Here is a 56,073-nt window from a genome sequence, read left to right as displayed (position 1 = left end):
AGCGATCGAAAGAGTCCGGGAAGGCGACCCTCCCCTGGCCTCACCCTACCGCTTTCGAAAGAGTGTCCAGGGCGAATGCGGGGGCTGGGTGCGGGCAGAAAAGCACCCAAAACCTGATTTTTGGGTGCTTTTCTGCCCGCACGAACTGATCAGGTCGGCGTCAGGCCGTTTCGACGACGCGCTTCAGCGAGGCGAGGCCCTTGTCGAGGTCTGTGCCGATTGCCTTGTCCATGTTCATGACCAGGCCGACGATGCGAGACATGGCGGTCTTCGGGCTCTTCAGGGTCCAGACCACATTCGTCGACGCGCCCGCGGGTTCGAGGGCGAAGTGCACGAGGCTCTGTGACTTGAATGGCCGCGTGAAGGCGAGCGCCACGTCGAACGAATCGGGGGCGATGGATGTTGCGGTCATCGTTCCCGCGCCGGCTTTACGATTGCCGTCCCACTCGTACGAGGCGCCCACGGTACCGTCGGTTCCGGCGTACGTTCGCTTCAGCTCCGCATCGGTGCCTTCCCACGGCGACCACGACACCCAGCGGTGGAAGTCGGTGAGGTGCGGCAGGATCCGGTCAGCGGGAGCGTCGATCACGATAGATCGCTCGACTATGCCGTATTCAGTCATGCCGAGGATTATTGCAGGTGGCCGCCAGAACAATCGAGACCCATGAGTGCGGCCGAACGTCCCCAAGATCCCGATTTTCGGGCCGTTTGGCCGCACCCACGAGCGCAAAGTGGGGCAACCGACGAGAAGCACCGCCATACTGTCTTATAGGGTGCGTTTTTCTCCTTGTTTCGGTCGAATTGCTACGGAAAGAGTTGTCATGGAGTCGCTGGAGCGAGATGTCGTCGTCATCGGAGCGGGAGCGACGGGGCTGACGGCGGCGGTGCACCTGCAGCGCGCAGGCCTCTCTGTCATAGTGCTCGAGGCGCGCGACCGCGTCGGTGGGCGGCTCCGCACAGACCACATCGAGGGCCAGCTCTACGAGATCGGCGGCCAATGGGTCTCGCCCGACCAAACTGTGCTGCTCGAGACGCTCGATGAACTCGGGCTCGAGACGTACCCACGGTACCGCGAGGGCGAGAGCGTCTACATCGGCGCAGACGGCGTGGCCAAGCGCTTCACGGGCGACATCTTTCCGGCGAGTGCGTACACCCAAGCCGAAATGACACGGATGGTCGGGGTGCTCGATGAACTCGTGGCAGAGACCGACCCCGCGGCTCCGTGGGCGCACCCCCGGGCATCCGAATTCGACCAGATCTCGTTTGCGGCGTGGCTCATCCAGCAGAGCGACGACGCCGAGGCGCGCGAGAACATCTCCCTCTTCATCGCCGACGCCATGCTCACGAAGCCCGCGCACACGTTCTCGCTGCTGCAGGCGCTGCTGATGGCGGCCAGCGCAGGGAGCTTCAGCCACCTGGTCGACGCCGACTTCATTCTCGACCGACGCGTGGTCGGGGGGCTTCAGCAGGTTCCGCTGAAGCTGGCGGAACAGCTCGATGCGAACGATGTGCGGCTCGGGCATCCGGTGCGCCGAATTCAGTGGTCGTCGGCGGCGCTCGAGGGCGACGCAGTGCCGGGCGAGCCGGTCGAGGTGACCACCGATGAGCTGACCGTCACGGCGCGCCGCGTGATCGTGGCGGTGCCGCCGAACCTCTACAACCGCATCGAGTATGCGCCGAACCTGCCGCGCCTGCGCCAGCAGATGCAGCAACACCAGTCGCTCGGCCTCGTGATCAAGGTGCACGCCACCTACGAGACCCCATTCTGGCGCGAAGACGGGCTCTCGGCGACGGCCTTCAGCCCGTACCAGGTGGTGCACGAGGCGTACGACAACACCAACCACGGCGAGACGCGGGGCACGCTCGTGGGGTTCGTCTCCGATGAGAAGGCCGATTCGGTGTTCTCGCTGTCTGCTGCAGAGCGCAAGAAGCGCATCCTTCAGTCGCTCGCTGCGTACTACGGCCCGAAGGCGCTCGAACCGGTGGTCTACTTCGAGAGCGACTGGGCGGCAGAAGAGTGGACGCAGGGTGCGTATGCGGCGAGCTTCGACCTCGGCGGGCTCACGCGCTACGGCGCCCTGCAGCTCGAGCCCGTCGGGCCGCTGCGGTTCGGCTCGAGCGACCTCGCCGCGGAGGGGTATCAGCACGTCGACGGCGCGATTCGCGTCGGGCGACGCCTGGCTGCCGAGACCGCCTCGAGCCTGGTGGCCGACGAGCCCGACGCCTCTGAAAGCCGTGTCGGATGACCGGCACTGACTTCGGCGCCCGGTTCGGCCTCGCGCACGCGGCTGTAGAGCGGATGCTCGTGTCGCACCTCTCCGCGCCGCGAACCTGCGTGCCGCAGATGCCGGTGACGCAGACGCCGGTGACGCAGACGCCGGTGACGCAGTGACCCCGCCGAAGGCGCACGACACCGTCTTCGAACGGCAACGCCCGAGCGATCTCGTCATCGAGCATGCGCTGGCCGGCGCCCGCCGCAGCGCCTTCTGGCTCGATGACATCGCCGCATCGCGCGCCCGGTACGAGACTCTCAGTGGCACGATCGAAGCCGACCTGGTGATCGTCGGCGGCGGCTATACCGGCCTGTGGTCGGCGCTGCGCGCGCTCGAGAGAGATCCGGATGCCCGGGTCGTCGTGCTCGAAGCGGGCCGTGTGGCGTGGGCGGCCTCCGGCCGCAACGGCGGGTTCTGCGAAGCCAGCATCACGCACGGCGACGAGAACGGCGAGAACCGCTGGCCCGAAGAGATGGATGCCCTGCGGCGCATCGGCGAAGAGAACCTCGACGACATCGAGCGCACGGTCGAGCGGTACGGCATGCAGTGCGACTTCGAACGCACGGGCACGCTGACCGTCGCGGTCGAGCCGCACCAGGTGCAGTGGATTCGTGACATCGCCCCGGGCGACGGGTTTCTCGACTCCGCTGCGGTGCAGGCCCAGGTCGCTTCGCCGACGTACCTCGCAGGGGCGTGGGACAAGCGGTCGACAGCTCTGGTTCACCCGGCCAAGCTCGCCGCAGAACTCGCTCGTGTTGTCACCGAACTCGGCGGCCAGATCTTCGAGAACTCGAGGGTCACCGGCCTCGAGAACGACGGGAGTGGGGTACTTCTGCGCACGGTAGCCGGCGGAGTGGTGCGGGCCGACCGCGCGATTCTGGCGACGAACGTCTTCCCGTCGCTGCTGAAGCGCAATCGCGGCATGACTGTTCCGGTCTACGACTACGTGCTGATGACCGAACCCCTGAGCGACGCGCAACTCGCAGCGCTCGGCTGGTCGAACCGGCAGGGCATCGCTGACCTGGCCAACCAGTTCCACTACTACCGACTGAGCCGCGACAACCGCATCCTGTTCGGCGGGTACGACGCGGTCTACTACGGTGGCGGCAAGGTCAGGCCCTCATACGAAGAGCGCCCGGCGAGCTTCTCGACGCTTGCGAGCCACGTGTTGACGACGTTTCCACAGCTGACAGGCATCCGGTTCACCAACGCCTGGGCGGGCCCGATCGACACCTCGACCCGTTTCTGCGCCTTCTTCGGTAAGGCCCGCGCGGGCCGCGTCGCCTACGCCTCTGGGTTCACCGGGCTCGGCGTCGGCGCCAGCCGATTCGCGGCAGACATGATGCTCGACCTGCTGTCTGGGCAACAGACCGAGCGCACCGAACTGCGGATGGTGCGGGAGCGCCCGCTGCCCTTCCCGCCGGAGCCGGCCGCTTCGATCGGCATCAACCTCACGCGCTGGTCGCTCGACCGTGCCGATCATCGCGCGGGCCGTCGCAACCTGTTGCTGCGTTCACTCGATGCCCTCGGGCTGGGATTCGACTCATGACCCCAATGAACGAAGAGTTCGACCGCGTGCGCGACACGAATACCGCGGATGCCCCCTGGGAACCGATCGACGAAGTTGACGTGGTCGGCGGCCATCCCTCGACGCGCACCCTGCTGCTCTTCGAGTCTGCCGGCCCGGTCGAGGCTGGAATCTGGGAGATGAGCGAAGGCGCCGCACGCGACGTGGAAGTCGACGAGGTGTGCCTCATTCTCGCCGGGCGTGCGAGCCTCGCTATCAACGATCATCCACCTGTCGAGATCGCTGCGGGCTCGTTTGTGACCTTGCGTGCAGGCGACCGCACGGTCTGGACTGTGCATCAGTCGCTCCGCAAGCTCTACATCGTGACAACGCTCTGACCGCTGGTCGCGGTGCGGCCAAACGTCCCCACCGTGACGAGTTTCGGGCCGTTTGCCCGCACCCGAGCGCGCGCAGCTAGAGCCCGAGCAGCCCCAGCAGCTCGCGATGGTCGTGGATCGTGTGGTCGGGCACGCAGTGGCGGTAGCTCTTCGTGCCCTGGTCTGAGGCGAACATCACCGTCTTCATGCCGAGCTGCTGCGCCCCGTAGACGTCTCGGTGCATGTCGTTGCCCACATACAAGGTGTGCTCGGCCGCCACGCCCATGCCGCTGAGGGCCAGCTGGAACAGCCGCGGGTCTGGCTTGCGGTACCCATGGTCGCCCGACACCACGATCGGCCCGAAATAACCAGCGATGCCGACCTTGTGCAGCTCGCCTCGCGCGTAACTCGACTGCCCGTCGGTGACGATCGCCATCGGCAGGCCGCCATGGATGCCCTGCAGCACCGTGCGCACGTGCGGGTACAGCTTGAGCCTCCGCCGGGTCGCGCCCCGGTACGTCTCCGCCAGAAGCCCGGGCAACTGTGCCAGCTTCTCTGGAGGGAGGGCCCGGGTGTAGTCGGTTGCCGTCTCCTCCACGAGCGTGCGCCACACGCCGACGGAGTCGAATTCGGGATACTTCTCGGCGCTGCCGCGCTGCTGGCGTTTCAGGATCGCGAAGTAGAGGTCGCGGACTTCATGCCGCCGCAGGTCGATTCCCTGGTAGGTGAGCAGGTGACCGATGGTGCGGAACGCTTCGTCGAGGTGCTCGTCGGTACGAATGTTCACCAGCGTTCCGTTGACGTCGAACGCAATGGCCCTGATGTCCACGACTCTCCCGTACTCCTTCTGCTGCCCGTCTCTGCTGCCGGTGTGTCGACCCCAATCTAGTGCCCGGCTGCCTGGCTAACTCGCGCGCAGCAATCGTTTCGCCTGGCGCACCAACCGCTGCCGGTAATCGCAGCCCACGTAGTCGTTTCGGGCGATGCGGAGCAGGTTCATCCCCATGTAGAAGGGGGCCCGGGACGTGATCGACGCGAATGCGTCGCCGCGGTCGGGAAAGTGGCTGGAGTACTCCCAGAGGAAGTGCCCGATGAAGGGCTCGGCTCGCCGGGCATCCCCTGTCGCCGACAGGAAGGCGTGCTGCAGCTCGCCCGCGACGCGGCCGACGTCGAACATGCGGTCACCGCGCCCCATGCGCTCGAGATCGATCGCCGCAACGTCCAGGCCGTTACCGAAGAGAAAGTTCGCGGGCGTGGCGTCGCCGTGCAGCCACACCTGCTGGTCCTGCCACATGCGCGGGCGCTCAGCCCACAGGTCGCGCAGCCAGAGCAGCTCGTCGGCATCCCACTGCCCGATCTTGTTGCGTTTCTGAAGTCGCCCGACGAGCGTGTCGAGGTACCTGCTGTCGGTGTCGAAATCGACAGCCTGGCCGTTCGCCGTCTTGTTGTGCTGCGTTGCCAGAAAGAACGCCAACGCCTTCAGTCGCCAGTAGAGGTGTGCGTCTTCGCCGCGTTCGGTGCAGCGGCGGATTGCCGTGCTGAACTGCTCGCCCTCGTAGTACTCGACCGCCAGCACTCCGTTCGTGTCAGGGTCGACGCCGAGTGGTCGGATCACATGGTGCGGCGACCCGACCAGGTCGTAGCCCCGCAGCCGGTGCAGGCTTTCGAACTCGTCGCTCGCTGTACGGGCCGCCCGGTCTCTGTCCCACCCGTACTTGGGCCCGTAGAACTTGCAGATGACGCGCGCACGGCTCGACTTCTCTTCGTAGCCGTAGACCTCGTTGCTGCCGTTGAGCCTGAATGCTCGAAAGGCCGGCCGTGGCTCCCTCATTCCGAGCTGGTCGTGGATGATCGCACTCAGAAACCCGTGCAGCCGGTCGTCGCCGCTGACGTACCCCACGTAGGTTCCGATCATCCGGTTTCGCTCCCGCCGCTGTGCCCCCACACCTCCATCACGAATGCCGCCTGTACGAGGGCTGGCGGCCCCGAAGCGAAGTGTTCCACTGGAGTTCACATGCTAGTCACCGCGCATTTCCGCCATATTAAGTAGCGCCGAGATTCGACTGAGCGGGGGATGATCGGCGCGTTCTGCTCGGGCGGACCCTGTACGGCGTTTCTGTGAGGATTCGAAGAATATTCGGTTCCCGAAAGGGGACCTTGTACCCTAGGTGTCCCCCACGGGGGGGTCATCGTTGAGGCATCGGGGCACCGTGTCCCGAGAAGGCAGGACAGCCATGCTCAGCACGTTCTTCGCCGCACTGACCGACATCAGCGCGGGCACCTACTACGGCTTCGGTAACTTCCTCATCCAGTCGGGCAACCTCGTCGTCATCATCGTGATGCTGGTGCTCTTCGTTCTGGCCCTCGTACTCCCGTTCCCCGGAACGCGGCGATCGAAATGACACTCCACATCGATGACGCACCGCTCGGAGGAGCCGCTGCGGAGTCCCCGCAACCCGGGGGGCCCGTCACAAGCGCTGAGCCCGTGGCGCCTGGTGAACCCGAAGAAGACCTGCACACCTGGACCGGCAAGACCAGGCGTTGGATGCTCAAACGGCTCCCACCAGACAAGCTCCTGCCAGAGGGTCAGCCGAGTTATGTCGCATCGTGGATCTATGTCTTCGGCATGGGCGCGATCGCCTCACTGCTCTTCATCATCGTCTCGGGCGTGGTGCTGAGCCTGAATGGCCCGAGCTGGTACCACGTGTCGTCGTTCGGGCACTTCGTGAACAGCGCGCACCTCTGGAGCGTCGAACTCTTCTTCATCTTCATGGTCGTGCACCTCTGGGGAAAGTACTGGATGGCATCGTGGCGCGGAGGGCGTGTACTGACGTGGATCACAGGCGTCGTGTCGTTCGCTGTCTCGATCGTCGCGGCCTTCACGGGCTACCTCCTGCAGACCAACTTCGATTCGCAGTGGATCGCCTTCGAGGCGAAGGACGCGCTCAACGCCGTCGGCATCGGAGCCTGGTTCAACGTCGCGAACCTGGGTCAGATCTTCATGTGGCACATCGTGCTGTTGCCACTGGCAGTCGGGGTGATCGTCGCCCTGCATGTGCTGCTGGTTCGGGCGCATGGCGTCGTGCCGCCGCTCGAGGCGGCCGAGACGGATGCCCAGCTGAGCGGTGCCGAAGTGCCTGTTTCAACCGCTGCCCCGGCTCCGGCCACCCCTGAACCGGTCGCTGCGAGCAACGTGCCGGTGGCTCCGACCGAGACGCAGGGAGGTGTGCGATGACGAAGACACGAGCATCCATGTCGTGGCGTAAGAAGGACGACATCGCCAGTCGGCCGTGGACGGGTGCCAAACGCGAGTACGACCTCTTCAAAGAACTCACTGTGGGTGTCATTGTGGTGGGCGTTCTGGTGGTCGGCCTCTCTGCCATCTTCAGTTCCCCAGACGAGCCGACCGTGACACTGCAGAGTTGGGCGACGAACGCGCCGGCCGACTTCGTGGCGACCGCGACGGCTGAGCTCGGCGGAACCAGTGACACCGCCGGCTATGGGCCGCCGTACAACAGCACTCCAGACGCGACCCAGACGGTGGGTGCAATCGACCTGCAGAGCCTCTCGGGCGTGAAGATCCCGATCGACACCGCGAAGGACTTCGTCACGGGTCCGCTCGCACTGCAGTCGAATCCTCCGAGCGCGCTCAGTGAATGGTCGAGTGCCACACCAGACCAGCAGGCGGCCTGGACCTCGGCGTATTCCGATGCGCTCGCGGCAGCGCCCGACGGCGACCCGACCCAGGTGGTGGCGGGCGATTTCGGCCCGGTGCCTGACCTGACGAACGCGCTGCTGGTCATGGCGCAGCAGGGTGCGCTCGATGGGGCGATCCAGAACGAGGGTGGCTTCTTCAACCTCGACTACACCCGCAGCATCCTGTTCCTCGGTGACGGCACCTACTTCGTAGGTCTCGCCGACGCCGCACACCTCACGGGTGACCAGTGGGGCATGATGAACGAGACCGGCAACTACCCCGGCCAATCATGGCTCTGGCTGTTCTCGTTCTGGTACCAGGTGCCGGCCATCGGCGAAGCGGCGAACGCCGACATCCTCGTCGTCGGGATCATGTTGCTGTTGACGCTGCTGCTCGGTCTTGTGCCCTTCATCCCCGGCCTTCGCACGCTGCCGCGCTGGATTCCGCTGCAGCGGCTGGTCTGGAAGGACTACTACCGCCGCCGCTGAGCACTGTCTCGGGTGCGGAACGCGCGTGGTGACCGGCTGGCCGGTCACCACGCCACTATCTTTCAGATCATGGATGATCGTTTCAACACCGCCGAACTCATGCGTGACTCGGTGTTCTTCGACGGCCCGCACGCGAGTCGCAGGTACTCGAGGTTCTGGCTGCTGCTGATCCTGGCGTCGGTGATCGCCTCGGCGGGTGTGGTCGCCGACTCGACCGCGACCGTCATCGGGGCCATGATCGTGGCGCCCCTGATGACGCCGATCATGGGCACGATGCTCGCGACTGTTCTCGGCGACCGGGCCAACCTCATCCGGTCGCTGTTGCTCGTTGTGGGCGGGGCTGCCACGGCGGTGGCGATCGGTTACCTCGTCGGGGTGCTCGTGGTGCCCGACGTGCTCGCTGACACGAACCCGCAGGTGGCGGGGCGCGTCACGCCGGGCCTCATCGATCTGCTGGCCGCACTCGGTACCGGTGTTGTCGGGTCTGTGGCGCTGGTGCGCCGAGACATCTCTGACACGCTGCCCGGCGTCGCGATCGCGATCTCACTCGTGCCGCCACTCACGGTTGCCGGCTTGACGCTCGAATCGGGTTCTGTCTCGCAGTTTCTCGGAGCTCTGCTGCTCTTCACGACGAACGTGGTCGCCATCATCGGAACGGGCATCGTGGTGATGTCGTTCTACGGGGTGAACCGGCTCACGCAGTTCGACAAGACCGCAGAGAAGCGCAAGCTCGGGCGCCCGATCGCGCTCCTCCTGGTGATGCTGCTGATCATCGGGGCGCCGCTCTCATTGACGAGCGCCTCCGTGGCTGCCCGCGCCGTGGTTGAGGGAGCCGTGCACTCCGTCGCCGACGAATGGTCGCGTTCGGTGGGCTGGCGCATCACCGATGTGAGTTCACAGGGGAGCGAGATCATCGTGCGTGCCGAAGGCCCTCTGCCGGTGCCCGGAACCGATGAGCTGAAGACGCTCCTGATCGCAAAGGGCATCTCCCCAGACCTGATCACAGTGAACCTCATCCCGATCTACACCGTCGAGCTCGACAAGTGACTTCGGACTGATGCGAGCTGTGCGGCTGAGTGGCGGCGCTTCAGGAATTCACATTCTCGTCTAAGAAAACTGGAAGAATCCGGGCGCACACTGGGGTCTAGCGATCAACGAGGAAGAGAGTGGGCTGTCGACGATGAGTACGCGATCCACCGGAAAGAGAAGGGCAGTCGGCGTCACCGTCGCGGTCAGCGCAGCGAGCCTCGCAGTGGCCGGAATCGGCTCCGGCGTGCTGTGGAACTCCACCGCCCAGGCCGCAGCCGCGCGAACGTCGGGTTCGACCCAGCAGTCGCAGCAGTCCACCTCGGGGGGCCAGTCGCAGCAGGGTGGCATCCAGATTCTGCCCGGCAGGCGTTCGACCCAACACTCGACGTCGTCCGGTTCCTGAGCTCCCGACCGGTTCATCGAAATTGACCGATTCAGCGCCCGCCCCGATCAGAGGTCAGTCGCGACCCTGTTCAGCAAGTCGAGCAGTGTCTGCCGTTCGGGCTCGATGAGTGCGCCGAACGAGGAGGCGAGCACCTCCGCGGTGAGGGGGTGGCCGGCCTCGAGCATCCGTTCGCCTTCTGCAGTGAGGTGGTGCTCGATCGCCCGCCCGCGACCGGCCCGGCTCACAGTGCTCGAGAACGCCGGTCATCTCCCTCACCTCGAGCAGCCGGAGGCGACGTTCGCCGTGATCGACGAGTTTCTCGCTGCGCTGCCGACGCGGTCGTCGTAGCCCCACGGCTCGGGTGCGGCCAAACGTCCCGAAACCGCCCGTCTTCGGGGCGTTTGCGCGCACCCGCCGTCGGGGTTGGCTGAGCCTGGCTTGGTGAGTGCGGCCAAACGTCCCCATAGAACCCATTCTTGGGACGTTTGCCCGCACCCGAGAGAGCGACCGCGGGGTCTGAGTCACGCAGCGATGATGCCGAAGCTCTTCAACTTGCGGTAGAGCGACGATCGGGCAATGCCCAGTGCTGCAGCGGCCTGAAGGCGATTGCCGTCGGCTTCGTGCAACGCGTGCACAATGAGATCTCGCTCCGACGCTTCGATGGCGGTGAGTTGACGCATCGACTCGCTGTGGCAGTAACCCGGCAGGTCCTCTGCCTGTATCTCCCCGACCGGGCGTCTCACGAGAGCGAATTCAAGCGCCTCTTCGAGCTGCGGGATGTTGCGTGGCCAGGAGAATCGGCGAATGAGACGCATCGCCGCGGGGCTCACTGCTGCGTACCGGCGGCCCGTCATGCTGGCAAGCAGGCTCGTGACAAGGGGAGGGATGTCATCGACCCGGTGCCTGAGGGGTGCGACAGTGACAGAGTCGTCGAACCAGGCCATCAATTCGGTGAAGGCCGGGGTCGCAGGGAGCTGGGTGACCGGCACCGTCGCAACGATCGTCAGGCCGGGTGCCCGGTTGTTGGTGCCGAGGAAGGCACAGACAGTGTGCATTCCTTCTTCATCGAGCCTGTCGAGATGAGTGAGAACCACGAGCGCCCTTCGATCTCCGCGAACGCGCTCGAACCGGCCGAGCTCGGCGAGGGATTCTCGGTCGGGCGTGACCATGTGTACCGTTGCATCGCCCAGGGTGCGCCGGTGGATGTCGAGAATCAGTGCGGTCTTGCCACACCCGTCTTCACCGCGGACCAGCAGCACGCGAGAACGGGCCAACGCGCTCGTGATGTCCGATGACGCGCGATTCCAGAGGACTGACCCGGTTCCTGCTGCAGGAATCGATGGCTCTTCGCTATCGGGCGTCGCCTCCGGCGGCGCGGCGAAGGGCGAAAGTACATCAACTGAGAGGTCGACCTGCAGAGTCGAACGCGCGGGCATGGTCGATTCGGCGACGATCTCCACAGCGACGACGATTCCGGCGATGTCGTTGCCGACGGTGATGCGGGTACCCCGAATCTGCACGGTCTTCCCGCCCGGCAGTTCGACACGATCTACCGGATCTCCAGGAGAGAGCATCAGGTAGCGTGCGTGTTCGTGAATCAGCCACTGTTCGGCCGGATCGAATCGGTTCTGGGCGATTGCATTGCCCATCACGACAGATCCACCGATGGCCATGACCGCCCCCCTGCTGCGAGCATCGAGTTTGACGAACGTCTCGAAGAGGGCCTGCTGGCACTGGCTCCGGTCGACAAGCAGATTGTGCTCGATTTCGTGCGCGGCCGACCGCACCAGGGACTGCATGAGCGGGCTGGAGTCTTCACTGAGACAGGTGATGTCGAGCACCCCCTCGACTCGCCCGGTCAGCGGATCGCGAATGGGGCTGCCTGCGCAGGCGAACGGCTGGAGCTGTTCGTGGAAGTGCTCAGGCCCGACGATATAGAGGGGCTGGCCCGATTCGAAGACTGTTCCGATTCCATTGGTGCCCACAGACGCTTCGGCATAGTTGAAACCCGGTGCCAAAGACACCTTGTCCAAAAGTGCTCCGATCGTGTGGTCGGTTTCGGAACGGCTGAGGACACGCGCCCGGTGATCGGTCAGCACGATGCTCAAAGGCATCTGGGTCACTTCGTCGCCGAGTCGTGCGATCACGGGATCGGAGCAGCGAACGAGGCGCCCTGACACGTCGAGGTCATCGTGAAAGCGGGCCTGCGACGACGATGCGTCGACCCCTGCAGAGAACGATCGCTGCCACGATGCCGCCACAACGTCGGGAACAGATTCGGTTGCAGCACTGCCGAATCGAAGGAATTCGGAGCGCGCAGAAGCGATTCTCGCCCGTCTTGCAGCGACAGTGGGCATATCGACTCCTTCGTTGACCTTGCAAGCATGCTCCTGATGACGACCGAAGAACAGGTGGGTCGGTGTCCGAATGTGGGACACGCCGCGTGACTCGGCTGGGGTGACGCTTGGAACCGGGTCGCTTCACGTCGGCCCACGATCATTCATCACCTACGCAAAGGAGCGCTCATGGACCGATTGATCAACATCGACAATGGCGGAACACTGACGGACATCGTTGTGGGAAGTGGTTCGGACTTCACGTTCACCAAGACCCTCACGACACCGGTCGACCTCTCGCAGTGCCTGTTCGATGCAATGACGAAGGCGTCGGTGCAGCTGTACGGGCACGAAGACCTGCCGAGCCTGCTTCACAGCACCCGGCACATCAGATACTCCTCGACGCAGGGCACAAACGCCCTCGTCGAACGGAAGGGGCCACTCATAGGCTTGATCACCGACGACCCCGGACTCGCGGGGGCCCTCCGGGCTTCTGGGGAATCGGCATCGTTGTTCGATGACCTCGTCGGCGGCCGGGTCGCTGTCGTCTCACCGGCTGGATCAGAGGACGAGCTCGCCCGCGATCTCGTCGCCGAGATCAACCGCCTCACCACGGCCGGCGCTGAGCGCCTGGTTGTGGCAGCAAGCAGCCTCGAGCGCGAGCACCTCTATAAGCGGGCCATGCTGAAGAACTTCCCCCGCCACCTGCTCGGTTCTGTTCCCATTCTCTTCTCCCGGGAGTTCGCGATCGACACCTCGCGAACGCGCCAGATCTGGTCGGGCATCCTGAATTCCTTCCTCCACCCGACGGTGGAGCGCTTTCTCTACAGTGCAGAGCACCGGCTGCGGGCGCACAAGGTCAAGAATCCGCTTCTGATCTACCGCAATGACGGAGCCTCCTCACGAGTAGCGAAGTCGGTCGCGCTGAAGACCTACTCCTCTGGCCCGCGTGGAGGGCTCGAAGGCACCAGGGCGCTCGCCGAAGCGTATGGGCTGGCAACAGTGCTGATGATCGACGTCGGAGGAACCACAACCGACGTCGGAGTCGTTCGCGACTCGACCATCGACGTGGATCGGCGGGGCACCATCAAGGGCGTCGACATCTCGTACGAGATGAGCAACGTGCATTCGACCGGCGTCGGGGGCAGCTCGATCATCGCTGTTCACGATGGCGTGATCACTGTCGGGCCAGAGAGCGTCGGCGCGGCACCCGGACCGGCTTGTTTCGGCTTCGGGGGCACCCGTGCCACCATCACCGACGTGAACCTGCTTCTCGGCGTTCTCGACCCGGCAACGTATCTCAACGGCGAACTCGCGCTTGATGCCGAGCGTTCCCGCGCCGTCATCACCGCGACGGTCGCTGAGCCCCTGGGCATCAGTCTCGATGAAGCGCTCATCCGCATGGAGGAGACGTACGCTCGCCGCCTCGCCGGATCCTTCGCGCCGTTGATCGTCGATGCCGCCGAAACGACGGTAGCCGCCTTCGGTGGAGGAGGGCCGATGAACGCGTGCGCTGCGGCACGGATCGCGGGCGTCAGGCACGTTCTGGTTCCGCGTCTTGCCGCCGTCTTCTCGGCATATGGAATCAGCTTCTCCGACATCGCCCAGTCGTACGAGACCGATGTCACCGATCTCGACGCCGATGAAGTCGATCTGGCCAGGGAAGCGATGCTGCTGGATGCTTCGCGAGACATGTTCCAGGAGGGTCACGAACTCGGCGACTGCGAGATCGAATGGTCGACGGTGTCAGAAGGCGCCAGCACGATCATCTCGCTCAAGGCGATCTTCCGGTTGCCGCACCCTGTGATCGAAGGTGGCGCCGAGGTCGGGCAGAGCGAAGCGGTCGCCTGTGGCACACGGCAGGTTCGGTCATCCGCCGCCCAGGTCGACACCGTGAAGGTCTTCCAGCTGGATGACCAGGCACCCGGAGCGGCCGCTGCTGGCCCGGCCATCGTCGAAGGGCCGTTCTTCACCGCACGAGTGCCGGAGGGGTGGAGCTTCACCGTGTCTGCCGCTGGCGACCTGCGACTTGCAGACATTTCCTGACGAACCCCACCCCACCGTGATCCTGCACGAAAGGCACTGAAAACAATGCGTGTTCCCATGACCGAATACCTCTTCATCGACCTCGACACAGAGAGATGGCTCTGCCGCGTCTGCGGCAACGACTTCGGCGATGCCCGAGGCAACTACAAGGAGGGGACGCTGGTGTACGACCGCGATCCCCGAGAGATCCACCCACCCATCATCGATCCGGAGAAGTACGAATTCACCTTCTCACCCGACCCGGCGTTCTGCCGGATCCTGGAGTTCTACTGCCCGACGTGCGGCACACAGATCGAGGCAGAGTACCTGCCGCCCGGTCATCCACCGACCGTCGACATGCTGTGGGACATCGATTCACTTCGCGAGAAGTGGGAAGCAAGCGGGCTGAACCCCGAGGAGGTCGTGAACTACGGCCCCGGCGAGAACGCCGTCACCGACCTGAGTGCGCGATTCGACGCTGTCAGCACGGCCCCGCACTCGGGTCACCTTCACCGCGAAGCAGGTAATCGATCATGAAACGCATCTCTGTCGACATCGGCGGCACTTTCAGTGACTGCTTCTTCGTGTGGGACGACCTGTACATCGAATCGAAGGCGCTGACCACCCACCACAACCTCGCCCTCGGGTTCAATGAGGCTCTGGACCGTGCGTGCGAGCGGGCAGGCGTCACTCGTGATGTCGCGCTCAAACAGGTCGACTCCGTTCGCTACGCGACGACACTCGGCACGAACGCGCTGATCGAGGGCAAGGGCCCGCGGGTCGCCGCCATCGTGACGCATGGGTTCGAAGACACGATCCCGCTGTCGCGCGGCCGAGGCTACGGCGAGGGGCTCGACGGTGTGAAGCAGGGCGACATGCCCGACGCCCAGCGGCCCGATCCTCTGGTGCCGCGGCAACTCATCCGCTCGGTCAAAGAGCGCATCGACTCGGTCGGCGAGGTGCTGGTGCCGTTGATGTACGACGACGTCAGGGCCCAGGTGCGTGAGCTGGTCGACGGCGGGGCAGAGGCGATCGTCGTCGCGCTGACCAACGCCACAGAGAACTCGGTGCACGAAGACCGCATTCTCGAGATCATTCTCGACGAATACCCCACCCACGAACTCGGATCGATACCCGTTCTTCTCAGCAGTCAGGTCTCTGGGCGCAAGGGTGAATACGTTCGGGCAATGGCCACGATCGTCGACGCGTTCCTGCACGAGACGATGTTCCACGCACTCAACCAGCTCTCGAACAATCTGCGGGACTCGGGCTATGAGAAGCCCATGCTCGTGATTCACAACTCGGGTGGTATGGCACAGCCCAATTCGACGGATGCCCTGCAGACCATCCACTCCGGCCCCATCGCCGGCGTGGGGGCGGCCCAGCACCTCTCGGAGTCGACGGGTCTTGGCGACGTCGTGTCGATGGACATGGGAGGAACCTCGTTCGATATCGGTCTCGTGCCAGAAGGAGGTGTGCGGCACTATGACTTCCAGCCGACCATCGGTCGCTGGATGGTCTCGGCCCCGATGATCCACCTCAACACGCTCGGCGCCGGCGGAGGCTCGATCGCGGCTTACAACCGCATCCACCACGCCATCCAGATCGGGCCGGAGTCGGCCGGATCTGACCCCGGCCCTGCCTGTTACGACCGTGGCGGACTGCGGCCGACAGTCACCGACGCAGACCTGGTGCTGGGCTACCTCGACCCCGAGAACTATGCCAACGGCCACATCAAACTCAACAAGAAGCGTTCGATCTACGTGATCGACGAGACACTCTCGGATGAACTCGACATGGACGCCATCGAGGTTGCGAAGGTCATCAAGAAGACCGTCGACGAGCAGATGGCCATCGGCATAGAAAAGGAGCTGCGTTCGCGCGGTGGCCTGATCGAGGACTACACGATGCTCGCCTACGGCGGAAACGGCCCGCTGCACGCCTGCGGTATCGCGGCGAGCGCCGGGATCAGCAAGATCTTGTTCCCCCCGTTCGCTTCGGTGTTCTCGGCCCTGGGAGCCGGCAACATGCAGCCCCTGCACATCCACGAGCGCAGTGCCTACGTCGTGCTCTACGAGCCCTTGAAGCGCAGCCTCTACAGCACCTACAAGGTCATGAATCGCTACATCGAAGAACTCGAGGCCAAGGGTGCTGAAGACCTGATCCGCCAGGGCTACGACAGGGCCGACGTTCGATACCGGCTCGAGATGGATATGCGCTACGGCAACCAGCTGGTGACAACGGCTGTCGCGTTCGACATCAACAGGGTCAACGGGGTCGCCGACGTTCTCCACCTGATCAAGACCTTCTCCGAGATCTTCGGGGACAGGTATGGCGAGGGAACCCAGGCGCCAGAAGCGGGTATCCGGGTGCAGACGATCCGTGTCGCCTCGTTCATCGAGGGCGAAGTGGTGAAGTTCGATCCCATCCACGCGGGAGGGGAGAAGAAGCAGCCGGCGCCAGTGTCGAGTCGCCCCGTGCACTTCACCGGGGTGAGCGGTGCCGTCGATACGCCCGTCTACGACGCCGATGCCATTCATCACGAATATGTCATCCACGGCCCGGCGATCGTCACGACGGAGAACACGACCTACCTGGTGGAGCCGGGGTGGCGTCTGGAGCCGACCGTGCAAGGCGCGGTGTGGTTGCTGAGCTCATGATCCCCGCAACCGTCTGCACGAACGAGACCACTACTACACCCCTCAAGCAAAGGAGCTAGAGAACCATGACGATGACAAGCAACGCGTTCGGAACAACCGAAGGCGACAAAGACAAGACGAACGCCGACGACACGCAGGAGCTGACCGATCAGGAGCAGCAGTGGGTCGACAAGTTCATGGACGAGACCACGCTCTTCCTCGGCCCAGACCCGGCGATCATGCGGCACCATGAGATCATGCCGCGAACGGCATATGAAGAGGAATGCATCAAGAACGGCATCGACCCCATCGAGATCGATCGTATTCGCAAGCGACTTGCGGGCGCACTCGACGAAGCGTTCGAGATGTGCGAGAGCATGGGCGCAGCACCGGGGGCGAAGTGGGCCGACCTCTCGTGCGCGGTCTACACCGCCGAAGGAGATGTGACGTACCTGTCGAACCGGGGCGTCATCGCCTTCTCGGCCGTGCTCCATCACCCGATCCGCTACATCATGAAGAACTGGAAAGACGAACCGACCGTCGGTATCAACGAGGGCGATGGCTTCTTCCACAACGATTCGCGATTCGGGATGGTGCACAACACCGACCAGTCGATGCTCGTGCCGGTCATCCGGGGTGGCATCATCATCGCGTGGGTCGGCGCAACGATCCACGAGGGTGAGAACGGTGCCTGCGAACCAGGAGGTATGCCTTCCGGTTCTGAGACACCGTTCGACGATGGGCTTCGTGCCTCTCCGATCAAGATCGTGGAGAAGGGCCACCTGCGACGTGACCTGCTGACGTTCCTGCAGCACTCGACCCGCGACCCCAAGCTCATGCTCGCTGACATCAAGGTGAAGATGGGCGCCGTCAAGCGCATCATGGACACCGTGGACCGCCTGATCGACGAGGTGGGCCAGGAGACGTTCGTCGCTTCTCTGCGTATCACCATCGAAGATGTCGAGACCGAGGTGCGACGCCGGATCGGTGAACTGCCCGACGGCACCGTCACCTTCAACCAGTTCGTCGACTCCACCCTCAAAGAGAACATCCTGATCAAATTCGCCTGCAAGATCACGATCAAGGGCGAACGGATGATCGTGGACCTCACCGGCACGGGCCCCGAGATCCTCAACAGGGCCATCAATTCGCCGCTCGCCTCGACGAAGTCGTTCATGGCACAGGCGATCCTCTCGTACTGGTGGCCCGACCTGCCGCGATCCACGGGCGCGCTCTCGCCGATCGAGGTCATCACCGAGGAGCATTCCTGGGCAGACGCGGGCTACGACGCCCCTGTCGGCCAGTCTCTTCAGGCCTCCTTCCGGGGGTTCTCGGCGCTTCAGACCGCGTTTGCAAAGATGCAGTTCTCGTCTCCGCAGAAGTACTCGAACGTGGTCGCGCCCTGGTTCAACCAGATCAACGACTTCCTCTGGGGCGGTACGACTCAGAACGGCGAGCAGGTCGGCAACCTCTGCGCAGACCTGAACGGGATGGGCGGGGGAGCGAAGGCCTTCCGCGACGGAGAAGACGCCGTCGCACCTCTGTTCTGCGCCATGGCCGACATCGGAGAGCAAGAGGTCATGGAAGAGGAGGTGCCGTTCCTCCAACTCGTCTCGAAGCGGCTCGTCCGCGACAACCAGGGCTTCGGTAAGTTCCGTGGCGGTATGGGCTACGAGATGATCGTGGCCTCGCGGGGTACGCCCAGCTGGGGCTTCATGACGGTCACCTCGGGCTCGAAGTTCTCCTCGGTGCCCGGCATGTTCGGTGGTTATGGATGCCCGGTCTACCCGCTCGCGATGGTGAAGGGCATCAACATCTACGACATCATCCAGAAGGATCCGTCGCAGTTCGACCTCTCGATGGAACGGGTGATGAACGAGCAGCCCTACGAGGGTGGCGACTACCAGTCCGCCCACATGGGCCTGCAGTTCGACGTGGCGAAGGAGGGCGAGCTGTACATGATCGCCCAGGGCGCGGGTGGCGGTTATGGCGATGTGCTGGAGCGCGACCCGGAACTCGTGGTGACCGATCTCGAGCTCGACCGCATCTCGGCCCAGGTCGCCACCGACATCTACGGCGTCGTCTGGGAGCCGGAGACCTATGTCGTGCACGAGCAGGCGACCATCGAGCTGCGTGCACAGATCCGCGCCGATCGCATCAGGCGCGGCACTCCCTATGCCGAGTTCGTCGCCGGCTTCGTGAAGGACGAGCCGCCGGCGGAGCTGCTCTACTACGGGTCGTGGGGGCAGGACAACGACGAGGAACTCCTTGCCACGCACTGGGGCAAACTCGAGCCCGAACGGGTCAAAGCCAAGCTCGAAGACCTGCCGCTCATCATGGTGCCAGACCGTCGAGTGCTGAAGATCGGTGTACTCGAGGCTCGTGTTCGTGAGTTGGAGGAGAAGTACGGAGAGACCGTCGTGCACAAGTCCTAGGGCCGTTCTTCCATCGCTTCGACCTGACGCGACACAGCCCTCTGCGGCGAACCCGGAGGGCTGTGTCGCCTCACATCGATTGAGTACCAAAAACTGCGCAGACCATCCAGCGCACATTCCCATGCCGCGCATCGTGCGCAGTGCTGGGCAATGTGCGCAACTCAAAGGAGAACACCGTGGTCACTTCACTCGCCTCATTGATTTCGGCGCCGCCTTCTGGCCGCCCGCACGCCGTTCTGCTCGACTCCCACGACTACGCCCAAGCGGTGCTCCTCCAGGGTAAGGCGGTGCCGTGGGAGGAACCGATGGCCTATTCCAACTTCTTCAGCCAGGCGCAGGCCCTGCTGAAACCAGATGTCGCCCTGCTGTCACTCGATCGTTTCGTCGACTACGTGCTGCAGCATGACGCAGCACTGAAGCTGGCCATGTCAGCCAGATCGCGCACCGGGTTCGCGCTGCGTACCCTTCTAGCAGATGCCTCGCTGGCAGAGCGATCGACAGCTCTGGCATCCATCTTCGCGAAGATGCAGCGCGAGCCCGTTGTCGTGGTCGTGCCCTCTCCGATAAAGTGGCTGCTGCTCACGCACGGATTCTCGTCGGCGTCGGGGGAGGTCTCGGTCGATGCAGACGACGCAGAGAACGCTTCGATGTATGTGGCCGACTGGCTCCGCGCGTTCTCCGCACTACCGATTGCCGGCGTCATTCTCGACGACAGGATGCCCGGGGCCGGGATCGTGCCTGCACCCGGGCCATCAGCCGCGGTGCCCTTGGCCGCCTACACGCCGATCGCCAACGTCTCCGACCACTACGGCTGGGGCCTGGGCTTGCGGAGCATCGACCGGGTCGAATTTCGCGGGCCGGAGACCGGGGCTGTCATCGGGCAGGAATTCTGGTTGGGTGATGATGACGCGTCGGATTGTGGCCGCGATGTGGCCGGCACCGAATCCGAAGCCGGTCTCCTCCTGGTCGGGGAGATCCCGCCTTCGGCCGTGCCCGAGACGGTGCTGCGCCGAATGGCAGCGCTGGGCAGACACCCGGTGTGAGTGCCCCCTCGGCTCGAGTGCGGCCAATCGTCCCGAAACCGCCCGTCCTCGGGACGTTTGCGCGCACCCGCCGTTGGGGTTGGCTGAGCCTGGCGTGGTGAGTGCGGCCGAACGTCCCCAATGCGCCTCCTATCGGGACGTTTGCGCGCACTCGGCAGCGCGGCCGTGGGTCAGCGTGCGGTGGGTATCGATGCTTCGGCAGCCTCGAGCTCACGCACGAGCGGGATCACGTCGCGGGCGAAGCGCTCCATCTCGGCCAGGTGCGGCGAGAACTGCAGCAGCAGAATACCGACTCCAGCGCGCGAGAACTCCATGATGCGCCGGGCGACGACCTCGGGGGTGCCCACGAGATCGGGTCGCAGCCCCCGGTTCGACACCGAGTAGTCCCGCAGATCGACCACGGTGTCGAGCTGCGACTTGCTGACGAAGTCCTGGTACGACTCGTAGGCGGCCCCGTGCTTGACGTCGGTGATGCGCTCGAGCTCCTGCCGGGCATCCACTTCGTTGTCGCGCACGATGGCGAAGGCCGCCATGCCGAAATCGGCGAAGGGGGCAAGGCCAGTGGCTTTGCGCCGGGCGGTCATGTCGGCGATCTTCGTGCGCAGCTCGTCGGGGGTGCCGCCGTGGGTGACGTAGGCGTCGGCGAACCCGGCGATGGATGCCCGGCCGGCCTCGCTCTCACCGCCGGCGTAGATGCGCGGGGTAACACGGGGCTTCGGCTGCAGGTGTGTGCCGTCGAGCTGGTAGTAGTCGCCGGTGTAGCTGAACGGCGTCTGGCTCCAGAGCCCCCGCAGAACGTCGACGAACTCCTCGCTGCGGCGGTAGCGGTCGTCGTGCTCGGAGAAGATGCCGCCGTACTGCCGGGCCTCCTCTGCCCACCAGGCCGAGACGACGTTCAGGGTGAGCCTGCCCCCGCTGATCTCGTCGAGGGTGGCCGCCTTCTTCGCGGCCAGCGCGGGAAGGTGGTAGCCCGGCCGCACGGCCAGCATGATCTCCTGCGTCTTCGTGACGGCGCCGATCGCGGCGGCGAGCTCCCAGGCATCGAAGCTCGGCGCATCCTGGCCCTTGATGTCGTTCAGGTTGAGCTCGGCGATGAGGGTGAGGTCGAAACCGACCTGCTCGGCGGTCTGGGCGATGGACTTCAGGTGCTCGAACGTCGCGGGGGTCTGCTCGTCGTCGACATTGCGCAGCCAGCCGCCGAAGATGGGGGTCCAGTAGCCGAAGCGCATCATGCGGGGTGCGCCTGGAGACGTGTCGCGCTCGATTCGGCGGCGTTCTGTTCGTCGAGCAGCGAGCCGAGGAACCGGGCGATCTCGCGGGGGCCAGAGACGGCCGAGGCTGCCTCGACGTCGGGGTTGTAGTTCGTGTTCGTGTTGACGTCGTAGGTGACCCGGCGCCCGTCGGCGGTCTCGATGAACTCGATCCCGGCGATCTCGACGCCTGCGGTTGCGAGAAAGTTCTCGTAGCGTGCGATCAGGGGGTCGTCGTCGAAACCGGGTCGGAGGGAGAACGGCGGCGTTGCGGGGGCGGGGGGTGCAGCATCCGCTGAGCCGTCGAAGGGACTCTGGGTATCGGTCGACAGGGCATCCAGATCGACGGCGCACGCATCGGCGGGGCACAATTCGAAGCTGCCGGACGAGATGTCGACCTTCACGGCGTAGAGGTATCGCCCGCCCACGAACTCGACGCGGGTGACGAACGGCTCGGCCGCCACGAGGTACTCCTGGATGAGCGTGATGCCGTCGGGAGATTCTTCGAACAGGGGCGAGTCGACGTGGCTGTCGAATTCGGCGTGCGAGTCGAAGCGCCGAACCCCCAGGCCCTTGCCGCCCTGGTTGTGCTTGGTGATGAAGGGTGCGTCGAACTCGCGAGCCTTCTGTTTGAGGCCCTGCCGGCCGAAGACGGCGGCTGTACGCGGCACGTCGAACCCTGCCGTCGCCAGGGCGCGGTGCTGCTCGACCTTGCTCACCTCGAGGTCGATCACCGAGCGACCGTTCACAACCCGGATGCCCGAACCCTCGAGCCACGACAGCAGTGCCCGTGCATAGTCTTTCGAGTGCTCATGGCCCCGGGTGTGCGACGAGGCGCTCATTCGCGACCAGTACACGCCAGGCGCGGGCTCGCCGTCGAGGTCGATCGCGCCCTCGGTCAGCACGATCTCGTCAAACGGCACACCCTCAGCCTCGAAGGCCGCGCGCAGTGGCGGCAGCCACTCCGGGTTCTCGTGGATGATGTAGACGCGCGCGCTGTCAGTCATCCTTCAAGCGTACGGGCAGCACGAAGGCGATGGATGATCGGCTGTTGCCGGGCGTAAGAATCCGGCTCTCGGGCCCCCGAGCATCCACGCTTCTAGGCTTGAGGGTGTGAGCATCATCGAAACCCGTCGACTGCGGCTTCGCCAGATGGTTGACGCAGACCTTCCGGAGATGGAGTCCCTGCTGGGTGATGCAGACGTCATGCGGTACTACCCCGCCGTGAAGAGCCGCAGCGAGGCGCAGGCCTGGATCGACTGGAACACGCGCAACTATGCCGAATTCGGATTCGGGCTCTGGCTCGTCGAGACGATCGCCGGGGAGTTTGTGGGCGATTGCGGCCTGACCATGCAGACGGTCGACGGAGTCGAGCAAGTGGAGGTCGGGTACCACGTTCGTCGGGATGCCCAGGGGGTGGGTTATGCGACAGAGGCCGCCCTTGCGTGCCTGGAGTTCGCACGTGCTCGGGGTATCTCGCGAGTGATTGCCATCATCAACCCGGCCAACATGGAATCGCAGCGGGTCGCACTGAAGTGTGGGCTGGTGCTTGAGAAAGAGGTCGTGAAAGGCAGGCTCCAGCAGCTGGTCTTCGCTGCGTCGCTGGTTGAGTAGGCGCGCAGCGTCGTATCGAAACCCTCGGCTTGCCTTGTGGTCATTGCCGAGCTTGTCGAACATATCTTCGACAGTGTAGTATTGATGTATGCTCATTGATTCGAATCTGGTCGAGGTGTTCCCTCGCAGCGCGGCTGTGGAGGCGCTTCTGTCTGAGGTGTATTCGGGCATGGTTCGTGATGAGGCACTGTTCGCATCGGTGACCGCGGAGAAGGCTGCCGAGGCAGTGATGTTCGCTGAGCCTGAGCCTGAATCGGTGGATGCTCGGGGTTCTGGTGGTGCGGAACGCCATGGGGTGGGTGCTTCTTCTTCTTCTCAATCCTCTGGTTCTCGTTCGTCGTTTGCGGTCCTTCGTGATGGGGTGAGTCGGGCGGTGGAGGCGGTGGTCGAGGTCGAGGCGGATATCTCGGCGCTGATGGCGCGTCGGGCGCGTCTGGTCGAGGAGACCTGCCGGCTCGCTCTCGCTGCGGAGGAGTTGGTATTGACGGCGTCGGTTCTCGAGACCGGTACTCGGTCGCAGCGTGACAGCCTGGGGCTGCGGTCTCTCGTTGCGGAGTTGGGGTGCGCGTTGCGGGTCCCGGAGGCGAGTGTGCACCGGCTGCTGACTGAGAGCGAGGCGTTGTGTTCGGGGTTGCCATCGACGTTCCAGGCGTTGCATGGCGGGTTCATCAGTTACCGGCATGTTCAGGTCATGGTCGACAATGCCCAGTCGTTGCCCGAGGAGGCAAGGCTGACGTTCGAGGGTGCAGCGTTACCGTCGGCGGTGTCCTCGACGGCGGCGCAGTTCGGGGTGAAGGCCAGAAAGCTTCGGGAGCGCCTCCACCCGGAGTCGATGGTCGCCCGGCGGGTGAAAGCGGCCGGCGACAGGTGTGTGCGGTTCGAGCCGGCCCGTGACGGTATGGCGTGGCTGACGCACTACCTCCCCGCGGCGGTCGCGGTGCAGATCGATGAGAGCGTCGACGCCCTCGCCCGGGGCCTGAAATCGCCCGAAGAGACGCGCACCCACGCACAGTTGCGTTCCGACGTGCTCACCGACCTCATCCTCGACTCGGCCACCCTCAACTCGCCCACCGTACTGGGCGACCCAGGCCACGCGTGCTCCCGTAACATCCACCCGCCCGCGACAAACGCGAAACGTACCACCCCGGATTTGGGCACAATTGAGCTCGGCCACGATCAGCGTGCAGACGATATGTGTACAGGGCATCTGGGCGCGCACGGTGCCGACACTCAAGGTGCTGACACTCAGGGTGCTGACACGCAGGGTGCTGAGACGCAGGGTGCTGAGACGCAGGGTGCTGAGACGCAGGGTGCTGATACTCGGGCGTGCGACACTGGCGGGTTCGCAGGCGACGGCGTCGGTGTTGACGCGACGGCGTCGACCTGGCCTCCGCCCGGTCCGGCGGCACGGTTGGTGGGTCGGGGGGTGCGTCCGACGGTGATCGTGACGGTGCCCGTGATGACGCTGCTCGGGCACACTGACGAGCCCGGGGATCTTTCCGGTTATGGTCCGATCGATGCCGAGACCGCCCGGGAGCTAGCCCGGCACGCGCCGTCCTTACATCCGGCTTTTGACGCACCCCGAGACCGGGGCGACACTATCTGTGGGCCGGCAACGATACCGGCCGCCCGCTGATCTTCGAACCGCCCTGCAGATCGATGACCAGACGTGCCGGTTCCCGGGCTGCGCGGCAGCGGCACACCGTTGCGAACTCGACCACACCCACGACTGGGCGGCCGGCGGCCAGACCGCGGCGGCGAACCTGGCGCATCTGTGCCCGAAACATCACCACCTCAAACACGAAACCCGATGGAAAGTCAGAGCCGACCAAAACCGAACCCTGCACTGGACCTCACCCCTCGGCCACGACTACACCACCACACCCGCCAGAAACACCGAACCGGCTGTCGTGACCGAACCGGCCCGCGCGACCGAACCGACCGATGCGCCCTTCTGACAGCACAGCTTTAGGCGGGCCGGCGGAAGTGCACGGACTGCGCAGTGAGGTACGCGTGGAGGCCCTCGACGCTGTATTCCACCCCGAGTCCGGAGTCGTGCCGCCCGCCGAAGGGTGCAGAGTGGTTCGAGGCGAAGAAGTTGATGCCCACAGAGCCCGAATCCACCCGCGCGGCAACCGCGAGGGCGTGCTCGACGTCAGCAGAGAAGACCGTGCCACCCAGCCCGAACTCGGTGTTGTTCGCAAGCGCAAGGCCCTCTTCGAGCCCGGAATACGGCAGGATCGCGAGCACCGGGCCGAAGATCTCTTCGCGCGAGATGCGCATGGTCGGCATCACGTCGGCGAAGACCGTGGGCTTGACGAAGTAGCCGCGGTCGAAGCCGGAAGGCACGTCTCCGCCGGTGGTCGCGCGGGCACCTTCTGCGAGGCCCGAACGGATGTAGCCGCGCACGATGTCACGCTGTGCGGCCGACGCGGAGGGGCCGAAGACGGTGGCCGCATCCATCGGGTCGCCCTGAGGAGCAGCCTCGATGGTGGCCGTGACCATGTCGACGAGTTCGTCATACCGTTCGACCGGCGCGAGGATGCGCGTGGAGATGTAACAGGTCTGCCCGGTGTTGCGCATGCTGGTGCGAATGAGCACCTTCGCCATGGCGTCGAGGTCGACGTCGGGCAGCACCAGGGCAGACGACTTGCCCCCGAGCTCGAGCGTCACGGGCCGAAGCAGTGCGCCACAGGCCGAAGCGATCGAGCGGCCCACCGGGGTCGAGCCGGTGAAGGCGACCTTCGAGATGAGTGGATGCTTGACCAACGCATCGCCGAGGGCCCCGTTGCCCGTGATGACGTTGATCACTCCCGCAGGAATACCTGCGGCCGCAGCGGCGTCGACGATCACGCGGATCGACAGAGGGGTGGGCGAGGCAGGCTTGATCACGACAGTGCAACCGGCCATCAGCGCCGGCGCGAGCTTGACAACGACGAGGTTGATCGGGAAGTTCCAGGGTGCGATGAGGGCGCAGACGCCGATGGGGTCGTACCGCACGAGCGTGCTGGCGCCACTGCCGTCGGCGAAGGGGCGAACATCCACATGCTCGAGATGCGGGGCGAGCGAGGCGTTGTAGCGCAGGATGCTCGCGGCGTTGGCGGCTGCCTTCGACGTCTCCGCGATGGGCGAGCCGTTCTCTGCCGTGTTGAGGTGCGAGAGCGCAACCGCTCGGAGTTCTATCTCGTCAGCGAAACGCAGCAGGAACGCAGCGCGCTCGGAAGGAGCCAGGTCACGCCACCCCGGACTGGTGAAGGCGCGATGCGCCGCAGTGACAGTGGCATCGAGGTCGGCCGTTGAGGCGACGGGTACCGAACCCCACACCTCTTCGGTGGCGGGGTTGGTGACATCGATGCGTTCGGTGCCGGAGGCCTGGACCCAGGCGCCGTCGATGAAGAGGTCGTCGGTGTGGGTATAGGCGAGTGCGGGCGCGGCCGCGCCGGATGGGCTCGCCGGAGCGGTTGCGACCCCGTGGCCGGTCATCGTGTCGCCGATGAGAAGATGTCGGTCTTCAACAGGGCTTCAGACCGTTGCAGTTCTTCGGTCGCCATCTGCAGCGCAGCATCGGTGATCAGCTCGGGAATGACGATCTTCCGCAGTCGCTGGCAGTACTCAGTGGGCGTCTGGAAGAACCAGCCCGACGCCAACGCAATGCCTGCGGTCGTGAATCGCCAGAGCCTGTCGGCGTCCCGAACGAGGGTGTCTTCGATTGAATACGACTCGGCGCGAGTGTCGTGGCCCTCAATGATGGCTGTGACCCGCTGGACGAAGTCGTCGTCGAACCCGAGACCCGGGAGTACCTCCCTGGCGATGTCGCAGCCCTTGAACTCGTGTTCGTACCGGATCTGCGCCTGCTTCCAGTTCTCGCCGAAACCTTCGGAGATGATCTTGCTCTCGTCGACCCGGGCCCAGCCCGTGTCGTGCAGCAGAATCGTCACACGCACGAGCAGCCTGTCGGCTTCGGGGTGTGCATCGCAGAGCCGTTCGGCGTACGCCAGCGAGATCGGAGTGTGGATGTCGTTCCCACGGGTGCGGAGCTCGACCGCCACCGAACGCCACAGCTCGTCGAGGTCTGTAGAGGGGTCGCTGGCGACGATGGGCGAGGTGTCGACGGAATTCAGGGTCTTGAGCGTCATGGCGTCGTCACTTTCTTCAGGGAGTTGGTGGAATCAGCGGCGAGGTCTGCCGGGATCGACTGGTCGTGATTGAGGGCATTTCGCACGGCCATGAAGTCGAGCGGGCTGTTCACACAATCGGCGGCGATGAGCTGCTCGCCACGGTAGTAGAGCACCGAGAACTTCTCGTCGTGCGGGTTGCCACGCACGATCACCCGGTCGTGGCTGCCGGAGAGCCCGGCGATCTGTAACTTGAGGTCGGCTTGGTCAGACCAGAACCACGGCACCATATGGTGCGTGCTCTCGAGCCCCAACAGGGTGGCTGCAGCCACTTTGGCCTGCTCGACGGCATTCTGCACGCTTTCGAGCCGCAGGCGGCCATCACCGAAGTCGGTGCCAGCGTCTGCGCGCGAAGGGTTCGGCATGTTGGCGCAGTCTCCCGCCGCGACGGTGAAGCCGTCGGATGCCCGTGCCTGGGAGTCGACGACGATCCCGTTGTCGACGGCGAGCCCGAGCTGCTCGGCGAGTTCGGTGCGGGGGATGACCCCGACCCCGATCAGAACCACTTCTGCGGGAACGATGGTGCCGTCATCCAGTCGCACGCCTGTGACAGCGCCGGGCTGGGAGTCGGGGCCGCCATCGCCGACGAAACCCGCGACCCGGGCGTTCAGTACAACGGTGATGCCGCGACGCTCGTGCGCACCGAGATAGAAGGCGCTGGTCTCCTCTGACACCGCACGCCCGATGAGCCGGGGGGCGGCTTCGAAGACGGTGACGTTCTTGCCGGAGGCACGAGCAGAGGCAGCGACCTCGAGGCCGATGAACCCGCCGCCCACGATTGCGACGTTGGTGGCGGCAGCCAGTTCGGCGAGCAGCCGAGTGGCGTCGGCCGCGTCGCGCAGGTAGCCGACCCCGCGAAGATCGGAGCCCGCGAAGGGCAGTTTGCGTGGGGCGGCGCCCGTGGTGAGCGCCAGGCGGGCGAACGGAAAGCGCCGACCGGATGCTGAAATCGCCTCGCCGCCGAAAGCGTCACGGGTGATGGAGGTGATGTGTTCGCCGGTGACCACCTCGATGCTGTGCTCGCGGTAGAACTCGTCGCTGCGGAACGCGAGCGACTGGGCCGTGGCGTCTCCCTTGAGAAAGGCCTTCGACAGGGGCGGCCGCTGGTAGGGAGGGTGCGCTTCGTTGCCCACCAGGACGATGGGTTCGGTGTCTCCGAGTTCGCGAAGCGTCGAGGCGAGCTGCACTCCCGCCTGCGAATTGCCGATGATGAGCGTGCCGGCTGAGCCAGCCGCTCCGGTGTAGGGGGCCGAATCGGGCATGGTCGTCACACCTGGCTTTCGGGGGTTCTGACGAAGACGTCGTGCCCGGCGCTGAGTTTGAGCTGGCACGACAGGCGTGAGTTCTCCTGCCTGTCGACGGCGGTTCCGTCGAGCATGTCGTCCTCGAGGTCTTCGCGCTCGCCGAAGAAGGCAGCGCTCTCGGGGCAGACGAAGACGTGGCAGGTGGCGCACGAGAGGCTGCCGCCGCACTCGCCGACGATTCCGGGTACGCCGTTGCGCACGGCGGTCTCCATGACGGAGTCCCCGGCCTCGCCGCTGGCGGTCGTTGCCGTGCCGTCGGGGGCGGTGTAGGTCACTGTGGGCATGGTGTGTCAGGCTTTCTTGTCAGTGTGAGTGGGCTGGCCGCGGCAGGCTCAGATGAACTGCCGGCCACCGTCGACCACGAGGGTCTGGCCGGTGATGTACCTGCTGCCGGGGCCAGCGAGAAAGAGCGCAGCGCCCACGATGTCGGCGGGTTCGCTGGCGCGTTTGAGTGAGCCGCGGTCAACGCCATAGCTCGCTGCGTTGTCGATCAGCCCGAGACTCGCTTCGGTGAGCGTGAAGCCGGGAGCGATGGCGTTCACCGTGATCTCGCGGGCACCGAGCTCTTTGGCGAGCACGCGGGTGAGCGCGATGACGCCGCCCTTCGAGGCCACGTAGTGCGCCCACTGAGCCGAACCGCTCATGACGGTGGCCGACGAGAGGTTGATTACGGCACTGCCCGCACCCAGGTAGGGCGAGCAGGCACGCGTCACAAGCCATGGGCCCTTGAGGTTCACGGCCATCACGGCATCCCATTCGTCGACGTCGATGTCTTCGAAGGGCGACCGGATGATCGTGGCATAGATGGCCGCATTGTTCACGACCACGTCGATGCGGCCGTCTCCGAACGCAGCGGCGGCCGCGGCTAGTGCTTTCGTCGATTCCGCGCTCGTCACATCGGCCTCGACAGCAAGTGCCTCGCCGCCGGCCGAGCGGATGAGCCCGGCCGTCTCCTCGGCGCCGGCGACATTGCGGTCGGCGACGACGATGCGATCACCCTGGGCAGCGAACCCCTCAGCGAATGCCCGGCCCAGGCCGCCGGCCGCTCCGGTGACCAGCACCGTGCGGGCCGGGGTCTGGGTCTCGGTCATCTCAGCTTCTGCTTTCGGCGAGCAGCGAAGCCACTGAATCGGCTGCCGACAGCTTCACGCTGTCTTCTTCGGACGAGCTTTCTGCCTCGGACGAGCTGTCTAAATCCGATTGGCCAGGTGCATCGATGATCGTGACCGTGCCGCGGTTGCCGTCGACGCGGAGCCACTGGCCGCTCTGGATGAGTGCCGATGCAGTGCCGGTGCCGGTCACAGCGGGCATGCCGTACTCGCGGCAGACGATCGCCGCGTGGCTCATCATGCCGCCGATGTCGGTGACGGTTGCGCGGATCTTGCCGAAGATCGGTCCCCACGAGGGAGCCGTGACGGGAGCGACCAGGATGTCGCCCTCCTGCACCAGAGAGAGCTGGTCTGAAGAGTCGATCACTCGGGCAGGGCCCTCTGCGACACCGCCGGAGGCGGCCATTCCGCGGAATTCGCCCTCTGGTGCGTCGGAGTCTCCCTGCCAGTTCTTGATCTGGTCGTCGGTGATGCCCCAGAGCATCAGCGTGAACGGTTCGGTGATCACCGCGGGGGGAGTGTTGAGTGCGGGCTGCGGGCGGACTTTGGAGAGGGCATCCACAATGGCGCGTCGCTTGTCGATCTCGGCGGGCCAGTAGGTGGGCCCGACGGGCGGGGCGCCGACCGACCATCCGGTGATGTAGTCGAACAGCACTTCGCGCACCTCGTCGCGGCGCAGGTAGAACATGTCGTTCTCGCCGGCCCAGAAGCCCTGTTCATGCAGCATCTTCGACAGCTGGCGGGCCTTGCGCCAGAAGACGCCCATGGTCCAGTGCTCGATGTAGAAGTTGTGGTTCTCGACGTAGGGGTAGACCTGGCGGGCGAGGCCGAGTTTGCCCTGGAATCCCTCGACGAGTTCTTCGGGAAGCAGCTCGGCGTACTCGTCGGTGATGCGGTCGCGCTCGACGACGAGCGCCTCGATCGGCCGGTCGATGACCTGGCCGTCGTTCAGGCGCGAGATGTAGTCGTTGATGTAGCCGAGCGGGATCTCGAAGTGGTCGAGCCAGTACTTGTCGTGGGCGTAGAAGCCGTTGCCGACCGTGAAGTTGAACCACGGGTCGTGCGCGAGCTTCCAGGCGTTGGTCCAGATGTCTCCGCCGGGAGCGGCGAGAATTCCGGCGAGGGTAGCCTCGGGGTCTTCGGAGTTGCCGAAGAGGTGATCGAGTTTCAGCTCGATGGCCAGCTTGGCGAGCTTCTTCAGCTCGTCATCCGGCCGGAACAGCTCCATGTCGACGCCCTGCACCATCTTGGCCACAGCGAGGTCGGGGATGCCGGGGAACGCCTCTTTGCAGAACGAGAAGAAGTCGAGGTAGGCGACGTAACCGAGGTTCAGGAACTCGAAGTGGTACTGCCACGCCCGGTAGGCCAGGCCGATGAGTTCGTCGTACTGGGCGAGCAGGTCGACGCTCGGGCCGGTGCCCTTTCCCGACAGGATGTCTTCGGTCGGCACATATTCGGGCAGAGCTTCGAACGAAAGGGCCTGCATCTCGGCGATCGTGCCCTTGATCTTGCCGTGCCACTGGTCGAGCAGGGTCTCCCAGTTGCCGAAGTAGTGACCGGCACGCTCGAGGAACTGCGGAACGCGGGCTTCGATCTGCTCGGGCGGCACGGCGACCGGCGACATGTAGACGTAGCCATTGTGGATGCGGAACTCGATACCGTTTGCCACCGGAATGCGCAGGTGCCGGGTGTTGTACTGCCCGAGCACGCCGACGGCGAACTCGAAACCGATCGTTTCGAACGGCTTGGTGACGGTGGGCCAGTGCTGGCTGTCGCAGAACCAGAACTTGGCTTCTTCGACCTCTTTCAGGTTGTCCCTGAAGATCAGGTTGTAGGCGTACATACCGCGCCAGTCTTCGGCTCCTGCGGCCGGTTCGAGGGCGTACGGGCTGGGAAATGACTTCGATGTCATGGTTCAACCGTTCTGTTTGATGGGTGAGGGGATTGCGTGCTGATCGTGATGCTGATGGTTCTGAACGATGCTGCGTTTCAGGCCTTGACGACCTGGGCCAGCAGTGCCTTGGTGATGCTGTCGATGCCGAACCCGGTCGAGGTGACCTGCGTCTTCGGCTTCGACGACCAGACCGTCTCCGGGCGCGACTGCAGAAGGAGGAGGTTTTCGCCCGCCGGAAGGTCACGGTCGAAGGCCCACTCGATGTCCTGCGGGGACTTGAAGTGCTTCTCGGCACGCTTGGCGATGGTGGCGACCGCGAGCATCTCGGCGTCACTGAGGCAGCACACCGCGCGTCGCTCGGCCGATACCTCGTGCTCGACGAGGCTCCTGCTGGCCGGGTCGGGCACGAGTTCCGCGTGCTTGTCGCCGATCACCTGGCGCACCACGCTGAACATGACCTTGTCGATGGTGATGTTGTCGGGGGTGACGAGGCCGGAGACCACGAGTTCACCCACGCCGTACGAGGCATCCATGACGATCTTCGACCGGTCGCCCGTCGTCGGATCCATCGTGATGGCGACGCCCGCGGTCTTGGCGTTCACCATCTTCTGCACCGCAACGGCCATCGAGAGGCCCTTGTTCGGGATTCCGTTCTTCAGCCGGTACACGATGGCCCGCGACGTGAACAGCGAGGCCCAGCAGAGCCGGATGTGCTCGGTCACGTCATGCAGGCCGCAGAGCCAGAGATAGGTGTCCTGCTGGCCAGCGAAGCTGGCGTCGGGCAGGTCTTCAGCGGTGGCAGACGAACGCACGGCAACGGGGACCTCGTCGTCGAAGCGGCTCTGCAGCCGCGTGTAGGCGTCGATGGTCTCCTGCCGGAGGGGTTCGGGCACCTTCCGGGAGACGATGTCGTCACGGATGATCGCCGAAACCCGGTCGACCTCATCGACGTCATCGGCGTCGAGCCCGACGAGCAGCGCTTCGATGTCGTCGGCGATGCCCGCCTCGGTAATGAAGGCGTCGAATGCCGCAGTGGTGACGGCGAAACCGGGAGGAACGGGCATCCCTGCCATGGTCAGCGACACCAGGGAGGCGCACTTGCCACCGAGAAGGTCGTGCTGGGGAGGGGTCGGGTCATCGAAGAACTGGATGTAGGGTTCGTGCGTCATGATGCGGCCTTCCAGGTGACAGGCACCGATGTGGGCGCCCGGAATGACAGGTTGTCGCCGAAGACGATCTGCTCGGGGTTGACGATCTGCAGGCTGGGTATCGCCTTCACCGTCTCTTCGACAACGATCTTGTCCTGCAGCTTCGCGAGGAGATTTCCGAGGCAGTAGTGGATCCCGAATCCGAACGCGAGGTGATTGCGAGCATTGACCCTCGTGATGTCGAAGACCTCAGGCTCGTCGAAGACGGCCGCATCGCGATTCGCCGACCCCATGAGCAGCAGGATGTTCGAGCCGGCCGGTATCGGCACACCGCCGATCTCGGTGTCGGCCAGGGCCTTGCGCCGCCAGCCGACGATCGACGGGCTGAACCGCAGGGTCTCGTCGATGGCCGCGGGGATGAGGCTTGGGTCGTCGACGACCTTCTGCCATTCTTCGGGGTGACTGAGCAGCACGCGGATGGTGTTGGAGATGAGTGTGGTGGTGGTCTCGTGACCTGCGAAGAGCAGGCTGTAGCAGACCGAGGCGATCTCGTGGTCGGAGATATCCGCCCCGGCATTCTGCGCGGCGACCAGGTCGGCCACGAGGTCGTCTCCGCCGTTCTCGTGGGCGGCAGAGACGAGGCGCTGGCATTCCGTCCAGTACTCGACGAGGTTATGGGCGTGAGGGATCTGTTCCTCGTCTGTGAGGTCGCCCCAGGTCATCGCCGCTCGCGACTCCGACCAGCGCTTGTAGGTCGGCACCATCTCCGGGTCGACGCCGAGCAGGGTCAGGATGGTGACGGTCGGGATGTCGGTGGCGACGTCACGCAGAAAGTCGCCCTCGCGCAGGGGGTTGTCGAGCATCCGTTGCAGCAGGCGAGCGGTGTTCTCGCGGATGGCGGGCTCGAGTACTTTGTAGCGGCGCGGGGTGAAGGCCTTCTGCACGATGGTGCGCATGCGGGTGTGCTCCGGGGGAACCCGCGCAGACAGCCCGGAGTAGGCGGTGAACCCGCCGTCGTTCATGATCTGCGTGGCCTGGGGGCCGCGGGGGCGCACCGGGGCTTGGGCGTTCTCGCTGCTGAAGGTCTGCCAGTTGTCGAAGACGGCCTTGATGTCGTCGTAGCGGCTCACGATGTAGTAGCCGATGCTCTCGTCGAACATCACGGGTTCTTGTTCGCGGAGTTCAGAGTAGGAGGGGAAGGGGTTCGTCATGGCGAACGCGTCATAGCCGTGGTGCTGTGCCGTCGACGGCGCGAGATTCGCGTGGTCGACAGGGCATTTCCCGGCCGATGCTGGTGTGGCAAGTGGCGCAGTCTGCGTCGGTAGGTCGACCGTCATGCGGTGCTCCTTCATCTGCAATCCCCGACGTTGGGGAGGTGGGTCAAGCTTCGGGTGTGCGCTGGGCGAGAACAACAGTGAATCCCACTGAATGGGAATGGCTTGGGTTGTTCACGGTCGACTGACGGTTTCGTACCGACGCTGTCAGTGCGAGCGGGCATTGGAGCGCAGAGCTGAGACCGGCAGATTCGCGATGCCGAGCTCGATTCGCCGTGCCGTGCCGATGAGGCTCGGCAGGCTTCGTTCGAGTTCGTTGGCGCGGTCGATGGGGAGCACCACGCCGAGGCCGCCGAAGATGCGGCCGTCCTTCTGGAAGAAGGGCACGGCGAGAGAACAGGAGCCGACCCGCACCTCTTCTGAGGTCTGTGCGTACCCGCGGTGGCGGATGGCCTCGAGTTCACGCCTCAGTTTCACCGGGTCCGTCTCGGTCCGGGAGGTGCGCTGTTCGAGAGGGCCGTCGAGAACGGCGTCGCGAACCCACTCCTCTTCGAACGCCAGGATCACCTTGCCCACCGCCGTCGCGTGCACCGGAAGCCGTCCGCCCACCCGCGAGGCCTGTGGCACGCGGCGGCTGCCGTAGACGCGGTCGATGTAGAGCACCTCTGCACCCTCACGGATGGCGATGTGCACGGTGTCCTGGGTGAGCCCGAACAGGTCCTGCAGGTAGGGCCGCGCAACGTCGCGCAGCTTGACGCCGGCGTGCTGCCCCAGCTCCCACAACCGAAGACCGATCTGGTAGCGACCATGGGCGTCACGCTGAACGGCGCCCCACTGCTCGAGCTCGCCGAGCATCCGGTGCGCTGTGCTTCGCGGAAGACCGGTCTGGGCGACGATGTCGGCGAGGGAGAGGGGCGTACCGGTGTGCTCGAAGGCCGCCAGAACACGCAGCGCGCGTGAGGTGACGCTCTCACCTGGACTCGCCACTCGACCTGACACTGTGTCATCGCCCCTTCGTCGTCGAAGCGCTCGTGCGCCTGTGCCCAGTATGCTCGCGCATCATGCTCACCTGCACTGAGAGCGCGCGCCGAGGGTCAGTGGCTGCGCCTCAACAGTGAGGGCCCGGAGGTCGTCGGCTAACATCGGGGCTGTGGCGACGCAGCAGCAAGACAGTGATGGTCGTACGGTGGCGTCGAAACTCTTCGCCATTCTCGATGCCTTCACCGTCGCGCCCACGACGGCATCGCTCACCTTGACGGCCATTGCCGAGCGGGCCGGCCTGCCACTCTCGACAGCGCACCGCCTCGTCGGCGAGTGGGTCTCGTGGGGTGGCCTCACGCGCACCGACGATGGGCGCTACAACCTGGGCCTTCGCCTCTGGGAACTCGGGGTGCAGGCGCCGTCGGCAAAGAACCTCCGCTCTGCGGCGCTGCCCTACCTCGAAGACCTCTTCGAGGCGACCCACGAGCACGTGCACCTCGCGATTTTCGACGGACGCGATGCTCTCTACCTCGAGAAACTCACCGGCCACGGTGCCGTACCGATCATCTCGAGGGTGGGCGCTCGGCTGCCCCTGCATTCGACAGGGGTCGGGCTCGTTCTGCTGGCATTCGCCTCGGCCGACTTCATCAACGACTACCTGGATGCCCCGCTCACTGGTTTTCTGCCCGGCACGGTGACCTCGCCCGACGTTCTGCGGCGCCGTCTCGCCGAGATCCGGGCGAGCGGCATCGCCCAGATGAGCGAGGAGATGACGCCGGGATCATCGTCGACCGCAGCGCCCGTCCGCGATCGCAGCGGGGCGGTGGTCGGGGCCGTCTCCATTGTGATCCGCACGTCGGAGTCCGCGGCCCGCGCGAACGAGGCCGTCGTGCGCGTGGCGGCACGGGGCATCAGCAGGGCCCTCGGCTTTCGCTCCACCGCCGGATGAGAGCCTCGAACCACGATCGGCCAAGCGACGAGAGTTTCCGCTGAGCGGAAGGAGCGCTCGGACGGGGTCCGCCGCAGGCGATACTGGCGATCATCCTCACCACCGTCGCTCAGGAAGAAACACTGTGCCCACACTCACTACCCGCGTCGCCATCATCGGTGCCGGCCCCGCCGGACTCCTTCTGGGCTGGTCGCTCCGGCAGGCCGGGATCGATTTCGTCATCGTCGAGAACAAGTCTCGCGAATACATTCTCGGCCGGGTGCGCGCCGGCGTTCTCGAACAGGGAGCCGTCGAAACCCTGCAGCAGCTTGGCGTCAGCGAGGGCGTCGACGCTGACGGGCTCGTGCACCACGGCATCTACCTGCAGTCGCCTGGCCTCCGCCACCACATCGACTTCAACGAACTGATCGGCCGCACGGTCACGGTGTACGGCCAACAGTCCGTCGTTCGCGACCTCGAAGCCGCGCACGATGCCGCCGGATCTGCCGTCTTCTACGAGGCAGGTGACGTCGCGGTGCACGGCATCGAGACGCGTTCACCGTCACTGACTTTCACGCACGACGGCTCGGACTACACGGTCGAGGCCGACTTCATCGTCGGTGCAGACGGGTTCCACGGCATCTCCCGCCCGGCGATTCCGAAAGACCGCCTCACGGTCTTCGACAAGACCTATCCGTTCGCCTGGCTCGGCATTCTCGCTGACGTGGCACCGTCGACAGACGAGCTCATCTACGCCCTGCACCCCGACGGTTTCGCCATGCACTCGATGCGCTCGAACTCGGTCTCGCGCCTGTACATCCAGGTCGACCCGGGTGATGACATCTCGAACTGGCCCGATTCGCGCATTTGGGATGCCCTGCACACCCGGCTCGCGATCGACGGCTGGGCGCTGAACGAGGGTCCCGTCACAGAGAAGTCGATCACCCCGATGCGCAGCTTCGTGGCGTCGACCCTCAACCACGGATCACTGTTCCTCGTCGGCGACTCCGGCCACATCGTTCCGCCGACCGGCGCCAAGGGCCTCAACTCGGCCATCTCCGACGTGACGCAGCTGAGTGCGGCTCTCGTCGCCCATTACGCCGACGACTCAGCGCTGCTGAGCTCGTACAGCGACACCGCACTGGCGCGCCAGTGGAAGGTGCAGCAGTTCTCCCAGTGGATGACCGACCTCCTGCACGTTCGCCCCGGCGCCGGTGACGAGGCGGCCTTCGACTACCGCAGCCAGCTCGGCCGACTCGACTACGTCACCCACTCGGTGTACGCCCAGCGCTCGCTGGCCGAGCAGTACACCGGCCTGCCGCTCAACTGACGCGCCCACGAACCCACACTTGACGAAGCATCACCCAGAGAAAGTCAGCCCCCCAGATGTCGGAAACACTGGCCAGCCAGAACGAAATCAATGCCGAGATGGCGGCGATCAGCTCCGAAGCTCTGGCTGCCCGCCACGACGGCGGGCAGCCAGAGCTCCACCCGCGTCGCGGCTATGCGCCGTACCGGAGCTCGGTGCTGAGACACCCCACCCACGCGCTGGTGAAGGCCGACCCTGAAGCGATCGAGCGCACCTCGCCGGCGTTCGGGCACACCGACGTCGACTGGTATGAGAGCGACCTCACCATCCAGCACAACGGCGAGCCGCTCGGCGAACGGATCATCGTCACCGGCAAGGTTCTCGACGGCGAAGGCCGGCCGGTGCGCAACCAGCTCATGGAGATCTGGCAGGCGAATTCTGCAGGCCGGTACGTGCACAAGCGCGACCAGCACCCGGCGCCACTCGACCCCAACTTCACCGGCGTCGGCCGGGTCGTCACTGGTGACGACGGCAGCTACCAGTTCACCACGATCAAACCGGGCCCCTATCCCTGGAAGAATCACCTGAACGCGTGGCGGCCCGCGCACATCCACTTCTCGCTCTTCGGCACGGCGTTCACCCAGCGACTCATCACGCAGATGTACTTTCCGGGTGACCCACTGTTCGCCCTCGACCCGATCTACCAGTCGATCGTCGACCCGGCAGCCCGTGAGCGCCTCATCTCGAGTTACGACCACGACGTCACGAAGCCGGAGTGGGCAACCGGGTATCGCTGGAACATCGTTCTGACGGGCCCGAAATCAACGTGGATGGAGCAGGATGATGACCATGAGTGAATTCGTGCAGGCGGAGTTCGTGCAGACCCCGTCGCAGACCGTGGGCCCGTTCTACGGTTTCGCCCTGCCCTATGAAGGTGGCCCCGAACTCGTCAATCCGGCTCACCCGGCGGCGATCCGGCTTCACGGCCGCGTCATCGATGGCGTAGGTGTGGGCTTGCAGGATGCCCTCGTCGAGATCTGGCAGCCCGATGAGAACGGCGAGATCAGCCGCGAACTGGGTGCCCAGGAGCCCGACGGCTACACCTTCACCGGCTTCGGCCGCGCCGCCACCACCCGCGCCGGGGACTTCACCTTCACGACAGTGACGCCGGGTTCCGTCGGGGGTGAGGCACCGTACGCGCTGGTCACGGTCTTCGCCCGCGGGCTGCTCCACCACCTCTTCACCCGCGCGTACTTCGTCGACGAGTCGGCCCTCGAGGCGCTCGCCGAGACCGACGCCGTGCTGAAAAGCGTGCCGGCCGACCGCCGGGCGACCCTGGTGGCCGTTGCAGACGGACCCCGCTCGTATCGCTTCGACATTCGCCTGCAGGGCGAGGGTGAGACGGTATTCCTGGACTTCGATGCCTGATCTGCTTGACCCCCTGGGTGCCGATGGCATGGCAGAGTCACTCGTCGGCGACGAGGCCTGGCTCCAGGCCCTCGTCGACGCCGAGGTCGCCCTCAGTCGAGCCCTGGTGACCGCAGGGCTGGCGCCCGAATGGATGCTCGGCGTCGCCGACTCCCTGGCCGACACCGCGGCTCTCGACCGCGAAGCCCTCGGCGCTGCCGGGCGATCGGGCGGTAACCCGGTCATTCCCCTGGCCAAGGCGCTCGCGGCCCGCGCAGAGACGCTCCACGCCGGCTCCTCCGACCACGTGCACGTCGGGGCCACCAGCCAGGACATCATCGACACCGCCACCATGATCATCGCGGCCACCACACTCGAGGCCACACTCGAGTCGCTCGTGGCGCTCGCGGGTTCGCTCGCTGTGCTCGCTGAAGCGCATCGGGCCACACCCCAGGCCGGCCGAACCCTCGGCCAGCATGCCTCGCCCACCACGTTCGGCTTCGTCGTCGCAGGTTGGCTCGACGCGGTGTGCACGGTCATCCTGAGCGTAATGGATGCCCGGCAGAAGCTCCCCGCTTCGCTGGCCGGCGCCGTCGGTACCCTCGGAGCGCTCACCGACGCCGCAGAGACACGTCTGCCCGGGCATCCGGCATCGACGAGTGTCGAACGCGTGGTCTCGGCCTATGCTGCAGAACTCGGGCTCGTAGCCCCGGTGATCAGCTGGCACAGTAACCGCTTGCCGATCGCCGAACTCGGGTCGGCCCTCGCAGGGGCCACGGGCGTCGTCGCCACCATCGCCCTGAACGTCGCCGAACTGTCGCGCACGGAGATCGGCGAACTGTCTGAAGGCCTGGCCGAAGGTGAAGGCGGCTCGTCGGCGATGCCGCACAAGCGCAACCCCGTCAGCTCAGTGCTCATCGTCTCGGCCGGAAAGCAGGCGCCGGGGCTGTTGTCGACCCTCTACGCGAGCCTGTTGGCCGAAGACCAGCGCGCCATCGGTGGCTGGCACGCGGAATGGCAGACTCTTCGCGAGCTCGAGCGGCTTGCGATCACGAGCACGGCCGCCGCGTCGGGGCTTCTCGCGAACCTGCGCGTCGATGGCGGCCGAATGCGCGAGAACCTCGACATCACCCACGGGCTGCTCTACTCCGAACGGGTTTCTGCCGTGTTGGCCGGAATGCTCGGCAAGACGGCGGCGTTCGCGCTGGTGAAGGGGGCTTCCGGCCATGTTTCAGCGTCGTCGCCGCTGGCCGTCGTTCTCGACGAGCAGCTGGAGGTGGCCGGGCATGGGCGCGAGGTTCGCGACACCGTGCAACGCGTTTTCAACCCCGAAGCACCAGTGGGCCAGACTGGTCCAGCGATCGATGCCGTACTCGAGCGGCACCGGAGTCTCGTCGATCAGCATCGTCTCGCCCAAACGAAGGTCTCACCATGAGTGTTCCCCTGTTGCGCTGCACCGTCCACCCCGTCGCCAGCGGTGCACCCAACGCCGAACTGCTCGTTCTCGGCCCCTCCCTCGGCACAACGACCTCGCTCTGGCAGCCACTGATTGCCGAACTGACCCAGAACTACCGCGTGCTGACCTTCGACCTGCCCGGTCACGGAGCAAGCCCGCGCCCGACGTCGCCTTTCACCATGAGTGAATTGGCCACAGGTGTGCTCGCGCTCGTCGACGCGGTCGGCGGCGGGGCGTTCCACTACGCCGGCGTTTCGATGGGCGGCGCGGTCGGACTGCAACTTGCGGTCGACCACGCCGATCGACTTCGAAGCCTTGCTGTGATCTGCTCGGGGCCGAAGATCGGCAGTGCAGAGGGATGGGATGCCCGGGCAATACAGGTACGCGCCAGCGGCACTGCCTCGCTCATCTCGTCGAGTGCCGAACGCTGGTTCGCCTCCGGCTCCCTCGAACGCAATCCTTCGTTCACCGCCCGCGCCCTGAACGAGCTTCTCGACATCGACGACGAGTCGTATGCACTGTGCTGCGGTGCCCTCGGTCAGTTCGACGTGCGTGATCGGCTTGCTGGCATAACGACACCCGCACTGTGCGTCGCTGGTGAATTCGATGTGGCGACGCCGCCAGAGCTGCTCGAGGAGCTGGCTGGGGCGATCAACGCACGGTACGTCGTCATCGGCAACGCAGGGCACCTGCCCACGCTCGAGTACCCGCATACGCTCGCTGTCGAGGTGCTCGCGCATTTGCAGGGCATTGGGCCGTGGGGCTCGGAATCGGCCGGCCGGGCATCCTCACCGACTGCGGCGCAGACCTATGACGCCGGCATGGTCGTCAGGCGTGCCGTGCTCGGCGATGCCCATGTCGATGCGGCTAACGCGAAGATCACGCCGGAGACGGCCGACTTCCAGGATTTCATCACGCGTTATGCCTGGGGGGAGATCTGGACACGCCCAGGCCTCGACCGACGCACGCGCAGCTTTCTGACCCTGGCCTGCCTCGTCACTGGCGGTCACGAGAGCGAGCTCCGGATGCACGTGCGGGCTGCGCTCACGAACGGACTGACCCGCGCAGAGATCGCCGAGGCATTGCTGCACACGGCAATCTACGCCGGGGTTCCCGCCGCGAACTCCGCACTGGCCGCGGCCCGCGAAGTATTCGCCGCGCTCGACGAGTAAGCGCGCACGCCAGTCACGCTCGGGGTGGCAGAGCTGAGTAGATTTCTGCCCAGCCGGCCTCGTGCTCTGCGGGCGTGATCGCGCCTCGACGACGAAGTTCGTCCAGAGCGTGCAACCGATCGATCGCTGCGGTGAACGATCCGATGTCGCCCAGGGACTCGATGCGCCCGCCGATCGGAACAGTGACCACCACAAGTCGTCGGACCTGCGGGCGGATGCGTCGCGTCAGGGCCTGTGCGGTCATGAGCCCGGCACCGTAGACCGAAACCGCGACAGCTGCCGCGGCCAGCGGGGGCCAGCTACTGAGGGCGAGCATGACAAAGAGTGCAACCACCGCTCCTGCGACAGGCCAGTTTCGGTGCAGTTGCAGTGCACGACGTTCGGCTGCATTCGTGCCGGGAGGGTAGACCGTCAGCCGCGTGCGGTTCCACGTGGTTCTGCCCGTCGGTGTGACATCCACCCGTCCCCAGCGATTGGGCCCCTCGCAGACTGCGACCAACCCGCGGCCGACCAGGTTTCCGAGATCTGCTGCGTGCCCATCCACGCTGGTGCGACGTTCGGTTTGATGAGATTGGGCACGGGGGTTTGCCTCACGGAATCGATCGGCACCGGGATGATCGACTCCGGTGTGTTCGGCCGGGAGAGGGCCGAGATCATCACTGCGCGCACTCGTTCGACGCCCGCGCCTGCTGAAATCTGTCATGCTCCCGTTCTACGCCGCCGCACGCCGCCGAGTGCCGATCTCTACGAAATCCTTATGCCAGAATGCCGCATCATCACAGACTCACTGCAGCACGTGAATCGTGCCCGTTGAGTTTTCGTTAGGGTTCCCGATCGGGTTCGCCGGGCGGCGTAAGACAGAGCCATGACCCTCACGCACATGATGCCGAGCCTTCGCCGCAGCATCCCGGACCCGATCAGCACCGACCTCTGGCCGGAACACACCACGGCCACAACAACAGACGTCTCGGTCGCGGGCGTGTCGATGCTCCGCCTTGCCGAAATCTGCCAGACGCCATGCATCCACACCGCGGCTGCCGTCATCCCTGGGACCCACGGTCGTCCGTCTGTCACAGATCGTGCGAGCGCCATCGTGACGGCGGTCACGGCCATCAGTCTTTCGCCAACCGGCACCCTCTGGGTACGAGTGGATGCCCGGCTCGACGACGTGCGGCCCATTCTCTCCGAGGCGCGGCTGATCGGCCGGGCATCCGTCGCACACGGTATTTCTGCGGCGTTGGTACTCCGCGAGTTGGCCGACGAGGAGCCTGGAGTGGTCGAAATACTGGCTTCGGGGCTGCCCGCGGATCTTGTGCCCGGAGACCTTCTCGTGGTGCCGTGTCGCGGCGACCTCGCGCTGAGGAACGTCCGCCCCCGGGCCTCCTACCTCGAAAGGCGGGCGATGGTCTCGAGGTAGTGAGGGAGCGAGAATCCCTCGGTCTCCGTCGCCAGTGTCGCGATGTCGACGCTAGCCTGGCGAATCTTGAGATCCGTCGCGCGGAGTTATGAAGCCCGCAGCGGGTGAGCGAAGAGCACATTCGTGCGATCCTCGAGACGTGGAGTGGGAACGTAGCGCTATTGTTTCTGAGCGGCTCAGACTGGAGCCGCTGACGATCGATCACGCGGTCGAGATGGAGGCTGTGCTTTCGAGCACCTCGCTCTACGAGTTCACGGGGGAAAACCCTCCATCGCTGGCCGAGTTACAGGAACGCTACGCCAGGCAGGTCACCGGGCGATCGGCGGACGGTTCACAATTGTGGTTCAACTGGGTCATTCGCGACCCTGGTTCGGCGAGAGCAATGGGATTCGTTCAGGCAACGGTTTCACCCAACGCGGGGGCGATGGTCGCCGAACTCGCGTGGCTCGTCGGCACCCGAGACCAGGGCAACGGGTTTGCCACGGAGGCTGCGCTCGCCGTCAGGCAGTGGCTGTCCTCGCGCGACGTTGTGTCATTTGCGGCGTCGATCCACCCGGAGCACGGGGCTTCGATGGCTGTCGCCCGGAGGCTCGGCCTGCATCGCACAGATCTCCTCTCTGGTGGTGAGGTCATCTGGCAGGGCTGACCAGCCTGTGAGCGATCGGTGCTCCTACAGCCGGGCGATGGTCTCGATGTCGTCGAGGAAGTCCGCGGCGACCTCCGCGGACACTGTGGCGCGCGTCGCCCCGATCGCCTCGAGGTAGTCGGCCGTGACCGGTCCGGTGGCAGTGGCATTCGGGCCACCCTCGTAGATCGCCTTCTCTAGGGCGCTCTGGGAGGCCTTGCGCGCCGAGTACTCGATGTCGGCGGGCGAGAATCCGTCGGTCTCTGCCACCAGGGCTGCGATGTCGACGCTTGCCTGGCCCGGAATGTACCGCTCCCAGATCGAGTGCCGGGCGGCGCTGTCGGGCAGCCCGATCGGAATCACGTAGTCGAAGCGGCCATGTCGCAGAAAGGCCGAGTCGAGAGCCCTGATGAAGTTCGTCGCACACACCAGAAGACGATCGGGCTGGTCCCTGAAGGCCGGGATGATCTTCAGCAGTTCATTCGTCACGCCCTGCAGTGCCGACGGCGGTTCGCCGCCACGCTGGGCGGCGATCTCCTCGACCTCGTCGATGAAGACCACGGCATGCTCGAGTTCGGCGATCTTGAGGAACGTCTCGCGGAGCGCACCGGCCAGGCCTTTCGGGTCGGAGGCGAGGCGCGACGGAAAGACTTCGACGAACGACCACTCCAGACGCGAGGCGATCGCGCGCGCGAACGTGGTCTTGCCGGTGCCGGGAGGGCCGAACAGCACGACGGCCCGCGGAGGCACAACTCCGAACTGCTCGGCGAGCTCGGGCTTGGCCAAGGGCATCACCAGTCGGCGCTCGAGCAGTTCCTTCTCCTGCTGCATGCCGCCGATGCCATCCCAGAGGCCCCGAGGCAGAATGCGGCCGCCGAGTTCGGCGAGCGTGCCGAGCTCTTTTCGCTGCACGGGAATCTCGCGTTCGAAGTAGCGGAGGTTCTTCTGGATCTCGAAACCCTGGTCGACGAAGGCGTCGACCCTGGTGGCCGTGTCCGGAAGGAGTGCAGACAGTTTTGAGAGGCCTCTTGGCGTCATCTGCTTCTCGAGGGCAGCGAGCAGTGAACTTCCGATGCCCTGGCCCTGCCAGCTCGCGGTGGTCGAGAGAAACACGATCCAGCCCTGGGCATGGGCTGCGCGTCCGACGGCAGCGCCGATCACGACGTCGTCGTGCACCGCGACGACAGCGTTGTCCTCCTGGCAGGAGGCGAGTACTTCGGAGAGCGCATAGACGGGTTCGACCTGTGACGCCCGCAACTCCTCCCACAGGTGGAGGATGCCGTCGACGTCGTCGGGGTGAAAATCGCGAATTCGGTACGAGACCATGGCCACATGCTATCCAGAACCGGGGTGAACGTGTCTGCGTATACATTGACCCCAAAAGACTTGCTATTTCTTCACCCTGAGGCGCATACTGGGCATGCTTGTATACATAGACGTGAGGGCGGGTGAGATGCGAGCGAGTGATCGTGCCTACGCCGTTCTCCGCGGTGAGATCGTCGAATGGCGCTTGGCCCCCGGTACCGTTCTGGCCGAAGTCGAGCAGTCGACGCGCATCGGCGTCTCACGTACCCCCCTTCGGCACGCCCTCAGCCGCCTTGTCGCCGACGGGCTGGTCGAGCCGCAGGGGGCTCGCGGCCTCGTGGTCGCGGGCGTCTCCGCAGAGAATGTCGTCTCGCTCTTCGAACTCCGCCAGGCCCTCGAACAGCAGTCTGCTGGCCTCGCGGCCCGCAGGCGCTCGGTCGAACCGTTCGCCGTACTGCAGTCGGCGCTGCGCACGGCACCGGTCATCCTCGGTGACCCGAAAGCCGACCGCCAGGAGTACTACGACATCGTCTCCCGCTTCGACCACGAGATCGACGTCGCCATCGACAGCCCGTATCTCGTCGGCGCGCTCGATGGTGTGCGCACGCACCTGGCCCGCATCCGTCGCCTGTCCAGCGACAACCCGGCCAGGCTGCTCGAAGCGGCGAAGGAGCATCTCACGATCGTCGAGGCGATCATCGACGGCGACGCGCAACTGGCAGCACACGCCACCCACGTTCACCTGCACCGCAGCCAGCAGGTCATTCTCTCCTCGCTCGCCGATGCTGTCGGCGGCCGTTCGCACCCGGCGCGGCCCGATGACCCAACGCCACCCAGCCCCCAGCCGACTTTCACTGCCCAACCAGCTTTCGATCCCCAACCAGAAGGAACACTCTCCATATGAAGACTCTTGACGTTCGGGTGCACCCGAGCTCCGAAAACCTCCCGGCAAGCGAACAACTCGCCTATTCGATCGCCCAGGTTGCGGCCGACCCGGTGGCGGTGACCGATGATGTCGTCGAAATGGTGATCAACCGCGTGATCGACAATGCGTCAGTCGCCACGGCCTCCCTCGCGCGCGGCCCGATCATCGCGGCCAGGGCCCAGGCCCAGGCACACCCCTACACGCCGGGCTCCACGGTCTTCGGGGTGGAAGGCCGTTACAGCCCCGAGTGGGCGGCGTGGGCGAACGGCGTCGCCGTGCGGGAGCTCGACTACCACGACACCTTCCTCGCGGCTGAGTACTCCCACCCGGGCGACAACATCCCGCCCATCCTCGCCGTCGCCCAGCACACCCAGAAGAGCGGTCACGACCTCGTGCGCGGCATCGCGACCGGCTACGAGATCCAGATCGACCTCGTCAAGGCGATCAGCCTGCACGCGCACAAGATCGACCACGTGGCGCATCTCGGCCCGAGCGCGGCCGCCGGAATAGGCACACTGCTCGGCCTCGACGTCGAAACGATCTTCCAGTCGATCGGCCAGGCACTTCACACCACAACGGCCACCCGCCAGTCCCGCAAGGGCGAGATCTCCACCTGGAAGGCCTACGCCCCGGCCTTCGCCGGCAAGATGGCGGTCGAGGCTGTCGATCGTGCCATGCGCGGCCAGACCAGCCCCACCCCGATCTACGAAGGCGAAGACGGCGTGATCGCGTGGATGCTCGACGGCCCAAGCGCCCAGTACGACGTGACTCTGCCCGCCCCCGGCGAGGCCAAGCGCGCCATTCTCGACAGCTACACCAAAGAGCATTCCGCTGAGTACCAGGCCCAGGCGTGGATCGACCTCGCGCGCAAGCTCCACAACCAGCACGCGGTAGCGAACGATGATGACATCGTCAGCATCGTCATCCACACCTCGCACCACACGCACTACGTGATCGGCTCGGGCGCGAACGACCCGCAGAAGTACGACCCGCTGGCGAGCCGTGAGACGCTCGACCACTCGGTGCCCTTCATCTTCGCCGTCGCCTACCAGGACGGCGAGTGGAACCACGAACGTTCCTACTCGCGGGAGCGAGCCACCCGGCCCGACACTGTCGCACTGTGGAACAAGATCACCACACAGGAAGACGCGGAGTGGACGCGTCGCTACCACTCGAACGACCCCGCTGAGAAGGCTTTCGGCGGTCGCGTCGAGATCACACTGAAAGACGGCACGCGCATCGTCGACGAGATCGCGGTCGCCGACGCACACCCGCTCGGAGCCCGGCCGTTCGAGCGTGCCGATTACATCAAGAAGTTCCGCACCCTTGCGGCTCACGCCCTCGACGAAGCAGAGATCGAGCGCTTTCTCGACGTGGCCCAGCGACTTCCCTCGCTCAGTGCGGCAGAACTCGGCGGCCTCACCGTCACGGCTCGTGCCGGATTCTTCGAGGGAATCACCGCACCGAAGGGACTCTTCTGATGTTGTATTCCGAGAAGACGCCCGCTGAGAAGAGAGCCGACTTTCGTGCGGCTCTTGCCTCGGGCACGCTGCAGAAGATGCCCGGTGCGTTCAACCCGCTGAGCGCCAGGCTCATACAAGACAAGGGTTTCGACGGCGTCTACATCTCTGGCGCGGTCATCGCGGCCGACCTGGGCCTGCCCGACATCGGCCTGACCACGCTCACCGAGGTCGCCCTTCGTGCCCGGCAGATCAGCCGCATGACCGACCTGCCGACACTCGTCGATGCCGACACGGGGTTCGGTGAACCGATGAACGTGGCCCGCACGGTCCAGGAGCTCGAAGATGCCGGCGTCTCAGGCCTGCACATCGAAGACCAGATCAACCCGAAGCGCTGTGGCCACCTCGACGGCAAGGCGGTGGTCGACACCGACACCGCGACCAAGCGCATCAACGCTGCCGTGAGCGCTCGCCGTGACCCGAATCTGCTGATCATGGCGCGCACCGACATCCGTGCCGTCGAAGGGCTCTCCGTCGCGATCGACCGGATGAAGGCACTCGTCGACGCGGGCGCCGACGCGATCTTCCCCGAGGCGATGGCCGACCTCGGCGAGTTCGAGGCGGTTCGCAAGGCGATCGACGTGCCGGTGCTTGCCAACATGACCGAGTTCGGCAAGAGTGAGCTGTTCACCACCGACGAGCTCGCCGGAGTGGGCATCAACCTCGTCATCTACCCGGTCAGCCTGCTGCGTCTTGCGATGGGTGCCGCTGAACGCGGGCTCGAAACGATCCTCGCCGAGGGCTCGCTGCAGCCCGAGGTGAAGAACATGCAGACCCGCGCGCGCCTGTATGAACTGCTCGACTACTCGGCATACAACACCTTCGACACCAGCATTTTCAACTTCCAGGTACCACAAGGCAAGGGAGCCTCATGACCGACCCACAGATCCACAAGGGCCTCGCCGGCGTCGTCGTCGACTACACCGCAGTCTCGAAGGTCAACCCCGAGACCAACTCTCTGCTCTACCGGGGTTACCCCGTGCAGGAGCTGGCAGCGAAATGTTCCTTCGAGGAGGTCGCCTATCTGCTCTGGCACGGCGAGCTCCCCGATTCGGGGCAGCTCTCCGACTTCCAGGCCGTCGAGCGTTCGTACCGGAAGCTCGATGACAACGTCAAGCGGGTCATCGACGATCTGCCGCTCACGGCTCACCCGATGGATGTGCTTCGCACCGCTGTCTCCGTCATCGGCGCGAACGACTGGGAGGCCGACGTGTCGACCCCCGAGGCCAACCTCGCCAAGTCGGTCGCCCTGCTCGGCAAGATCCCGGCGATCGTCGCCTACGACCAGCGCCGGCGTCGCCAGCAGGCGATCGTTGAGCCGAGGGATGATCTCGGGTACAGCGCGAACTTCCTCTACATGACGTTCGGCGAAGTGCCCGCCCAGGTCGTCGTCGACGCCTTCGATGTCTCGATGATCCTGTATGCCGAGCACTCGTTCAACGCCTCGACTTTCACGGCCCGCGTCGTGACGAGCACGCTCTCCGACCTGTACTCCGCTGTCGTCGCTGCCATCGGCGCTCTCAAGGGCCCCTTGCATGGTGGAGCGAACGAGGCGGTGATGCATGTCTTCGACGAGATCGGCGAGGCGGCAAAGGCCGAAGAGTGGCTGAACACTGCCCTGGCCGAGAAGCGCAAGATCATGGGCTTCGGCCACCGTGTCTACAAGAACGGCGACTCACGCGTTCCGACGATGAAGGCCGCCCTCGATACGCTCGTCGCCGAATACGATGCCCAGGATCTCGCTGCCCTCTATGACGCGCTCGAGTTGTCGATGACGTCGAAGAAGAACATCCTGCCGAACCTCGACTACCCGTCTGGCCCGGCGTACCACCTGATGGGGTTCGACACGCTCACCTTCACTCCCCTCTTCGTGGCCAGTCGGGTGACCGGCTGGACTGCCCACATCATGGAGCAACTCGCCTCGAACGCGCTGATCCGCCCCCTGAGCCTGTACAACGGGCCAGAAGAGCGGCACCTGCCCTGATCCGCTGTGCTTCACAGGCTTCCGGATGATCGACCGAGACGAGAGGCGAGACCGTGAGACGTGCCGCGGCCGACCTCGATGTTCTCGATCGTGCTGAGGCTCTCTCTGGCCTGGCGGGCGTGCAGCGGGCCCAGGCTGTGTTCGGAATCAGCTCGGTGCGCCTCGACATCATCACCGCCCTGCTCTCCGGTTGCGAGCTGAGCGACGCGGCACTGATGGAACGCTTCGGAATCACCCGCAACGGGATTCGCCGCCACCTGAAGGCGCTCGAATCCGAGGGCATCATCGTCGGCCGGCACACCACTCACCCGCGGGGTGCCGGCCCGATCACGTACTGGAGGGCCGACGCCGACGAACTGCTCATGCTTCTCGACGATCTGCGGAGCACCATTCTGAACAGCTGACGAGTGACGAAACCACTATGCTCTGGCCATGACGAACTCCGAGCCCGCCACCCCTGCTGAGCCGCCTGCGCCTGAAGTCGAAGCAGGAAGCCCCGCCAGCGCGAAGTGGTGGCAGAGCCGCAGGCTCTGGGTGACCGTTGCCGGCGGTGTGGTCATCGCCCTCGTTGCCGGCTTCGCAGGAGGGTTCATTGCCACGACTGCACGAGTTGCCTCGGTCTGCGACGCAAGGGCTGTGGCGACCGATGTTCTTCCGAGTATCGTCACCATCAGCATCCAGGGCGCCGGCGGAGGTGGGGTCGGCACGGGAGAGATTTTGACGAGCGACGGCTACATCGTCACGAACAACCACGTCATCTCCGATGCCGCCCAGGGCGGAACAATCACGGTCATGTACAACAGCGGTGAATCAGATACTGCCTCGCTTGTCGGGCGCGACCCGGTCTCAGATCTGGCTGTACTGAAGGTCACCCGCGACCAGAAGCTGCCGACCATCTCGATCGGAGACTCGTCGACAGTGGCTGTCGGCCAGCCGGTCGTCGCACTCGGCGCGCCCCTCGGCCTGTCAAGCACGGTGACGGCGGGAATCGTGAGTGCGCTGGGGCGCAACGTCACCGTACCGAGCGACGGCGACACCACCACGACGCTCGCGGGAGCGATCCAGACCGATGCCGCGATCAACCCGGGCAACTCGGGCGGTGCGCTCGTGAGCTGCGACGGATCTCTCGTGGGCATCAACACCGCCATCGCTTCGGTGCCGAACGCGGTCGGCCAGGCCGGAGGCGGCAGCGTCGGCATCGGGTTCGCCGTGCCGGTGAACCTCGCGAACGGCATCGTCAAGCAGCTCATAGCGACGGGAACCGCGGTGTACCCGTGGTTCGGAGTCGAGGTCTCGCTGATCCCGCCGGCAGTCGCGCAGCGGTTCGGAGTCGAGTCGGGTCTCTTCGTCGAATCGGTGGTGCGAGGAGGCCCGGTTGCGACCGCAGGGATCCAGGCCGGTGACATCATCACGCGCATCGACGGGCAGCCGGCGATCAACAGCGACGTGATCACCCGGGTGACGCTGGCCAAGAGGATCGGCGACGTGGTCGACGTCACGTACGTGCGGAACGGTACCGAGGCGCAGACCCAGGTGACGCTGGGCACGCCGCCAACCACTGGTTGAGCAGGCCGTCGCGAAACCCCCGTGCGAAGCGTTCACCTGGCCGTTGCTCGGCTGGCGTAAAGTTCGCCCGTGACAACTTCTGCAGGGCCCTCGCTCGCACGGCGGCTCGGGCTCACCGATGCCGTGTTCATCGGGCTCGGCTCGATGATCGGCGCCGGCATCTTCGCCGCGTTCACTCCCGCGGCACAGGCTGCGGGAGCCGGCCTGCTCGTCGGGCTCGTGGTCGCCGCGATCGTCGCCTTCTGCAACGCGACCTCGTCGGCCCAACTGGCGGCCGCGTTCCCCACCTCCGGCGGAACGTACATCTACGGCCGTGAGCAGCTCGGCCCCTGGTGGGGATTCCTGGCCGGGTGGAGTTTTGTCATAGGCAAGACGGCGAGCTGCGCGGCGATGGCCATCACCTTCGCTGCCTACGCCGCCCCGGCAGGCTGGGAGAAACCCGTCGCCCTGCTCGCCGTGATCGGCCTTGCTGCGGTGAACTACCGCGGGGTGACTCGCACTGCGGCATTGACCCGCATCATCGTTATCGTCGTGCTGATTGTGCTCGCCATCGTTGTGGCAGCCGGGTTCAGCACCGGACTCCCCGCAGCGGGTGCTGTCGACTCCGCCGGCTTACTCGCCCACGGTTGGTACGGAATCCTGCAATCGGGGGGTCTGCTGTTCTTCGCCTTCGCCGGCTACGCCCGAATCGCGACCATGGGCGAGGAGGTACGGGACCCTGCCCGCACCATTCCACGTGCCATCACTATCGCACTCAGCGCAGCCGTTGTGATCTACGCCGTCATCGCGGTCGTCGTTCTCGGCGCGCTCGGCCCGGCCGGTGTCGCCTCGTCGACGGCGCCGCTCGCCGACACCGTCGCGCTGAGCGGATGGTCGTGGGCCATGCCCCTGGTTCGAATCGGCGCGGCAGTAGCGTCGCTCGGTGCCTTGCTCGCGCTCATCGCAGGCATCGGTCGCACCACCTTGGCGATGGCGCGCGAGGGCGATGTTCCGCGATGGCTCTCAGCCGTGCATCCGCGATTCGCCGTGCCGCACCGCGCAGAGATCACGCTAGCCGTCGTCGTGTGTCTTCTGGTGCTCACCGTCGATCTTCGCGCAGCCATCGGTTTCTCGTCGTTCGGCGTGCTCCTCTACTACTTCGTCGCCAATCTGGCCGCGCTGACCCAGGCGAGCGACAGTCGCCGGTATCCGCGCGTGCTTCAGCTGCTGGGCCTGGCCGGATGCACGGCTCTCGTCGTCACGCTTCCACTCACCGCCATCGTGGTCGGCGTCGGTGTGCTGGCGATCGGAGTCGTCTACCGGCTGGTCGTCAGAGCAGCAGCACGTCGGCGTGAAGCGGCGCGCACGTGAACGGTCGGTACGTGAACGGTCGGCACGTGAACGGCCTCAGAGTGCGTGGCCGAGGGTGAGCCCGAGGAGTGCGGCGAGCACCGAGAGCACGAGCATCCCGATACCGTTCATGAGGGCGGCCACCCAGCGTCTCTGCTGTACGAGGCGCACGGTCTCGAAGCTGGCTGTGCTGAAGGTGGTGTAGCCACCCATCAGGCCGGTGCCGAGGATGAAGAAGAGTTCCTGGGGCACCAGGTTGCCCAGCGTGAGTCCCGTGATCAGACCGAGAATGAGGGAGCCTGACACGTTGATGATGGTCGTGCCGAGCGGGTAGGCGCCGGTGAATCGGCTCTTGACGAAGCCGTCGAGCCAGAATCGCAGTGCCGCACCGAGGCCGCCGGCTAGCGAGAGCAGGGCGAAGATCAACGGGTTCATCGGCCCCCCGCCGTGTCGGAGGTGTCGGGTCGATTGCGGTTGTCCGTGCTGGTGTCAGCGCCCCGGCGACTGCCGGTTTCGGCGCGGGTGCCGCTACCCGGGTCGAAACGGCGGCGGTGCCGGTTCGCAGCGACAACGATTCCGAGAAAAGTCGCAACCGCGCCGACGAGAAGGGTCGCCACGGCATAGAGCGTCGCCGCCGTCGGTCGGCCGTTCGTCAGCAGTAGTGCTGTGCCGGTGGCCAGGGTGCTGTAGGTGGTGAACCCGCCGAGCACGCCCGTGCCGAGCAGCAACCGGAGTCGTCGGCGTCGCCCTTCGTCTGGCCCGCTGCGGCTCAGGGTCTCAAGAAGTGCGCCGAGAAGGAACGCGCCGACGACGTTGATGCCCAGAATCACCAGTGCGACACCGTTCAGGTCGGGCACGACCAGGCTGAGCAGCTCGCGAAGGGCCGTTCCGACGGTGCCGCCGACGATGACGATGCCGGCATAGTGCCACCGCAGGTGTATCGGTTTGCCTGCCTGCCTGGCACTGGCAGGAACGAGCTTCGGGTCACCGACTGCCGGTTCGCCCGATTCGGCGTCGACGAGGTCGGAGTCGACGGGCAACGTGGTGAATTCGTAAGCAGCGAACCCGCCTGACGAGTCATCGACGGCGTCGCCGAGCGAGCCGGCAGGCTCGCCGTGCTCCTCGGGTTCGCCGTGTGCGCTCACCAGTCGATCAAACCACAGTCGCGGTCAGCGTTTCGGCTTCGATACTGCTGAGCCCGCGACCGCGACAACAGAGCCGAGCGTCGCGCCGCCCACGACATCCGAAGCCCAATGCGCTCCCACCAGCAGGCGGGTGGCCGCAACAGCCGCCGCGAGGGGGTACAGCACGAACCCCATCCACGGCAGCTCGAGCGTGACCCCGGTGGCGAACGCGAAGGCACTGGCCGAGTGCCCTGACGGAAAGGAGGGCGATGCCGGATGATCGGCCAGACGCCTCGCCTGCCGCACAGTGTCGAGCGGGGGTCGGGGGCCGCCGAGCATCCGTTTGACCACCAGGTTGGCGGTCGCGCTCGCGGCCAGCAGCGACAGGCTGCCCCGAACGGCCGCCCGCCGGTTACCGGTCACGCACAGCAGGGCGGCGATGCTGAACCACAGCACCCCTTTGTTGGCGAATGTCGAGAGCCCCACGCCCGCGCGGTCGAGCGCCGGATGCCCGAGGTGCCCGTTCACCGCACGCGCGACCTGCTCGTCTCCCCTTCGCACCCACGCTGGCGGTTGGCGCTCGTGCGGGTTCAGCGGAGGCTCTTCTCGAAGCAGAGCGAGAAGGGGATCGCTGTCGCGTACGGTTCGTACAGCGCAATTGGGGTGAAGCCGATCTTCTCATAGAGGGCAACGGCCTCGGGTTGGCGGTCGCCCGTCTGCAGAATGAGGCGCGCTGCGCCCTCCTCGCTGGCGATGCGTTCAAGTTCGAGCATCAGTGCCCTGCCGATGCCGCGGCCTCGCTGATCGCCCGTGACGATGACGCGCTTGACCTCCCAGTCACCCCGCAGCATACGCAGGGCTGCGTGGGCGATCGGTGTGCCGTCGTGGTCGATCACCAGCACCGTGGCCCGCACGTCGCTCGGGTTCACGGCGAGGGCCGTGAGAGTCAGCGCGTCGATCGGTTCACCATCGACCGAGTAGCGTGCTCCGAGTTCGTCGTCCATGACAGCACGCAGGGCAACGGCGCGAGGGTCGGAGTAGTCGACCCGCTCGAAGCGGAAGGGCAGCGCATCGCGTGAAGGCATGTCTCAAGGGTAAGGGTTTCGATACCCGCGCTTCAGCTCGCGAGGGTCACGTCGATGAGCGCATCGATCTCGCCCGCGCTGAAGATCCGGTCGGCGGTGATGAGGGCGAGGCCCGAGACCCCCACGAGCTCGCCGAGGTCAGAGGTCTTGATGCGCAGGTTGCGCGTCGCCAGGGGCAGCGACCGCTGGTAGACACGCTCCCGGATGCCCGACATCAGTACCTCGTCGCACTCCGCCAGCTGGCCAGACAGCACGATCATGCCGGGGTTGAGAATGCTCACCAGCCCCGCGACCGCGTCGCCCAACACCCGTCCGGCCTGCCGCACGAGCCTGACAGCCTCGATGTCGCCGTTCTTCACGAGCTCGACGACCCCGGCGACGTTCTCCACCGAGATGCCCTCCGCCTCGAGGTCGCGAACGAGCGCCCAGCCGCCCGCATATGCCTCGACACAGCCGACATTGCCGCACCGGCAGGGGAGTGGAACAGCATCGTCGGCGTGCGCCGCGCGGGTGTGGCCGACGTCGCCCGCTGCTCCTTCACTGCCCCGGATGATCTGGCCGTTGAAGACGAGGCCGGAACCGATTCCGGTGCCCACCTTGAGGCTGATGAGGTTGTCGATGCCGTGCTGCCTCGACTCCATCACGGCGCGGGCATTCGCGTCGTTCTCGACGACCACGGTCGCGTCGTACTTGCTCGCGAACCAGTGCACGATGTCGAAGTGATCCCATCCGGTCATGATCGGCGGGTTCACGACCCAGCCGGCCGCGAACTCGACCGGCCCGGGAACACCGATACCGATGCCCCAGACCTCCTCGCCCTGGCGAAGCTCGGTGAAGGCGGCCTGCACCTCGAGCAGAACGGGTTCCGGGCCCTCCCACACGTTGATGGCGCGGGTGACGTGCCTGATCGGGGTTCCGTTCAGGTCGCAGGCGGCCGCGACGAACCCCGAGGCCCCTACATCGGCGGTCAGCAGGATCGCCCGCGAGCGGTTGAGGGCGAAGCGGGAGGATGGCCGGCCGCCGGTCGACTCGCCGCCGCCGACGGGTGTGATGAAACCGGCCGCGGTCAACGCGGTGAGGCGCTGGTTCACGGTGGAGCGAGAGAGACCGGAGATCTCCATGACGTCGGTGCGGCTCAACTCGCCGCGGGTGCGAAAGAGGGCCAGCACGTCGCTGATGTGGGAACCGTGCTCCACGAGCTTCACGAGCCCTCCATCACTGTCATAGGAACGATTACGATGATAATAGACCCATTGATTGACTAAAGTTAGCCAACTTTCGTATTGCACAAACACAAAAGTACCTGTAGTTTCGACTTTACCCGGCACGCAGTAGTGCCCACAGCACCTCAAGGATGAAAATGTTCAGCAAAGATGCAACATTCAAGCGTGTCGTTGGAGCGGGTGTCGCCCTCGGCGCCCTCTCGCTGGTTCTGGCTGGCTGCGCGGGCAGCAGCTCAGGCGGATCGACCGCAGCGGCGACCTCGACGAACTTCGCCGCGGTGATCAAGGGACTCGACAACCCCTTCTTCCAGGCCATGGGCGACGGGATCACCGACACGGCCAAGACGAACGGCGTCTCTGTGACGGTTCAGGCCGCAGCATCCACCGATGACACCACCGGCCAGGCCGAGAAGCTCACCGCTCTCGCCGGCCAGGACTTCAGCTGCTTCATCGTCAACCCCATCAGCGGTACGAACCTCGTTCAGGCGCTCGCCCCGATCTCCTCTGCCGGCAAGACCATCGTCAACATCGACAGCCCGTTCGACCCCGACGCCGTCAAGACCGCCGACCTCAAGATCTCGACCTACATCGGTACAGACAACAACGCTGCAGGCGGCAAGGCCGGCGCATTCGTCCTCTCCAAGGTCCCCGCTGGCTCCTCCGTAGCGCTCATCGGCGGAGTCGCCGGCAACGTCACCAGTGCCGCCCGCATCGA

The 56,073-nt window shown here is 65.4% G+C and carries 55 protein-coding genes (1 of these 55 running past the window's edge); 33 read left to right on the top strand and 22 right to left on the bottom strand.

Going from position 1 to position 56,073, the window contains the following annotated elements; genetic code table 11:
- Positions 1 to 160: 160 nt before the first annotated feature.
- The gene (locus tag KPL76_RS03555; protein ID WP_216335150.1) at positions 161 to 622 is read right to left on the bottom strand and encodes an SRPBCC family protein; all 462 of its coding nucleotides are present in this window, start codon (positions 620 to 622) and stop codon (positions 161 to 163) included.
- Between the two features lie 199 nt (positions 623 to 821).
- Between KPL76_RS03555 and KPL76_RS03550 the strand changes: the two genes are divergently transcribed.
- The 4 genes from KPL76_RS03550 to KPL76_RS03535 are packed head-to-tail and all read left to right on the top strand — an operon-like array spanning position 822 to position 4,178.
- Positions 822 to 2,246 carry an NAD(P)/FAD-dependent oxidoreductase gene (locus tag KPL76_RS03550; protein WP_216335149.1) on the top strand — a complete coding sequence of 475 codons (1,425 nt, stop codon included), beginning with the start codon at positions 822 to 824 and terminating at the stop codon, positions 2,244 to 2,246.
- Entirely contained in the window at positions 2,243 to 2,392 is a 150-nt protein-coding gene (locus tag KPL76_RS03545) for a hypothetical protein (RefSeq protein ID WP_216335148.1), read from the top strand. The genes KPL76_RS03550 and KPL76_RS03545 overlap by 4 nt, the downstream gene beginning before the upstream one ends.
- Complete coding sequence (locus KPL76_RS03540; RefSeq protein ID WP_216335147.1) at positions 2,389 to 3,822, top strand: FAD-binding oxidoreductase; 1,434 nt, start codon at positions 2,389 to 2,391, stop codon at positions 3,820 to 3,822. The genes KPL76_RS03545 and KPL76_RS03540 overlap by 4 nt, the downstream gene beginning before the upstream one ends.
- On the top strand, positions 3,819 to 4,178 hold the full coding sequence (locus tag KPL76_RS03535) for a cupin domain-containing protein (RefSeq protein ID WP_216335146.1): 360 nt from the start codon (positions 3,819 to 3,821) through the stop codon (positions 4,176 to 4,178). Before KPL76_RS03540 ends, KPL76_RS03535 begins: the two co-directional genes overlap by 4 nt.
- 76 nt (positions 4,179 to 4,254) lie before the next feature.
- Here KPL76_RS03535 and KPL76_RS03530 read toward each other — a convergent pair whose 3' ends face one another.
- Together KPL76_RS03530 and KPL76_RS03525 are read right to left on the bottom strand one after the other, a co-directional pair.
- Positions 4,255 to 4,986, bottom strand: coding sequence for an HAD family hydrolase (locus tag KPL76_RS03530; protein ID WP_216335145.1), 732 nt, complete (start codon positions 4,984 to 4,986; stop codon positions 4,255 to 4,257).
- A gap of 75 nt (positions 4,987 to 5,061) precedes the next feature.
- A complete protein-coding gene (locus KPL76_RS03525; RefSeq protein ID WP_216335144.1) occupies positions 5,062 to 6,072 on the bottom strand; it encodes a phosphotransferase in 1,011 nt (336 codons plus the stop codon).
- 319 nt (positions 6,073 to 6,391) lie between these two features.
- Between KPL76_RS03525 and KPL76_RS03520 the strand changes: the two genes are divergently transcribed.
- The 6 genes from KPL76_RS03520 to KPL76_RS03495 all read left to right on the top strand — a co-directional run bounded on the left by KPL76_RS03520 (position 6,392) and on the right by KPL76_RS03495 (position 10,104).
- Positions 6,392 to 6,559, top strand: coding sequence for a hypothetical protein (locus KPL76_RS03520; protein ID WP_216335143.1), 168 nt, complete (start codon positions 6,392 to 6,394; stop codon positions 6,557 to 6,559).
- Positions 6,556 to 7,392, top strand: coding sequence for a cytochrome b N-terminal domain-containing protein (locus tag KPL76_RS03515; protein WP_216335142.1), 837 nt, complete (start codon positions 6,556 to 6,558; stop codon positions 7,390 to 7,392). The genes KPL76_RS03520 and KPL76_RS03515 overlap by 4 nt, the downstream gene beginning before the upstream one ends.
- On the top strand, positions 7,389 to 8,342 hold the full coding sequence (locus KPL76_RS03510) for a hypothetical protein (protein WP_253202151.1): 954 nt from the start codon (positions 7,389 to 7,391) through the stop codon (positions 8,340 to 8,342). Before KPL76_RS03515 ends, KPL76_RS03510 begins: the two co-directional genes overlap by 4 nt.
- A 69-nt stretch (positions 8,343 to 8,411) precedes the next feature.
- Entirely contained in the window at positions 8,412 to 9,389 is a 978-nt protein-coding gene (locus KPL76_RS03505) for a TIGR00341 family protein (RefSeq protein WP_216335141.1), read from the top strand.
- 133 nt (positions 9,390 to 9,522) lie between these two features.
- The gene (locus KPL76_RS03500) at positions 9,523 to 9,774 is read left to right on the top strand and encodes a hypothetical protein (protein WP_216335140.1); all 252 of its coding nucleotides are present in this window, start codon (positions 9,523 to 9,525) and stop codon (positions 9,772 to 9,774) included.
- A 183-nt stretch (positions 9,775 to 9,957) separates the two neighbouring features.
- A complete protein-coding gene (locus KPL76_RS03495; RefSeq protein WP_216335139.1) occupies positions 9,958 to 10,104 on the top strand; it encodes an alpha/beta fold hydrolase in 147 nt (48 codons plus the stop codon).
- A gap of 173 nt (positions 10,105 to 10,277) precedes the next feature.
- Here the strand turns inward: KPL76_RS03495 and KPL76_RS03490 are convergent, their stop codons facing one another.
- Positions 10,278 to 12,113 carry a sigma-54-dependent Fis family transcriptional regulator gene (locus KPL76_RS03490; RefSeq protein ID WP_216335138.1) on the bottom strand — a complete coding sequence of 612 codons (1,836 nt, stop codon included), beginning with the start codon at positions 12,111 to 12,113 and terminating at the stop codon, positions 10,278 to 10,280.
- 168 nt (positions 12,114 to 12,281) lie between these two features.
- Here KPL76_RS03490 and KPL76_RS03485 point away from each other — a divergent pair, with 168 nt between their 5' ends.
- From KPL76_RS03485 to KPL76_RS03465, 5 genes are all read left to right on the top strand, one after another.
- A complete protein-coding gene (locus KPL76_RS03485; RefSeq protein ID WP_216335137.1) occupies positions 12,282 to 14,138 on the top strand; it encodes a hydantoinase/oxoprolinase family protein in 1,857 nt (618 codons plus the stop codon).
- A 57-nt stretch (positions 14,139 to 14,195) separates the two neighbouring features.
- Positions 14,196 to 14,654, top strand: a complete 459-nt coding sequence (locus KPL76_RS03480; protein WP_253202150.1) for an acetone carboxylase subunit gamma — start codon at positions 14,196 to 14,198, stop codon at positions 14,652 to 14,654.
- Entirely contained in the window at positions 14,651 to 16,777 is a 2,127-nt protein-coding gene (locus KPL76_RS03475) for a hydantoinase/oxoprolinase family protein (protein ID WP_216335135.1), read from the top strand. The genes KPL76_RS03480 and KPL76_RS03475 overlap by 4 nt, the downstream gene beginning before the upstream one ends.
- Before the next feature lie 65 nt (positions 16,778 to 16,842).
- Positions 16,843 to 19,191 (top strand): hydantoinase B/oxoprolinase family protein, encoded by a 2,349-nt coding sequence (locus KPL76_RS03470; RefSeq protein WP_253202149.1) that lies wholly within the window; start codon positions 16,843 to 16,845, stop codon positions 19,189 to 19,191.
- A 176-nt stretch (positions 19,192 to 19,367) separates the two neighbouring features.
- On the top strand, positions 19,368 to 20,234 hold the full coding sequence (locus KPL76_RS03465; protein WP_216335134.1) for a hypothetical protein: 867 nt from the start codon (positions 19,368 to 19,370) through the stop codon (positions 20,232 to 20,234).
- 170 nt (positions 20,235 to 20,404) lie between these two features.
- On the opposite strand, the gene KPL76_RS03460 is transcribed toward KPL76_RS03465, so the two are convergent.
- Both KPL76_RS03460 and KPL76_RS03455 read right to left on the bottom strand, forming a co-directional pair.
- Complete coding sequence (locus KPL76_RS03460; protein ID WP_253202148.1) at positions 20,405 to 21,466, bottom strand: LLM class flavin-dependent oxidoreductase; 1,062 nt, start codon at positions 21,464 to 21,466, stop codon at positions 20,405 to 20,407.
- On the bottom strand, positions 21,463 to 22,491 hold the full coding sequence (locus KPL76_RS03455; protein ID WP_216335133.1) for a RimK family alpha-L-glutamate ligase: 1,029 nt from the start codon (positions 22,489 to 22,491) through the stop codon (positions 21,463 to 21,465). Before KPL76_RS03455 ends, KPL76_RS03460 begins: the two co-directional genes overlap by 4 nt.
- Positions 22,492 to 22,597: 106 nt before the next feature.
- On the opposite strand from KPL76_RS03455, the gene KPL76_RS03450 reads away from it, so the two are divergent.
- Complete coding sequence (locus KPL76_RS03450; RefSeq protein WP_253202147.1) at positions 22,598 to 23,098, top strand: GNAT family N-acetyltransferase; 501 nt, start codon at positions 22,598 to 22,600, stop codon at positions 23,096 to 23,098.
- 88 nt (positions 23,099 to 23,186) lie between these two features.
- Entirely contained in the window at positions 23,187 to 24,734 is a 1,548-nt protein-coding gene (locus KPL76_RS03445) for a DUF222 domain-containing protein (RefSeq protein WP_216335132.1), read from the top strand.
- A 332-nt stretch (positions 24,735 to 25,066) separates the two neighbouring features.
- Here KPL76_RS03445 and KPL76_RS03440 read toward each other — a convergent pair whose 3' ends face one another.
- From KPL76_RS03440 to KPL76_RS03400, 9 genes are all read right to left on the bottom strand, one after another.
- Positions 25,067 to 26,581: an aldehyde dehydrogenase family protein gene (locus KPL76_RS03440; protein ID WP_216335131.1), complete on the bottom strand. Its 1,515-nt coding sequence runs from the start codon at positions 26,579 to 26,581 to the stop codon at positions 25,067 to 25,069.
- Positions 26,578 to 27,234 carry an HD domain-containing protein gene (locus tag KPL76_RS03435; protein ID WP_216335130.1) on the bottom strand — a complete coding sequence of 219 codons (657 nt, stop codon included), beginning with the start codon at positions 27,232 to 27,234 and terminating at the stop codon, positions 26,578 to 26,580. The genes KPL76_RS03440 and KPL76_RS03435 overlap by 4 nt, the downstream gene beginning before the upstream one ends.
- On the bottom strand, positions 27,231 to 28,535 hold the full coding sequence (locus KPL76_RS03430; protein ID WP_253202146.1) for an NAD(P)/FAD-dependent oxidoreductase: 1,305 nt from the start codon (positions 28,533 to 28,535) through the stop codon (positions 27,231 to 27,233). The genes KPL76_RS03435 and KPL76_RS03430 overlap by 4 nt, the downstream gene beginning before the upstream one ends.
- Before the next feature lie 5 nt (positions 28,536 to 28,540).
- Positions 28,541 to 28,861, bottom strand: coding sequence for a 2Fe-2S iron-sulfur cluster-binding protein (locus tag KPL76_RS03425; protein WP_216335129.1), 321 nt, complete (start codon positions 28,859 to 28,861; stop codon positions 28,541 to 28,543).
- Positions 28,862 to 28,909: 48 nt separating this feature from the next.
- Positions 28,910 to 29,668 (bottom strand): SDR family NAD(P)-dependent oxidoreductase, encoded by a 759-nt coding sequence (locus KPL76_RS03420; RefSeq protein ID WP_216335128.1) that lies wholly within the window; start codon positions 29,666 to 29,668, stop codon positions 28,910 to 28,912.
- A gap of 1 nt (position 29,669) precedes the next feature.
- Positions 29,670 to 31,598: a PEP-utilizing enzyme gene (locus tag KPL76_RS03415; protein WP_216335127.1), complete on the bottom strand. Its 1,929-nt coding sequence runs from the start codon at positions 31,596 to 31,598 to the stop codon at positions 29,670 to 29,672.
- A gap of 77 nt (positions 31,599 to 31,675) precedes the next feature.
- Complete coding sequence (locus tag KPL76_RS03410; RefSeq protein WP_216335126.1) at positions 31,676 to 32,749, bottom strand: PEP/pyruvate-binding domain-containing protein; 1,074 nt, start codon at positions 32,747 to 32,749, stop codon at positions 31,676 to 31,678.
- On the bottom strand, positions 32,746 to 34,065 hold the full coding sequence (locus KPL76_RS03405) for a cytochrome P450 (protein ID WP_216335125.1): 1,320 nt from the start codon (positions 34,063 to 34,065) through the stop codon (positions 32,746 to 32,748). Before KPL76_RS03405 ends, KPL76_RS03410 begins: the two co-directional genes overlap by 4 nt.
- A gap of 144 nt (positions 34,066 to 34,209) precedes the next feature.
- Entirely contained in the window at positions 34,210 to 34,989 is a 780-nt protein-coding gene (locus tag KPL76_RS03400; protein WP_253202145.1) for an IclR family transcriptional regulator, read from the bottom strand.
- 163 nt (positions 34,990 to 35,152) lie between these two features.
- Here KPL76_RS03400 and KPL76_RS03395 point away from each other — a divergent pair, with 163 nt between their 5' ends.
- The 6 genes from KPL76_RS03395 to pcaC all read left to right on the top strand — a co-directional run bounded on the left by KPL76_RS03395 (position 35,153) and on the right by pcaC (position 41,255).
- Entirely contained in the window at positions 35,153 to 35,932 is a 780-nt protein-coding gene (locus tag KPL76_RS03395; protein WP_216335123.1) for an IclR family transcriptional regulator, read from the top strand.
- 124 nt (positions 35,933 to 36,056) lie between these two features.
- Complete coding sequence (locus KPL76_RS03390; RefSeq protein WP_216335122.1) at positions 36,057 to 37,241, top strand: 4-hydroxybenzoate 3-monooxygenase; 1,185 nt, start codon at positions 36,057 to 36,059, stop codon at positions 37,239 to 37,241.
- A 56-nt stretch (positions 37,242 to 37,297) separates the two neighbouring features.
- Complete coding sequence (gene pcaH, locus KPL76_RS03385; RefSeq protein ID WP_216335121.1) at positions 37,298 to 38,077, top strand: protocatechuate 3,4-dioxygenase subunit beta; 780 nt, start codon at positions 37,298 to 37,300, stop codon at positions 38,075 to 38,077.
- Positions 38,070 to 38,648 (top strand): protocatechuate 3,4-dioxygenase subunit alpha, encoded by a 579-nt coding sequence (pcaG, locus tag KPL76_RS03380; protein ID WP_216335120.1) that lies wholly within the window; start codon positions 38,070 to 38,072, stop codon positions 38,646 to 38,648. Before pcaH ends, pcaG begins: the two co-directional genes overlap by 8 nt.
- Positions 38,641 to 40,062 (top strand): lyase family protein, encoded by a 1,422-nt coding sequence (locus tag KPL76_RS03375; protein ID WP_216335119.1) that lies wholly within the window; start codon positions 38,641 to 38,643, stop codon positions 40,060 to 40,062. The genes pcaG and KPL76_RS03375 overlap by 8 nt, the downstream gene beginning before the upstream one ends.
- The gene (gene pcaC / locus KPL76_RS14920) at positions 40,059 to 41,255 is read left to right on the top strand and encodes a 4-carboxymuconolactone decarboxylase (RefSeq protein ID WP_216335118.1); all 1,197 of its coding nucleotides are present in this window, start codon (positions 40,059 to 40,061) and stop codon (positions 41,253 to 41,255) included. The genes KPL76_RS03375 and pcaC overlap by 4 nt, the downstream gene beginning before the upstream one ends.
- Before the next feature lie 13 nt (positions 41,256 to 41,268).
- Here pcaC and KPL76_RS03365 read toward each other — a convergent pair whose 3' ends face one another.
- A complete protein-coding gene (locus tag KPL76_RS03365; protein WP_216335117.1) occupies positions 41,269 to 41,958 on the bottom strand; it encodes a DUF6611 family protein in 690 nt (229 codons plus the stop codon).
- Between the two features lie 162 nt (positions 41,959 to 42,120).
- Here KPL76_RS03365 and KPL76_RS03360 point away from each other — a divergent pair, with 162 nt between their 5' ends.
- Entirely contained in the window at positions 42,121 to 42,672 is a 552-nt protein-coding gene (locus KPL76_RS03360; RefSeq protein WP_216335116.1) for a hypothetical protein, read from the top strand.
- 139 nt (positions 42,673 to 42,811) lie between these two features.
- Positions 42,812 to 43,318, top strand: coding sequence for a GNAT family N-acetyltransferase (locus tag KPL76_RS03355; RefSeq protein WP_253202144.1), 507 nt, complete (start codon positions 42,812 to 42,814; stop codon positions 43,316 to 43,318).
- A gap of 24 nt (positions 43,319 to 43,342) precedes the next feature.
- Here the strand turns inward: KPL76_RS03355 and KPL76_RS03350 are convergent, their stop codons facing one another.
- Positions 43,343 to 44,623 carry an ATP-binding protein gene (locus KPL76_RS03350; RefSeq protein WP_216335114.1) on the bottom strand — a complete coding sequence of 427 codons (1,281 nt, stop codon included), beginning with the start codon at positions 44,621 to 44,623 and terminating at the stop codon, positions 43,343 to 43,345.
- A 94-nt stretch (positions 44,624 to 44,717) separates the two neighbouring features.
- Here KPL76_RS03350 and KPL76_RS03345 point away from each other — a divergent pair, with 94 nt between their 5' ends.
- The 7 genes from KPL76_RS03345 to KPL76_RS03315 all read left to right on the top strand — a co-directional run bounded on the left by KPL76_RS03345 (position 44,718) and on the right by KPL76_RS03315 (position 51,947).
- Positions 44,718 to 45,506 carry a GntR family transcriptional regulator gene (locus KPL76_RS03345; protein WP_253202143.1) on the top strand — a complete coding sequence of 263 codons (789 nt, stop codon included), beginning with the start codon at positions 44,718 to 44,720 and terminating at the stop codon, positions 45,504 to 45,506.
- Complete coding sequence (locus KPL76_RS03340; protein ID WP_216335113.1) at positions 45,503 to 47,008, top strand: MmgE/PrpD family protein; 1,506 nt, start codon at positions 45,503 to 45,505, stop codon at positions 47,006 to 47,008. The genes KPL76_RS03345 and KPL76_RS03340 overlap by 4 nt, the downstream gene beginning before the upstream one ends.
- Positions 47,008 to 47,922, top strand: coding sequence for a methylisocitrate lyase (prpB, locus tag KPL76_RS03335; protein ID WP_216335112.1), 915 nt, complete (start codon positions 47,008 to 47,010; stop codon positions 47,920 to 47,922). The genes KPL76_RS03340 and prpB overlap by 1 nt, the downstream gene beginning before the upstream one ends.
- Positions 47,919 to 49,031, top strand: coding sequence for a bifunctional 2-methylcitrate synthase/citrate synthase (locus tag KPL76_RS03330; RefSeq protein WP_216335111.1), 1,113 nt, complete (start codon positions 47,919 to 47,921; stop codon positions 49,029 to 49,031). The genes prpB and KPL76_RS03330 overlap by 4 nt, the downstream gene beginning before the upstream one ends.
- Before the next feature lie 53 nt (positions 49,032 to 49,084).
- Positions 49,085 to 49,435 carry a helix-turn-helix domain-containing protein gene (locus KPL76_RS03325; protein WP_216335110.1) on the top strand — a complete coding sequence of 117 codons (351 nt, stop codon included), beginning with the start codon at positions 49,085 to 49,087 and terminating at the stop codon, positions 49,433 to 49,435.
- A gap of 28 nt (positions 49,436 to 49,463) precedes the next feature.
- Positions 49,464 to 50,597: a S1C family serine protease gene (locus tag KPL76_RS03320; RefSeq protein ID WP_216335109.1), complete on the top strand. Its 1,134-nt coding sequence runs from the start codon at positions 49,464 to 49,466 to the stop codon at positions 50,595 to 50,597.
- Between the two features lie 69 nt (positions 50,598 to 50,666).
- A complete protein-coding gene (locus KPL76_RS03315) occupies positions 50,667 to 51,947 on the top strand; it encodes an APC family permease (protein WP_216335108.1) in 1,281 nt (426 codons plus the stop codon).
- Positions 51,948 to 51,983: 36 nt separating this feature from the next.
- Here KPL76_RS03315 and crcB read toward each other — a convergent pair whose 3' ends face one another.
- From crcB to KPL76_RS03290, 5 genes are read right to left on the bottom strand one after another with little or no spacing between them, the layout of a single operon-like run.
- On the bottom strand, positions 51,984 to 52,361 hold the full coding sequence (crcB, locus tag KPL76_RS03310) for a fluoride efflux transporter CrcB (protein ID WP_216335107.1): 378 nt from the start codon (positions 52,359 to 52,361) through the stop codon (positions 51,984 to 51,986).
- Positions 52,358 to 53,071, bottom strand: coding sequence for a CrcB family protein (locus KPL76_RS03305; protein ID WP_253202142.1), 714 nt, complete (start codon positions 53,069 to 53,071; stop codon positions 52,358 to 52,360). The genes crcB and KPL76_RS03305 overlap by 4 nt, the downstream gene beginning before the upstream one ends.
- 24 nt (positions 53,072 to 53,095) lie before the next feature.
- The gene (locus tag KPL76_RS03300; protein ID WP_253202141.1) at positions 53,096 to 53,611 is read right to left on the bottom strand and encodes a phosphatase PAP2 family protein; all 516 of its coding nucleotides are present in this window, start codon (positions 53,609 to 53,611) and stop codon (positions 53,096 to 53,098) included.
- A gap of 29 nt (positions 53,612 to 53,640) precedes the next feature.
- The gene (locus KPL76_RS03295) at positions 53,641 to 54,135 is read right to left on the bottom strand and encodes a GNAT family N-acetyltransferase (RefSeq protein WP_216335106.1); all 495 of its coding nucleotides are present in this window, start codon (positions 54,133 to 54,135) and stop codon (positions 53,641 to 53,643) included.
- Positions 54,136 to 54,167: 32 nt separating this feature from the next.
- A complete protein-coding gene (locus KPL76_RS03290; RefSeq protein ID WP_216335105.1) occupies positions 54,168 to 55,340 on the bottom strand; it encodes an ROK family transcriptional regulator in 1,173 nt (390 codons plus the stop codon).
- Positions 55,341 to 55,495: 155 nt separating this feature from the next.
- On the opposite strand from KPL76_RS03290, the gene KPL76_RS03285 reads away from it, so the two are divergent.
- Positions 55,496 to 56,073, top strand: the 5' portion of a protein-coding gene (locus KPL76_RS03285) for a substrate-binding domain-containing protein (RefSeq protein WP_216335104.1). It continues 466 nt past the right edge of the window; only the first 578 of its 1,044 coding nucleotides appear in the window; it begins with the start codon at positions 55,496 to 55,498; the stop codon falls past the right edge of the window.

Origin of the sequence: Subtercola sp. PAMC28395 (assembly GCF_018889995.1) — a bacterium.
Classification (GTDB): Bacteria; Actinomycetota; Actinomycetes; order Actinomycetales; family Microbacteriaceae; genus Subtercola.
This window is presented reverse-complemented; position numbering and strand designations above follow the sequence as displayed.

What these genes read in the sequence shown, in the direction of transcription:
- KPL76_RS03555 (WP_216335150.1), bottom strand. Translation starts at nt 622, where the DNA reads ATGACTGAATACGGCATAGTCGAGCGATCTATCGTGATCGACGCTCCC.
- KPL76_RS03550 (WP_216335149.1), top strand. Translation starts at nt 822, where the DNA reads ATGGAGTCGCTGGAGCGAGATGTCGTCGTCATCGGAGCGGGAGCGACG.
- KPL76_RS03545 (WP_216335148.1), top strand. Translation starts at nt 2,243, where the DNA reads ATGACCGGCACTGACTTCGGCGCCCGGTTCGGCCTCGCGCACGCGGCT.
- KPL76_RS03535 (WP_216335146.1), top strand. Translation starts at nt 3,819, where the DNA reads ATGACCCCAATGAACGAAGAGTTCGACCGCGTGCGCGACACGAATACC.
- KPL76_RS03525 (WP_216335144.1), bottom strand. Translation starts at nt 6,072, where the DNA reads ATGATCGGAACCTACGTGGGGTACGTCAGCGGCGACGACCGGCTGCAC.
- KPL76_RS03520 (WP_216335143.1), top strand. Translation starts at nt 6,392, where the DNA reads ATGCTCAGCACGTTCTTCGCCGCACTGACCGACATCAGCGCGGGCACC.
- KPL76_RS03515 (WP_216335142.1), top strand. Translation starts at nt 6,556, where the DNA reads ATGACACTCCACATCGATGACGCACCGCTCGGAGGAGCCGCTGCGGAG.
- KPL76_RS03510 (WP_253202151.1), top strand. Translation starts at nt 7,389, where the DNA reads ATGACGAAGACACGAGCATCCATGTCGTGGCGTAAGAAGGACGACATC.
- KPL76_RS03505 (WP_216335141.1), top strand. Translation starts at nt 8,412, where the DNA reads ATGGATGATCGTTTCAACACCGCCGAACTCATGCGTGACTCGGTGTTC.
- KPL76_RS03500 (WP_216335140.1), top strand. Translation starts at nt 9,523, where the DNA reads ATGAGTACGCGATCCACCGGAAAGAGAAGGGCAGTCGGCGTCACCGTC.
- KPL76_RS03490 (WP_216335138.1), bottom strand. Translation starts at nt 12,113, where the DNA reads ATGCCCACTGTCGCTGCAAGACGGGCGAGAATCGCTTCTGCGCGCTCC.
- KPL76_RS03485 (WP_216335137.1), top strand. Translation starts at nt 12,282, where the DNA reads ATGGACCGATTGATCAACATCGACAATGGCGGAACACTGACGGACATC.
- KPL76_RS03480 (WP_253202150.1), top strand. Translation starts at nt 14,196, where the DNA reads ATGACCGAATACCTCTTCATCGACCTCGACACAGAGAGATGGCTCTGC.
- KPL76_RS03475 (WP_216335135.1), top strand. Translation starts at nt 14,651, where the DNA reads ATGAAACGCATCTCTGTCGACATCGGCGGCACTTTCAGTGACTGCTTC.
- KPL76_RS03470 (WP_253202149.1), top strand. Translation starts at nt 16,843, where the DNA reads ATGACGATGACAAGCAACGCGTTCGGAACAACCGAAGGCGACAAAGAC.
- KPL76_RS03460 (WP_253202148.1), bottom strand. Translation starts at nt 21,466, where the DNA reads ATGATGCGCTTCGGCTACTGGACCCCCATCTTCGGCGGCTGGCTGCGC.
- KPL76_RS03455 (WP_216335133.1), bottom strand. Translation starts at nt 22,491, where the DNA reads ATGACTGACAGCGCGCGCGTCTACATCATCCACGAGAACCCGGAGTGG.
- KPL76_RS03445 (WP_216335132.1), top strand. Translation starts at nt 23,187, where the DNA reads ATGCTCATTGATTCGAATCTGGTCGAGGTGTTCCCTCGCAGCGCGGCT.
- KPL76_RS03440 (WP_216335131.1), bottom strand. Translation starts at nt 26,581, where the DNA reads ATGACCGGCCACGGGGTCGCAACCGCTCCGGCGAGCCCATCCGGCGCG.
- KPL76_RS03435 (WP_216335130.1), bottom strand. Translation starts at nt 27,234, where the DNA reads ATGACGCTCAAGACCCTGAATTCCGTCGACACCTCGCCCATCGTCGCC.
- KPL76_RS03430 (WP_253202146.1), bottom strand. Translation starts at nt 28,535, where the DNA reads ATGCCCGATTCGGCCCCCTACACCGGAGCGGCTGGCTCAGCCGGCACG.
- KPL76_RS03425 (WP_216335129.1), bottom strand. Translation starts at nt 28,861, where the DNA reads ATGCCCACAGTGACCTACACCGCCCCCGACGGCACGGCAACGACCGCC.
- KPL76_RS03420 (WP_216335128.1), bottom strand. Translation starts at nt 29,668, where the DNA reads ATGACCGAGACCCAGACCCCGGCCCGCACGGTGCTGGTCACCGGAGCG.
- KPL76_RS03415 (WP_216335127.1), bottom strand. Translation starts at nt 31,598, where the DNA reads ATGACATCGAAGTCATTTCCCAGCCCGTACGCCCTCGAACCGGCCGCA.
- KPL76_RS03410 (WP_216335126.1), bottom strand. Translation starts at nt 32,749, where the DNA reads ATGACGCACGAACCCTACATCCAGTTCTTCGATGACCCGACCCCTCCC.
- KPL76_RS03405 (WP_216335125.1), bottom strand. Translation starts at nt 34,065, where the DNA reads ATGACGGTCGACCTACCGACGCAGACTGCGCCACTTGCCACACCAGCA.
- pcaH (WP_216335121.1), top strand. Translation starts at nt 37,298, where the DNA reads ATGTCGGAAACACTGGCCAGCCAGAACGAAATCAATGCCGAGATGGCG.
- pcaG (WP_216335120.1), top strand. Translation starts at nt 38,070, where the DNA reads ATGAGTGAATTCGTGCAGGCGGAGTTCGTGCAGACCCCGTCGCAGACC.
- KPL76_RS03375 (WP_216335119.1), top strand. Translation starts at nt 38,641, where the DNA reads ATGCCTGATCTGCTTGACCCCCTGGGTGCCGATGGCATGGCAGAGTCA.
- pcaC (WP_216335118.1), top strand. Translation starts at nt 40,059, where the DNA reads ATGAGTGTTCCCCTGTTGCGCTGCACCGTCCACCCCGTCGCCAGCGGT.
- KPL76_RS03365 (WP_216335117.1), bottom strand. Translation starts at nt 41,958, where the DNA reads ATGACAGATTTCAGCAGGCGCGGGCGTCGAACGAGTGCGCGCAGTGAT.
- KPL76_RS03360 (WP_216335116.1), top strand. Translation starts at nt 42,121, where the DNA reads ATGACCCTCACGCACATGATGCCGAGCCTTCGCCGCAGCATCCCGGAC.
- KPL76_RS03350 (WP_216335114.1), bottom strand. Translation starts at nt 44,623, where the DNA reads ATGGTCTCGTACCGAATTCGCGATTTTCACCCCGACGACGTCGACGGC.
- KPL76_RS03345 (WP_253202143.1), top strand. Translation starts at nt 44,718, where the DNA reads ATGCTTGTATACATAGACGTGAGGGCGGGTGAGATGCGAGCGAGTGAT.
- KPL76_RS03340 (WP_216335113.1), top strand. Translation starts at nt 45,503, where the DNA reads ATGAAGACTCTTGACGTTCGGGTGCACCCGAGCTCCGAAAACCTCCCG.
- prpB (WP_216335112.1), top strand. Translation starts at nt 47,008, where the DNA reads ATGTTGTATTCCGAGAAGACGCCCGCTGAGAAGAGAGCCGACTTTCGT.
- KPL76_RS03330 (WP_216335111.1), top strand. Translation starts at nt 47,919, where the DNA reads ATGACCGACCCACAGATCCACAAGGGCCTCGCCGGCGTCGTCGTCGAC.
- KPL76_RS03320 (WP_216335109.1), top strand. Translation starts at nt 49,464, where the DNA reads ATGACGAACTCCGAGCCCGCCACCCCTGCTGAGCCGCCTGCGCCTGAA.
- crcB (WP_216335107.1), bottom strand. Translation starts at nt 52,361, where the DNA reads ATGAACCCGTTGATCTTCGCCCTGCTCTCGCTAGCCGGCGGCCTCGGT.
- KPL76_RS03295 (WP_216335106.1), bottom strand. Translation starts at nt 54,135, where the DNA reads ATGCCTTCACGCGATGCGCTGCCCTTCCGCTTCGAGCGGGTCGACTAC.